The sequence below is a fragment of the Herpetosiphon giganteus genome, assembly GCF_016907925.1.
Taxonomy (GTDB): Bacteria; Chloroflexota; Chloroflexia; order Chloroflexales; family Herpetosiphonaceae; genus Herpetosiphon; species Herpetosiphon giganteus.
Window position 1 is genome coordinate 1 of record NZ_JAFBCZ010000034.1, and the last position, 57671, is coordinate 57671.

Annotated in this window: 42 protein-coding genes, 1 rRNA gene and 1 pseudogene (1 of these 44 running past the window's edge); 26 read left to right on the top strand and 18 right to left on the bottom strand. The window is 52.1% G+C overall.

The features are described from left to right. The 5 genes from JOD20_RS22355 to JOD20_RS22375 form a co-directional block, all read right to left on the bottom strand. A 16S ribosomal RNA gene (locus JOD20_RS22355) occupies positions 1-63 on the bottom strand; the annotation flags it as partial. Positions 64-624: 561 nt separating this feature from the next. Then, complete coding sequence (locus tag JOD20_RS22360) at positions 625-1374, bottom strand: SIR2 family NAD-dependent protein deacylase (protein ID WP_204757404.1); 750 nt, start codon at positions 1372-1374, stop codon at positions 625-627. A gap of 23 nt (positions 1375-1397) precedes the next feature. Continuing rightward, positions 1398-2132 carry a Sir2 family NAD-dependent protein deacetylase gene (locus tag JOD20_RS22365; RefSeq protein ID WP_204757449.1) on the bottom strand — a complete coding sequence of 245 codons (735 nt, stop codon included), beginning with the start codon at positions 2130-2132 and terminating at the stop codon, positions 1398-1400. A 2-nt stretch (positions 2133-2134) separates the two neighbouring features. After that, positions 2135-3919, bottom strand: coding sequence for a serine/threonine-protein kinase (locus tag JOD20_RS22370; protein ID WP_204757405.1), 1785 nt, complete (start codon positions 3917-3919; stop codon positions 2135-2137). A 51-nt stretch (positions 3920-3970) separates the two neighbouring features. Next, entirely contained in the window at positions 3971-4660 is a 690-nt protein-coding gene (locus JOD20_RS22375; RefSeq protein ID WP_204757406.1) for a class I SAM-dependent methyltransferase, read from the bottom strand. A gap of 109 nt (positions 4661-4769) precedes the next feature. Between JOD20_RS22375 and JOD20_RS22380 the strand changes: the two genes are divergently transcribed. Genes JOD20_RS22380 through JOD20_RS22390 form a run of 3 tightly spaced genes read left to right on the top strand, consistent with a single transcriptional unit; the run spans position 4770 to position 8321 of the window. Beyond that, positions 4770-6248 carry an aminotransferase class V-fold PLP-dependent enzyme gene (locus tag JOD20_RS22380; protein WP_204757407.1) on the top strand — a complete coding sequence of 493 codons (1479 nt, stop codon included), beginning with the start codon at positions 4770-4772 and terminating at the stop codon, positions 6246-6248. Beyond that, on the top strand, positions 6224-7294 hold the full coding sequence (locus JOD20_RS22385; protein ID WP_204757408.1) for an alpha/beta fold hydrolase: 1071 nt from the start codon (positions 6224-6226) through the stop codon (positions 7292-7294). Before JOD20_RS22380 ends, JOD20_RS22385 begins: the two co-directional genes overlap by 25 nt. After that, positions 7287-8321 carry a HEAT repeat domain-containing protein gene (locus JOD20_RS22390; RefSeq protein WP_204757409.1) on the top strand — a complete coding sequence of 345 codons (1035 nt, stop codon included), beginning with the start codon at positions 7287-7289 and terminating at the stop codon, positions 8319-8321. Before JOD20_RS22385 ends, JOD20_RS22390 begins: the two co-directional genes overlap by 8 nt. A 45-nt stretch (positions 8322-8366) precedes the next feature. On the opposite strand, the pseudogene JOD20_RS22395 reads toward JOD20_RS22390, so the two are convergent. Continuing rightward, positions 8367-8699 (bottom strand): annotated as a pseudogene (locus tag JOD20_RS22395) (FKBP-type peptidyl-prolyl cis-trans isomerase); the annotation flags it as partial. Between the two features lie 121 nt (positions 8700-8820). Between JOD20_RS22395 and JOD20_RS22400 the strand changes: the two are divergent. Together JOD20_RS22400 and JOD20_RS22405 are read left to right on the top strand one after the other, a co-directional pair. Next, positions 8821-11892: an AAA family ATPase gene (locus tag JOD20_RS22400; protein ID WP_204757410.1), complete on the top strand. Its 3072-nt coding sequence runs from the start codon at positions 8821-8823 to the stop codon at positions 11890-11892. Positions 11893-11975: 83 nt separating this feature from the next. Beyond that, positions 11976-13907: a B12-binding domain-containing radical SAM protein gene (locus JOD20_RS22405; protein WP_204757411.1), complete on the top strand. Its 1932-nt coding sequence runs from the start codon at positions 11976-11978 to the stop codon at positions 13905-13907. A 51-nt stretch (positions 13908-13958) separates the two neighbouring features. Here JOD20_RS22405 and JOD20_RS22410 read toward each other — a convergent pair whose 3' ends face one another. Then, positions 13959-16025 carry a hypothetical protein gene (locus JOD20_RS22410; protein WP_204757412.1) on the bottom strand — a complete coding sequence of 689 codons (2067 nt, stop codon included), beginning with the start codon at positions 16023-16025 and terminating at the stop codon, positions 13959-13961. Between the two features lie 452 nt (positions 16026-16477). Here JOD20_RS22410 and JOD20_RS22415 point away from each other — a divergent pair, with 452 nt between their 5' ends. Further along, a complete protein-coding gene (locus tag JOD20_RS22415) occupies positions 16478-18334 on the top strand; it encodes a MutS-related protein (protein ID WP_204757413.1) in 1857 nt (618 codons plus the stop codon). Positions 18335-18341: 7 nt separating this feature from the next. Beyond that, complete coding sequence (locus JOD20_RS22420) at positions 18342-19112, top strand: ABC transporter substrate-binding protein (RefSeq protein WP_204757414.1); 771 nt, start codon at positions 18342-18344, stop codon at positions 19110-19112. Here JOD20_RS22420 and JOD20_RS22425 read toward each other — a convergent pair. After that, the gene (locus JOD20_RS22425; RefSeq protein ID WP_204757415.1) at positions 19109-19894 is read right to left on the bottom strand and encodes a tetratricopeptide repeat protein; all 786 of its coding nucleotides are present in this window, start codon (positions 19892-19894) and stop codon (positions 19109-19111) included. The genes JOD20_RS22420 and JOD20_RS22425 overlap by 4 nt on opposite strands. A 121-nt stretch (positions 19895-20015) precedes the next feature. On the opposite strand from JOD20_RS22425, the gene JOD20_RS22430 reads away from it, so the two are divergent. Both JOD20_RS22430 and JOD20_RS22435 read left to right on the top strand, forming a co-directional pair. Further along, positions 20016-21497: a phytoene desaturase gene (locus JOD20_RS22430; RefSeq protein ID WP_204757416.1), complete on the top strand. Its 1482-nt coding sequence runs from the start codon at positions 20016-20018 to the stop codon at positions 21495-21497. A 358-nt stretch (positions 21498-21855) separates the two neighbouring features. Next, positions 21856-22908 carry a ParB/RepB/Spo0J family partition protein gene (locus tag JOD20_RS22435; RefSeq protein WP_204757417.1) on the top strand — a complete coding sequence of 351 codons (1053 nt, stop codon included), beginning with the start codon at positions 21856-21858 and terminating at the stop codon, positions 22906-22908. A gap of 499 nt (positions 22909-23407) precedes the next feature. Here JOD20_RS22435 and JOD20_RS22440 read toward each other — a convergent pair whose 3' ends face one another. The 3 genes from JOD20_RS22440 to JOD20_RS22450 all read right to left on the bottom strand — a co-directional run bounded on the left by JOD20_RS22440 (position 23408) and on the right by JOD20_RS22450 (position 27183). After that, positions 23408-25237, bottom strand: coding sequence for a phosphoenolpyruvate carboxykinase (GTP) (locus tag JOD20_RS22440; protein ID WP_204757418.1), 1830 nt, complete (start codon positions 25235-25237; stop codon positions 23408-23410). 431 nt (positions 25238-25668) lie between these two features. Next, the gene (locus JOD20_RS22445) at positions 25669-26439 is read right to left on the bottom strand and encodes a hypothetical protein (RefSeq protein WP_204757419.1); all 771 of its coding nucleotides are present in this window, start codon (positions 26437-26439) and stop codon (positions 25669-25671) included. A 156-nt stretch (positions 26440-26595) separates the two neighbouring features. Continuing rightward, positions 26596-27183, bottom strand: coding sequence for a hypothetical protein (locus JOD20_RS22450; RefSeq protein ID WP_204757420.1), 588 nt, complete (start codon positions 27181-27183; stop codon positions 26596-26598). 527 nt (positions 27184-27710) lie between these two features. On the opposite strand from JOD20_RS22450, the gene JOD20_RS22455 reads away from it, so the two are divergent. The 4 genes from JOD20_RS22455 (at position 27711) to JOD20_RS22470 (ending at position 32915) form a co-directional block, all read left to right on the top strand. Continuing rightward, a complete protein-coding gene (locus tag JOD20_RS22455) occupies positions 27711-28439 on the top strand; it encodes a TrmH family RNA methyltransferase (protein ID WP_204757421.1) in 729 nt (242 codons plus the stop codon). A 146-nt stretch (positions 28440-28585) separates the two neighbouring features. Next, positions 28586-30493, top strand: a complete 1908-nt coding sequence (locus tag JOD20_RS22460; protein ID WP_204757422.1) for a GAF domain-containing protein — start codon at positions 28586-28588, stop codon at positions 30491-30493. 6 nt (positions 30494-30499) lie between these two features. Next, entirely contained in the window at positions 30500-31450 is a 951-nt protein-coding gene (locus JOD20_RS22465) for a glycosyltransferase (RefSeq protein ID WP_204757423.1), read from the top strand. Positions 31451-31703: 253 nt separating this feature from the next. Continuing rightward, the gene (locus JOD20_RS22470; protein WP_204757424.1) at positions 31704-32915 is read left to right on the top strand and encodes a TolB family protein; all 1212 of its coding nucleotides are present in this window, start codon (positions 31704-31706) and stop codon (positions 32913-32915) included. A gap of 270 nt (positions 32916-33185) precedes the next feature. Here the strand turns inward: JOD20_RS22470 and JOD20_RS22475 are convergent, their stop codons facing one another. Continuing rightward, positions 33186-33404 carry a hypothetical protein gene (locus tag JOD20_RS22475; RefSeq protein ID WP_204757425.1) on the bottom strand — a complete coding sequence of 73 codons (219 nt, stop codon included), beginning with the start codon at positions 33402-33404 and terminating at the stop codon, positions 33186-33188. 124 nt (positions 33405-33528) lie between these two features. On the opposite strand from JOD20_RS22475, the gene JOD20_RS22480 reads away from it, so the two are divergent. The 4 genes from JOD20_RS22480 to JOD20_RS22495 all read left to right on the top strand — a co-directional run bounded on the left by JOD20_RS22480 (position 33529) and on the right by JOD20_RS22495 (position 39472). Next, a complete protein-coding gene (locus JOD20_RS22480; protein WP_204757426.1) occupies positions 33529-34347 on the top strand; it encodes a DUF4230 domain-containing protein in 819 nt (272 codons plus the stop codon). 29 nt (positions 34348-34376) lie between these two features. Continuing rightward, complete coding sequence (era, locus tag JOD20_RS22485) at positions 34377-35861, top strand: GTPase Era (protein WP_204757427.1); 1485 nt, start codon at positions 34377-34379, stop codon at positions 35859-35861. Between the two features lie 114 nt (positions 35862-35975). Beyond that, the gene (locus JOD20_RS22490) at positions 35976-38849 is read left to right on the top strand and encodes an SUMF1/EgtB/PvdO family nonheme iron enzyme (protein WP_204757428.1); all 2874 of its coding nucleotides are present in this window, start codon (positions 35976-35978) and stop codon (positions 38847-38849) included. Between the two features lie 8 nt (positions 38850-38857). Next, positions 38858-39472, top strand: a complete 615-nt coding sequence (locus JOD20_RS22495; protein WP_204757429.1) for a hypothetical protein — start codon at positions 38858-38860, stop codon at positions 39470-39472. A gap of 463 nt (positions 39473-39935) precedes the next feature. Here JOD20_RS22495 and JOD20_RS22500 read toward each other — a convergent pair whose 3' ends face one another. From JOD20_RS22500 to JOD20_RS22515, 4 genes are all read right to left on the bottom strand, one after another. Further along, the gene (locus JOD20_RS22500; protein ID WP_204757430.1) at positions 39936-40652 is read right to left on the bottom strand and encodes a Nif3-like dinuclear metal center hexameric protein; all 717 of its coding nucleotides are present in this window, start codon (positions 40650-40652) and stop codon (positions 39936-39938) included. 74 nt (positions 40653-40726) lie between these two features. After that, positions 40727-41086, bottom strand: a complete 360-nt coding sequence (locus JOD20_RS22505; protein WP_204757431.1) for a Trm112 family protein — start codon at positions 41084-41086, stop codon at positions 40727-40729. Further along, positions 41083-41754 (bottom strand): phosphoribosylanthranilate isomerase, encoded by a 672-nt coding sequence (locus JOD20_RS22510; RefSeq protein WP_204757432.1) that lies wholly within the window; start codon positions 41752-41754, stop codon positions 41083-41085. Before JOD20_RS22510 ends, JOD20_RS22505 begins: the two co-directional genes overlap by 4 nt. Beyond that, complete coding sequence (locus JOD20_RS22515) at positions 41751-44066, bottom strand: NYN domain-containing protein (protein WP_204757433.1); 2316 nt, start codon at positions 44064-44066, stop codon at positions 41751-41753. The genes JOD20_RS22510 and JOD20_RS22515 overlap by 4 nt, the downstream gene beginning before the upstream one ends. A gap of 686 nt (positions 44067-44752) precedes the next feature. Here JOD20_RS22515 and JOD20_RS22520 point away from each other — a divergent pair. From JOD20_RS22520 to JOD20_RS22535, 4 genes are all read left to right on the top strand, one after another. Continuing rightward, a complete protein-coding gene (locus JOD20_RS22520; protein ID WP_204757434.1) occupies positions 44753-45685 on the top strand; it encodes a decaprenyl-phosphate phosphoribosyltransferase in 933 nt (310 codons plus the stop codon). 9 nt (positions 45686-45694) lie between these two features. Continuing rightward, on the top strand, positions 45695-46159 hold the full coding sequence (locus JOD20_RS22525; RefSeq protein ID WP_204757435.1) for an ABA4-like family protein: 465 nt from the start codon (positions 45695-45697) through the stop codon (positions 46157-46159). Further along, complete coding sequence (locus tag JOD20_RS22530) at positions 46156-46662, top strand: acyl-CoA thioesterase (protein ID WP_012190778.1); 507 nt, start codon at positions 46156-46158, stop codon at positions 46660-46662. Before JOD20_RS22525 ends, JOD20_RS22530 begins: the two co-directional genes overlap by 4 nt. An 88-nt stretch (positions 46663-46750) precedes the next feature. After that, positions 46751-47731: an NAD(P)H-quinone oxidoreductase gene (locus tag JOD20_RS22535; RefSeq protein WP_204757436.1), complete on the top strand. Its 981-nt coding sequence runs from the start codon at positions 46751-46753 to the stop codon at positions 47729-47731. Between the two features lie 518 nt (positions 47732-48249). Here the strand turns inward: JOD20_RS22535 and JOD20_RS22540 are convergent. Beyond that, a complete protein-coding gene (locus JOD20_RS22540; protein WP_204757437.1) occupies positions 48250-48960 on the bottom strand; it encodes a YqjF family protein in 711 nt (236 codons plus the stop codon). Between the two features lie 508 nt (positions 48961-49468). Between JOD20_RS22540 and JOD20_RS22545 the strand changes: the two genes are divergently transcribed. From JOD20_RS22545 to cphA, 5 genes are all read left to right on the top strand, one after another. Then, entirely contained in the window at positions 49469-50638 is a 1170-nt protein-coding gene (locus tag JOD20_RS22545; protein WP_204757438.1) for a glycosyltransferase family 4 protein, read from the top strand. Positions 50639-50652: 14 nt separating this feature from the next. Next, complete coding sequence (locus JOD20_RS22550) at positions 50653-50991, top strand: VOC family protein (protein ID WP_204757439.1); 339 nt, start codon at positions 50653-50655, stop codon at positions 50989-50991. A 201-nt stretch (positions 50992-51192) separates the two neighbouring features. Further along, positions 51193-51909, top strand: a complete 717-nt coding sequence (locus tag JOD20_RS22555; protein WP_204757440.1) for a carbonic anhydrase — start codon at positions 51193-51195, stop codon at positions 51907-51909. 216 nt (positions 51910-52125) lie between these two features. Then, entirely contained in the window at positions 52126-53010 is an 885-nt protein-coding gene (locus JOD20_RS22560) for a cyanophycinase (RefSeq protein ID WP_204757441.1), read from the top strand. Positions 53011-53135: 125 nt separating this feature from the next. Continuing rightward, on the top strand, positions 53136-55820 hold the full coding sequence (gene cphA, locus JOD20_RS22565; protein ID WP_204757442.1) for a cyanophycin synthetase: 2685 nt from the start codon (positions 53136-53138) through the stop codon (positions 55818-55820). Between the two features lie 189 nt (positions 55821-56009). Here cphA and JOD20_RS22570 read toward each other — a convergent pair whose 3' ends face one another. Further along, on the bottom strand, positions 56010-57671 hold the 3' portion of the coding sequence (locus JOD20_RS22570) for an Rqc2 family fibronectin-binding protein (protein WP_204757443.1). 75 nt of this gene lie beyond the right edge of the window; only the last 1662 of its 1737 coding nucleotides appear in the window; the start codon falls outside the window, past its right edge; the stop codon is at positions 56010-56012.

The window sequence follows — 57671 nt, forward strand, 5'->3', positions numbered from 1 at the left end:
GACTTGCATGCATTAGGCACGCCGCCAGCGTTCGTCCTGAGCCAGGATCAAACTCGCCGACAAGTGACCGCAGTCACTGCGTGTGCTTCTGATTTTGAGAGCGGAAGCACGGTCACTCTGTTTGGTGGTAGATCAACCACCAACGCATTGACGGTGACAAAAAGAAAACTATTGATGCATGGAATGTGCTGCGGACGCAGCACCCATCAGTTGGAAAGGTGCAATTTTGGCGATAAAAAATCCGCTGATGCCAAACGAGCATCGGAGCGGAGCAGTATCATCAAATGTGTGATGTTGAGCAAACATCGTGCTGTCGGTCAACAGCCTGAGGATTCTACCACAGCCATGCGTTCTTGTCAAATCGCGTGTCCGTGGGTGAAGGTCTCAGTTGGTGTGTCGTGACTCGTTTCAAGTCATGCGTTGACAGCCCGAGGATTCTACCGCAGATCGGCAGCCTTGTCAAATGCGACGAAGCACGGAACCGCGAAGCGCGCGAAGGAACACGAAGATGGGGCTATTGTCTATCGGCTGTGGGCTTCAGGTTTCTGCCTTTTGACTTCTGACTTCGGATTCATCCCTCATCCTTCATCCCTCATCCTTCATCCCTCATCCCTCATCCTTACTCTACTCTGGCCATGCTGCTTTGACTAAGGCTGGAAGGATGATGCCGCTCGCACCGCGCAAGCAACATTCAAAGGTATCGGAAAGATAGGTCTGATCGGTGTTGACTTCGATGCCATAGGCTCCATGCTCAATTGCGGTAACTGGCAACGTGGCTGCGGGCGGCACTAAGCCCGATGTGCCAATCGAAAACACAACATCTGCTTGAATACAGGCTGCTTTGGCATGATTAAAGGTTTTGGTCGGCAAAACTTCGCCAAACCAGACAATATCAGGCCGCAATAAGGCACGGCAGCGCGGACAGCGTGGCACACCAATTTCGTCGGCTGGCAACCAAGCCGATTCTTCGATGACCACATGTTCTTTGGAGCATTTGACGCGGCCAATGTTGCCATGAAGTTCCAAAACATTGGTCGAGCCAGCTCGTTGATGCAAACTATCAACATTTTGGGTTATCAAGGTCAACTGTGGCACATGCTCGGCCATTTTTACTAGGGCATAATGACCAGCATTTGGGCTAGCTTGCGCAACCAAGTCCCGCCGATAGCCATACCAATCCCAAACCAGCTTGGGATTACGCTCAAAGGCTTCGGGCGTGGCCAAATCTTCGGGCTTCATGCGCGCCCAAAAGCCAGTTTGGGCATCACGAAAGGTTGGAATTCCGCTCTCTGCCGAGATTCCAGCGCCAGTTAAAATTGCGATTCGTTCTGCTTGACGTAGACGTTGCAAAATTTCTTCGGGAAATTTGGCCATAACCAACTCCTCTCTCAATCTGCTTATTCGAAAACTGCAACCAATTGGGGCAACAGCTCAGAGAGCGTGCCATGCAAGGTGTGATCGGTAAAAAAGCCAAAGGTTGAGGGCTGGCGGTTAATTTCAATCACCGTTGCCCCATTGCGTTTGGCATGCAATGGTAATGATGCAGCTGGCTGCACCACCGACTCAGTGCCAATACACAGAAACACATCGCAAACCGTCGCTTGATCAGCTTCGCGCAAGCGTTCGCGCGGCACACCCTCGCCATACAACACCACATCGGGGCGTAAATAGCCACCAGTCCGTGGGCAGCGCGGCGGAATTTCGTTCTCATCCCACGAATCGACCATACCGCCATCTTCGTAGGAGCGCATGCGCGCCAAATTGCCATGCAATTCGATCAACTCGCGGCTGCCAGCCCGCCAATGCAGGCCATCGGTGGCTTGGGTAATCAGTTTAAATTTGGGCACAAGTTGCTCTAAATCAACCAAGGCATAATGCGCTGCACTTGGTTCCGCAGCTTCGGCCAAGCCCCGACGATAGGCGAACCATTCCCAAACTAAGCGTGGATTGCGCAAGAATGCTTCAACCGTTGCCAATTCCTGCGGCTCATAACCAGCCCAACGTTCTTCACGTTGCTGGGCCTCGCGAAAGCTGGGAATCCCACATTCTTGAGCCAAGCCGCCACCAGTCAGCACGGTAATTGATTGGGCATTGCGTAAGCGTTGCAACAAAACGTCTGGCAAATCGAACACGCTCAAGGGGTTTCCTCCTGCTGCAAAAGATCACGCGAAATCCAACCGGTCATCGCTTGACCATCTTTTTCAAACACAATATTGATCCAGACAATGCCACCTTGGGTCACAATTGCATTTGGATCGGGCGCAACGACACGGGTATTGGCCGGAATTGACATGATGATGTTGCTACCATCATTTTTATATTCGGCGGTCGAACGCACGTTGCTTTCTTGCGAGGTCTTGAAAATCAACTCGCCAGCTGTCGTTGGCAAATCTGACTCGTCTGGCTTCACCGTCGGTTGCGGCTTGCCCATATTCAGGCTATCAATCCAGCCAGTAATCCGACGGCCTTGATAATCGTTAATTTCGATTTTGGCCCAACCATTGCTGGTCATATTCGTTGCAGGATCGCGAATGATCACTTCGGTGTTACGCGGCAAGGTCACTACCAAGGCGCTATTGCGATCTTGGTTGGTATACACTGGCGTATTATCTTGAATGATCACATAGGTTTCGCTTTGGGTGCCAGGCAGCAAGTTACAGGCCCAGCCTGGAATATAGCCACAAGCCCAAGTTTTGGCGGCCCCGCTCAGCAGCCAATTGCGGCCAAAGGTAAAGCCCCAAACACAGCCAACCACTAATAAGGTGATTAATGTGAGGCCAAATGCTCGCCGCCAGATGAAATTCAAGCAGCCACGGCGATAGGTTTCGCGCCGAATTTCGCTGCGCAATTCACTGCGCAATTCTTCGCGGCTAATCCCTTGTTGCACTGGCGGAGCTGGTTGCGGCGCATAATATTGAGCTGGTGGCTGTTGCACCGCTTGTTGCTGGATTGGTGGCGGCGCTTGGCGCGGTGGCATCATTGGCTTAGGAGGCGCAACATTCCAATTGGGCGCAGCACTGGCCGATGGTGCTTGGCGTGGCGGTGGCGTGGGCGTTGGTTGGGTTCGGCGTTGGGTCAAATTTTGGCGCATATCGCGCATGGTGTCGCGCAGCGCAGGCAATGGCCGCACCAATTGCTTGGTCGGTGCATCAGCAGCCGAATCAACCGCCGCTAAATCACGTGCCAAGGCCGCCACAGTCGCCGTGCGTTGATTGGGATCTTTGGCAGTTGCCACATGCAGCGCCGCCACCAATGATGGCACAAAACCATTGACCTGTTGATAGATCGATGGCAAATCTTTATTCGTTTGGTCAGGCGTAATGCCGGTCAGCAGTTCGTAGCCCAGTAAGCCAAGGCTATAGACCACCGAACGCTCATCAGGTGCGCCGCCATTCAAGCGTTCTGGCGCACGATAGGCCTGCATATCAGCCCGTAATTCTTCGTTGCTCAGCCACCAAGGTTCAATTAACACCGCCCGATCGGTGCTGGTCAGCAAAATCGCGCGCGAGCCAATCGGCGGCGTAGGCGTTTGGGTGGTAATCGTAATCGAAACCGCCCCAACCACTTGGCGCAGCACTTCCAGCGCTCGCTCGGCAGATAACGGCAAGCGATCGCGCAATAATTCGCCATCGACATCCTCGGTAATCATGTAGGGCCGATTACCAACCTCGCCATTATCATAGACATCGAGCAAACCAGGATGGGTGCGTTTGGCAAGGCCTTGAGCCTCATCATTAAAGCGCTTGCGTAATTGAGCGTTTTCTAACAAGTCGGGGCGCAGCAGATGGACTAAAACTGAACGACTCAGCCGTTCGTCGGTTGCCCGAAACACCAATGCCAAGCGATTCTCGCCCAAACGGGCTTGAACGCGATAGCGGTTGTGGAGTAATGGTGTTGAAGGAGCAGCAGGTTGCGTCATATATTACATTCACCTTGCAACGCCGAGCAAATCTCGACACTACGCCAAGGGCTACGGTTTGACCGCAATAACTAACTCATAAGCATCAGCTTGCCAAGGCCGAATTTCACAATCGCAGCAGCCAAAATGTTGTAATAATTGCTGCAATTGCTCAGCTGTCCAAGCTTTGCCTGGCAACCAACGGGCATGCCGCGGTGTCCAAGTGCTGATGATTAATGTACCTTCTGGTTGTAAAACCCGCCACATTTCAGCGATTGCCCGCCGTGGACGGGGAAAATATTCCAACGCTTCTAAACATGTTACCACGCCAAAGCTTTGATCAGGCCAGCGTTGTAATTGATCGCCGCTGCCTTCGTGCCATTGGATGCGTTCGGCGAATCCTGCTTGCTGGGCTTTGTGTTTGGCTTGCGCCAACATCGCCGCCGTCAGATCAAGCCCATGAATCGCTCCAGCAAACCAAGTTTCGCGGGCAATCAATAAGGGAACCCGGCCCGTTCCAGTACCAACATCAAGCGTCGCCGCTTGGGGCAAGGCCATCAAAGCGACGCGCAACGGCCCGCCAAGATGCACCTCGTCGTGGATTGTAACATTGCTACGCACCCGATCATAAATCGATGCACCGCGACTGTAAATCCAACGCACGACCCCACGCCCAAAATAGCTGCCTTCGCCAATAATAATTAGCCAATACAGCAACCCGAGCAGAACAACGACACCACTTAGCAGCCAAATCCAAATCATAGGCCCGATTATAGCATAGCCCTCTTGTGGCTAGCAGCATTCGCAGTCTATAATCAGCTATTCGGCAAACAACCATCGCTGGTCGCAACGCCGCGACTAAGGAGCGTGTATGCACGAGCTTGTGAGCCACTTTGCAGCTTTCCGCCGTCAGATTGTTGGGATCGATCAGCATTTTATGACACCTTATGGCTCGCTGCCAATAGTCTACGCCGATTGGACGGCGAGCGGGCGTTTATATGCCCCAATTGAGCAGCAAATGTTGCAGGTTTTTGGGCCATTCGTCGGCAATACCCACTCCGAATCAAATGTCACTGGCACCTCGATGACCGAAGCCTACCATTTTGCCCAACGCTTGATCAAGCAGCATGTCAACGCCGCCAGCGATGATGTGTTGATCTTGGCTGGCTCTGGCATGACCGCTGTCGTCAATAAGTTTCAGCGCATTTTGGGCTTACGCATGCCCGAACAATGGGCCGAGCAGATTAAATTCGCCAAACACGAGCGGCCTGTCGTCTTCATCTCGCATATGGAGCACCATTCCAACCATACCTCGTGGCTCGAAACCATCGCCGAGGTTGTGGTTGTGCCACCCGATGAGCAAGGCCTGATCGATCCGGCGAACTTGGATGCCTTGCTGCCAGCCTACGCCGAACGCAGCGTGAAAATCGGAGCCTTCACCGCATGCTCGAATGTTACTGGCATTCGCACGCCCTACTACGAATTGGCCAAAGTAATGCACGCTCACGGCGGGGTTTGCTTCGTCGATTTTTCTGCTTCTGCACCCTATGTTGCCATTGATATGCACCCAACTGACCCAGCAGCGGCGCTTGATGCGATTTATTTCTCGCCACATAAATGTTTGGGCGGCCCAGCCACACCTGGCGTACTGGTTTTTAGCAGCAAGCTCTACCACAATCGTGTGCCCGACCAACCAGGCGGCGGCACGGTCAATTGGACCAACCCATGGATGGGCCATAGTTTTATCAGCGATATTGAGGCCCGCGAGGATGGCGGAACTCCAGCCTTTTTACAAACCATCAAGGCAGCATTGGCCTTGCAACTCAAGCAAACGATGGGCGTTGAACAGATCGAAGCCCGCGAGGCCCAGCTGACCCAGCGTTTATTCCACGGCTTGCGCTCGATCCAGCGCTTGCACATTCTCGCCGATCATGTGGAACAACGGCAGGGGATCTTTTCGTTCTATATCGAAAACCTGCACTACAACTTGGTGGTGCAACTGCTCAACGATCGTTTTGGGGTCCAAGTGCGCGGCGGATGTTCATGCGCTGGAACCTATGGCCACTATCTGTTGCACGTCGATCCCCAGCGTTCCAAACGGATCACCGATCGAATTGATCAAGGCGATTTATCGGGCAAACCTGGCTGGGTGCGTCTATCGATTCATCCAACGACAACCGATCAGGAAGCAGATTATTTAATTGATGCACTTGATCAGGTGGTGCGCAACAGCGATAATTGGGCTAACGATTATCAGTATTCCAACAAAACCAATGAATGGCGGCATCGCCAGCCAGTTCAACAAGATATAGGAGCGTGGTTTCAGTGTTGCGATTTGGTCGAGCATTAATTAAATTTGGGCGCGGGCTGCTTGGCTGGCTTGGCATCTTCAATCTGCTGAGCGCAATTGCGAATGCGCCCAACCTTGGCTGGCTAGCGCAACGCCGCAATGACGGCGTTCTTGGCGCATTGCTGGCAGTTTGGGGCTGGCGCGGCGGGCGCTGGCGCTGGCTAAGTGTTTGGTTGGCAGTGTCAATCCAATTAGGCTTGGCTTCGCTGCGCAGTTTGTGGCATAACCCGCTGCGCAATTTTGCTGCTGGCTCAAGCAGCTGCGAGCCAATCAAGATTATGCTCGATTCTGGCCAGCATGTGCCTGGTTTGTGGTATGCCAAATCGCACACCAATACCGCAATTCTCTATTTACACGGCGCTGGCAACGATAAAACCCGCTACGCCACTCGCGCCATCGACCAATTGCAACAGGCTGGGTTTAGCGTTTTGGCAATCGATCTTGCTGGCCAAGGTGAAAACCCGCGAACCTTGGATGTACCCGATAGCAACACCGATGTCGCAGCAGGAGTGGCTTGGCTGCGCCAACATGCCCAAAAGGTGGTTGTGGTGGCGGTAAGTTTGGGCGGTTGTATTGGCTCGCGCGCGATTGCCGATGGAGTTGCGGTTGATGGTTTGGTGATTATTGGCTCGCCAGTTGTGCTCGATCTCGAGAGCAATCATTATATTCGCAGCGAAATACGCGCTTTTTTACGCCCAGCATTCTGGCAATACCCCGACCGTATGACGTTGTTTCAGCTGTGGCAGCAATGGCAAGCGCCGCCAATGCGGATCGCAATTGGCTTTAACCAGCTTTTCCCAACCCTGAATCTGAACGATTCGCTCAGTCGGATTCGTGCGCCAATCCTGTTGGTCTATGGCCAGCGCGACCGCATTGCACCCTATCAGGCAGTTTTGAGCAACCTCGCGACCATTCCTGACGTAACATTGCAACTGATGCCTGAACACAGCCATCTGACGTTGCCAATGGAGAGCTTTCCGTTAAGCGCAATTACAACTTGGATTCACGAGAGAATCGAGTCGAGTGAAGGAGCAATCAATGTTTGACCTAGAAATGTGGCGCGCCGATATTTTGCAACGCCTGCGCCGCTTTGTACGCGCCCCGCAAACCGAAATGGGCATCTACGGAACTGAACGCTTAACCTATTATCTGAGCAGTTTGGTGCTTGAGCCGTTTTTTCAGGCTTTCAGCAATCAGCCTTTGCGCGCAGTCGTTACCTTGGCAACAATTACCCAAACCACGGGCACTAACTTTCTGATTCACAACGCCAGCACTCTACGCTATAGCCAGCAACTGCTTTGGAGCGAGTTTGAACATTCGCCCAGTTTGCGCTTGGTGATTGAGCAAATTTTGCTTAAACTCGATGTGATTGAACATCTGCTGCACACGCTCGATGATCCTGAAGCTCAATGGTTGCGCCAAAGTTTAAGCGATGAGATTGAGCCATATCGGCGCAATGGCGAATTAACTGAATTGCGCCACGCGCTGAACGAAGTGCCATGGCAAACCCGCTACAGCACCGTGCGCTCGTTACACACGCGCCGCGGCCATTACACTGGCAGCGATTGGCAATTAATTGAACAAGCCTTGAGCGATCGCGTGGCGATGGTACGCGCTGCGGGAGCACGCCAGCTTGGCCGCTCCCAAAGCCCACTTGCTAGCCATCTGCGCGAACGGCTCTTTCATGTGGCCTTGTATGATCGAGATTTGGGGGCGCGCTACGCTGCGGCACGTTCGATTGGCAGCTTGCGCAATCAATTGATCGATGGCTTGAGCCGCGAAGTGCTCACCACTGCACTGTTTCATGATGATAGTTTTGTGCGCTCGGCGGCATGTTTGGTGCTGGGCCAATTGGGCAGCGCGATGGTCACGCCCAGCATTTTGGATAGCCTGATTACGGTGTTGCAGGATGCTGACCCCTACGCCCGCGAAGCGGCAGCCAATGCCCTCGCTGCCATGGGCCAAACTGCGGCAACCGCTGATGTCTTGGCTGCACTGCGCACCGCCGTTTTAGATAGCGACCAATATGTGCACGAAGCAGCTCTCGGCGCAGTTACCGCACTCAAAGATTAAACAAAAAAGGCCAGCGTTCAAACCCATTGAGCGCTGGCCTGCTGATTAACGAACCCCGATCAACTCCACATCGAAGATCAATTCTGCATTTGGTGGAATAACCCCAGGGTAGCCACGCTCGCCGTAGGCCAAATCGCCTGGAATGTACAATTTGCGCTTGCCACCAACATTCATCGTCGATAAGCCTTCATCCCAGCCTTTGATCACTTGGCCAACGCCCAAAATGAATTCAAATGGCTCACCGCGATCAACCGAGCTATCGAATTTGGTTCCATTGGTGAGCGTCCCTGTATAGTGAACAATCACCGTTTGGCCCGCTTTAGGTTGTGCGCCGGTTCCGACAACCTGTTCTTCGTAGCGTAAGCCCGATGGAGTTGTTTGCATCGAAAGAGCCTCCTCTGAGAATTATTGCGCTTATTATCAAGGAACATAGGAAAATTCGCAATTCAGGCTATAATAGAAACTAGCAAATTTGTACGCTTGGGTAGGAGTGCGCCGGATGTTGCCAGAGAAGCTGCGTGTTCGTAATTTTATGTGTTATCGCGACGATGTTCCAACCCTCGATTTAGAGGGAATTCACGTTGCTTGTTTGTCGGGCGAGAATGGCGCAGGCAAATCGGCCTTGCTCGATGCAATTACCTGGGCCTTGTGGGGCAAAGCCCGCGTCTCATCCGACGACGAGTTGATTGCACTTGGCGCGCAAGAGATGGAAGTTGATTTGCAATTTAGCGTTGCAAATAATCGCTATCGGGTGCTGCGTCGCCGTTCATCAGCCAAACGTGGCCAAACTATCCTCGAAGTGCAAGTCGAAACCAATGGCGGCTGGCGGGCAATTTCCGGCAATAGCATTCGCGAAACCCAAGAGGTGATTCACGATGTGCTGCGCATGGAATATGATACCTTCATCAACAGCGCCTTCTTGGTGCAAGGCAAAGCCGATGAGTTTACCCGCAAAGCGCCTGCTGAACGCAAACGCGTGCTGGCCGAAATTTTAGGCTTAGATGATTATGACAAGCTAGAAGCCCGCGCCAAAGAGCAAGTGCGCTACTTCAGCGATCGTGCCCAAGGCCTCGAAGGCACGATCACTAGCTATCGCGAATGGGTCAACAAGCGTGATTTTTACCTCAGCCAAGAGGCCGAAGCCCAACAGCGGGTGCAACAACTTGGCCAGGAAATCGAGCAAGCTAGCACCATTTTTGAGCAAGCAGACCAGCAACGCCGCGTCTTGGAAACCCGCAAAGCTGAACGCGACCGCGAACTTGGCCGCAGCCGCGACCTCGAACGCCAAATTGCCGAAAGCGATGCAGATTATCGCCAACTTGCCCAAGATATTGGCGTGGCCCAAGCCATCGTTGAGCGCCAAAACGAAATCGAAACCAATTTTCAGGCCTTAAAAACTGCCCGCGAAGATCTTGGCCTGCTCGATCAATTGCGCGAGCAAATCTTGCAACTCAACGATCAACGCAAAGAACAATTGGCCTTGGTTGAGCGCGAAGAAGTGACCTTGCAACATCAATTGCAACAGCACCAGCGCGATCAACAAACCAACGCCGAATTGATCGCTAATAAACCGAGCAAGCAAGCAGATTTAGCAGCACTCGCCGAACAATTGGCCAGCTTTGCCGATGCTCAAGAGCAGTTGCAACAAGCCCGTAGCCAACGCAACGAACTCGAACAACAAAGCACCAATTTAACCCAATTGCACGTTGAAGTTCAACGCTTGCAAGGCCTCATCAATGTGCGCGGCGATTCGCTGATTGCCGCCCGCGAAGAGCAAAATCGGCGCATTATCGAGGCCGACAACTTCTTGGCCAACGAATCGCGCTGGCGCAGCGAATTTGAAACCTCGATTGCCCAACAAAAAGCCCTAATTCGCGATGAGCGCAAACTGCAAGAAATGCGCAGCCGCGACCAACAAGATGCCAAGCAACTTGGCGAACTCTCGGCCCAAGAAAGCAACTTACATCAGCTTGGCAAACAAATTAATGTCAAAATCGATGAGCTTCGTGCAACTCACGATACCCATTGCCCGCTCTGTCGCAGCGATATTGGCCACAATGGCATTCAACAGGTCATTGATCAATACACCATCGAGCGCGATGATATGCGCGATCAATACCGTGAAACAAGCCAAATTCGCAAGCAACTAAGCAACGAATACGAGGCTCGCCAGCGCGAAATTCAAGGCCTCGAGCGCAAAGTTGGCCAACTCAGCACCTTGGCGGCCACGGTTGGTCGTTTGGAAGGTCAACTGAGCGAGGCCCAAGAGCAGCGCAACAAACGCAGCGAAGCCGAAAGCACGCTCCGCGATTTGAACCAACGGCTTGAACATGGCGATTTTGCCCACGAAGAACGCACATCCTTGGCTCAAGCCCAAGCCGAAATCGCCGAATTAGGCATTGATCAAAAAGCACTTGACGCGCAACGCCAAGCCAACAATCAATTAATTGCCCAACTTGAGCAGCGTTTGGCGCAACGTGGCTCAATCGAAGCCAAGGCTGCCGTGCTCCAAGAGCAACTTGAGCGGATTCAGGCCGCCGAAACCCACAATGCCGCCTTGCATGAAACCATTTTGAGCTTGCAAGTGCAGCTTGATAGCCGCCAATTTGCCCAAACCGCCCAACAACAAGCAGATGCAATTTATCAGCAAATGGCCGATTTGGGCTATGCCTCGCAACGCCACCAAGAAGTGCGCGAAGCAGTTGCCAGCCTTGGCCATTGGGAAGGCGAATATCATCAACTGCGTTCGGCCCAAACCAACTTGGCCAATAACCAACGCCAAGCCCAGCGTTTGGCCGAGTTGATCGAGCGCCAACGCCAAGATTTGGCTCAAGTTCAAGTCACCATTCAGCAACTTAACCAAGAGTTGGCCCAATTACCAGCAGCCGTGCAAGCAGCAGAAAACGCCCAGCGTACAATCAACGAGTTTCGGGGCCGTTTGGCGGTTGCCCAAAAAGATTTGGGTGCAGCTCAACAAAATGTTCAGCATGTGGCCCAAGTTGCCGAGCAATTGGCCGACGCTGAAAAAGAATTGCTCACGGTGCAAGAGCAACGCGATATTCATAACGAATTGGTCAAAGCGTTTGGCAAAAAAGGCATTCAAGCAATGCTGATCGAAACGGCGATTCCAGAGCTTGAGCGTGAAGCCAACGAATTGCTCAGCCGCATGACCGACAATCAAATGCACTTGCGCTTTGAAACCCAACGCGAAACCAAAAAAGGCGATACCAGCGAAACCCTCGATATTCAAATTGCCGACGAACAAGGCACACGCCGCTACGATTTGTATAGCGGTGGCGAAGCCTTCCGCATCAATTTTGCCATTCGGATTGCCATGAGCAAAATGTTGGCCCGCCGCGCGGGCGCAAATTTGCAAACCTTGATTATCGACGAAGGTTTTGGCTCGCAAGATGGTCGCGGGCGAGAGCGCTTGGTTGAAGCAATTACCCAAGTTCAAGCAGATTTCAACCGAATTTTGGTCATCACCCACATTCAAGAATTGAAGGATCAATTCCCAGTTCAAATCGAAATCACCAAGTATGATGATGGCTCGCGCTGGGCAGTGAATTAGCAAGAACAAAGAACATAGAGCATAGAACATAGCCAAGCTAATGGCTTCTCTGCGGCTCTGCGTTTAACATAGAAATCAATCGCATGCTAAAAATCGTTCTTCTCCAACTTCCGGTGCCGAGCAATCCGGCGGCCAATGTGCCGCTAGCAGCGGGCTACCTCAAAGCATGGGCCTATCAGCAAGGCTTGCTTGAGCGCATGCAAATTGACATTGTGCCGCGCGATATTGCTGATCGCGGCGGCGATGGCTTAATTTGCGATTGGATCAGCGGCCAAAATCCACATGTGTTGGGCATTTCGCTGTACACTTGGAATAGCGAACGCTCGTTGCAGCTTGCAAGCCTACTCAAACAAGCACTTCCTCAATTGATTGTGGTCGTTGGCGGCCCTGAAGTGCAGCGCAATAATGCTTGGGTTTTGGAGCATCCAGCGGTTGATATTGCGGTTGAGGGCGAGGGCGAGCAAACGTTTAGCGAATTGTTGCTGGCACTCGAACATCAGCAACAGCAAATTAGCTTGCCGATGCATAATCAGGTTGCGTTGCCATATCCTTTGGTTGCTGGCACATTGCAATATCATGCTGGCCAATTGCATGCTGGCTTGCCACGCCCAGCCATGGGCAGCCTTGATCCAATTCCATCGCCCTATTTGCTAGGCTTTTTGGAGCTGCGAGCTGGCGAAATTGCCTTTATCGAATGCTCGCGCTGGTGTCCCTATGGCTGTACATTTTGTTTATATGGGCGCAATTTGGGCACAAAACTTGGCGGGCGGATGTTTGGCAGCGAGCGGGTATTGGCCGAAGTGGCGTGGGCACGACAGCAAGGCGCACGCGCAATTCACTTTGTCGAAGCAAATCTTAATTTATTGCCCAATTTTCGCGAATTGATGCGCGGCCTACACACGATCAATCAGCCTGAGCCAACCCCAATTTATGCTGAATTACGTGGCGAGCACCTTAAGCCAGAAAGTGTTGAGGCCATGGTTCAAGCGGGCCTGACGGTGGCCGAAGTTGGCTTGCAGAGCGCCAATCGCACAGCCTTGCAAGCAGTTGGCCGCCGCACCGACCTAGACAAATGGGCCGAGGGCACACGTCGTTTGTATCACCATGATGTCGCTGTGTTGCTCGATGTGATTTTGGGCTTGCCCGAAGATGATGCCGTCAGCACCCACGCCACGATTGAATGGATTCAGCAACAGCAACTCGGCGATTACGATATTTTCACCTTGCAAGTGCTACCTGGCACTGGCGTGCGCAACGAAGCTGAACGCTTTGGCATGCAATTTCAACTGCGGCCACCCTACTATATTTTGGCCAACAATTGGCTCAACTACCAACAACTCCGTGCTTTGCGCTGGGATTTGCGCGAACAAGCAGGGCTTGATCCATTGGCCATTGAAGGCATGCCCCAACCACCAAGCGACGTTTGGCTACAAACCTGCGAGCAAGCAGTTCAGGTCAGCGATCAACCAATTCGCACGATCGTTTTAGATTGTGGGGCCGAATTAAGCGTGGAACAATGGCAAGCTCAAGGCCAACACTATGCGCAGCAGGTTGCAAGCCATGTTGTGGTTGTGGCCAAACAGAGCGATTTGGCGGTGCTTGAGGCGTTTTGTTGGCCGATTGCCCAAGCCAACCTGAGCATTCACTGGGATATTGTGCTCGATCAGCCGCTTGCGCCCACCGCATTACGTCAACTTCAACAACGCTGGCCACACACAATTGGCTACCTCGACCGGATTGCGGTCTATCGGCGCTGGCAAGCAGAGCCAGATTGGCTCCAAGTTACGCCGCGCTGGTGGATTAACTGCAATTGGCAAGAGCAAATTGATCCTTTGAGCTATGAAGGCATTGCCGAGGTCGTTTGGCGTGTGCCAGCCGATCAGGCAAATACGGCGATTCCAGCGCTGAATCGGCGTGGCGGTACCGGAATTGTGCTTGAGGCTGAGCATTTGGAGCCAGCATGGCAAGCGCTGAGCGAGCATTTGCCAATTTTAGCGCCGCTAGCAGATGGTTAAACCTAAAGCCCCTCGCCCACACAATGCGGACGAGGGGCGCAGCAACAGAATCTAGCGATTTGCTATCGGCACATAAATGTTTTTGATCTCAGAAAAGACGGCCACACCCAACGATGGCGTTGCGCCAACTTTGGTGAAATTGCCGCCAACGTACAAGTAATTGCGATCAACACTGAGCGAGGTTACAATGCCATTGGGCGGGCTGACTAAACCACGGAAATCCGTGCCATCAAAGCGAGCGATTACCCCCGTTGCCACACCGTCAATTGCGCTGAAAGCGCCGCCAAGGTAGAGTGGGCCATTATCAAGACCAGTCATGGCATAAATCCCACCATTGGCAGCGGCGATCTGGTTCATATCGCCAGCGGGACTAATTTCATACAACTTACCATTCGTGCCTGCCATCAACAAGCGCTGATTCCAAAGCAAAAATTGATAGCCAGCCTGTGGTATCGACATAAATTTAATTGATTGCCACGATTGGCCATTCCAGCGCAGAATTTCCAAATAGTCTTCATACAAATCAGGCATTAGTTTGATTGCGTAAAAACTATTATTGAAGAAAACCACTTCGCTAAAGTGATCAAACCGGGTTGGTTGGAGCCGATGCTGCAAGCTTGAGCCATCGAATTCATAAATTCCCGTGATGGGCAACGTGGCTTGTGGCTCGGCGAGATAGGTAAATATCTGTGAGCCTGATGGATACCAACCAGACATACTGGGCAGATCAACCGCAATGGGGGTCAAGGCAGCACCATCAAAGCGCCAAACTTTACTGGCTGGCTGCCCTTGAATAAATGCTTGTGGCTCATAGAAAAAGCTGAATAACTGATTGTTAACCCGATGCATCTTCATCCCACTAAATGTATAGGTGCTGGTCGTTGCAAGGGTTTGCCAACTTGTGCCATTCCAACGCCGAATCGAGGCATCGGGGCCATCTAATTGTTGCTGACTGATAACAATCGGTCGGCCAGCATCACCACTCACCATGCTTTTATCATCAATAACAAACAAGTTTGCTAAACTTTGCGTTTGCGTATCATTCCAAGCAATAATTTGGCTCGGATTGCCATTTAATTGAAATTCACCACCAAGGTAAAGCGTAGAATCATTGGCAGTCAGTGCAGTTAATCGATTAATCGTAAATGGCAAATTTGGTGCTTGCCATTGATTATTTGTCAATTTCAATAATTGACCACGGTTTTGAATATACAAATCAGAGCCGATACTAACCAGATTATCAATCGTCGAATTAAGTTGATTCCCGATCGTAATCGCGGTTGTACCTTCCAAACGATAAAGCTGCGACTGATCTCTACCGTTGTTGGCTGATAAATAAATTATATTTTGAGTGTCAAATACCTTAATGAAGTTATTGCCAAGACCTACATCAAATGGTTCCCATTGATTATTAACCAAGCGCGCTAAATGAGCTGAAACCTTGCCAACTTGACTAAAACCGCCACCAGCAATGAAGTCGGTGCCATTTGAGGCGAAACTATCAACCGCCCACTCAAAACGAACAGGCTGGGCGATGACAGATCCATTCCACTGGCCAATCCCATAGGCAGGCTGAACATCAAGATGGGTAAAATCGCCGCCCACAAACAACGTATCATTAAAGCTCGCTAGCGTCATAGCATAGGTTTCGATTGGATCACGGGTGAGATGACCGCTCAGACCAATGCCAATTGGTTGAAATCTTGTGCCATCCCAGCGAGCAATATTATTGCGGGCATTCTGCAATTCACTAAAGCTGCCAATCGCAAAAAGGCTATCATCAAAACTCAAAACACTGCGAATTTTGCCGCTATCGGTTGGTTCAAGCCCATAACCGTTCCAGTTTGTGCCATCCCAACGCGCCAAGCCATTAACTTCGGTTTGGTTGATATAATTAAAATCGCCAGCAACATACAAATTGTTGTCAGCATCGAGGCTCAACGAGTTGATCGCACCAGCCTTTTGAAAGCTATTGCCCAACGAGCCATCCCACGTGCCATTAATTGGGGCCATGCTCGTAGGTTGCTGAGCCACAGCCGTCAACAAGGTGCTCGCCATTAACCCCATTGTGATCAGGCTTAAGCTAATCAGGGTTCGAAAATGTTTGCTTGCCAACACGAACTTCCTCCTACTACAACGTACCGAGATGCTTTACTATACGCTAGTAAGGGCTTTTTGTGCGCACATTTTGCGATTAACCCAGATAGCTGAGGGATGAAGAACATAGAACACAGAGCATAGAACATAATCCCAACAATCTGTGTCAATCTGTGGCTAAAACAGCCTTCACGATCTTCGCGGTTTCTCCCCTTCGTGCACTTCGTGGATCAAGAGTTTAACGCAGCGGCGCAGAGCCATGAAATTATGAAGGATGAATTATGAAGGATGAAGCGCGATTATTCGGGCAATTCGTGGCTAAAAAACTTAACCTTCGCGTTCTTCGCGTTCTTCGCGGTTTCTCCCCTTCGTGCGCTTCGTGGATCAAAAACCGATCCCCGATCCCCATCAACCGATCCCCAATATGGTATGATGACTGACGTTATCCGCGATTGAATGCCGCAGGAAGATACATGTCAAGCTCAATTCAGGCCACCCCAATCGAACTCTATCGCCAACGCAGCGCTAGCTATCAAGCAGCATTAACCCAACTCCGCCAACGCTCCGATCGCTTTGCCAATCTGCGCTTGCTCCTATTTGGTGCTGCCCTCTTTGCCGTGATTTTTGGCTTTGCCAACGCCCCGTGGTGGTTTGGCGTAGCAGCAGCATTGTTGGTTGGCTTTGTTTGGATTTTGATTCAGCACAATAGCGTTGAAGAACAACGCCAACGCACTGAAGCGTTGTATCAATTAAATCAATTTGGGGTGCTACGCCTAGAGCGCGATTGGGCCAATTTGCCCTTGCGCCTGCCAAGCCTAGAAATTCCCGCCGATTCGTATGCGAACGATTTAGATTTGGTTGGGCGGGCTTCGTTATTGCACTTGCTTGGCCATTTGCCCACCGCCTTGGGCCTCGATACGCTGCTAACTTGGCTTTTGGCTCCTGCGCAACCAAATACGATTAAGGCCCGCCAACAGGCGATTGCTGAGCTAGCCCAAAACGTCCAATTTCGCGAAGAATTACACGTGGCGGCGCATCATGTCAGCGCCGAACGCCAAGATTTTGAGCAATTTTTGCTTTGGACAGAACAGCCACCGCGCGTGCTCAGACGTATGTGGGTGGTTTGGCTCGCGCGTTTGTTGCCAATCGGGCCAATTGCTGGCTTGGTCGCCTATTTGGCGGGCTGGACGAATGTGCCTTATTGGTTGATTTTATTTATTTTCAATATCATTGTGAGCAACGGCTTAGGTTTATGGGCCAATCAGGTGATTATGGCGGTGAGTGCGCGGCGCAAAGGCTTTGCTGGCTTCGGCGCGCTGTTTCGGGCCATCAACGAGCCACAATTTCAAGCAGAATTGTTGGGCCAAGCGCAAAGCCAATTAACCGCCAACGGCGTGCGTGCCGATCAGCAAATGGCCCGTTTAAGTCGCTTGCTGAGCCTCGCCGATCAGCGATTTAGCTATTTTTATATTGTGCTGCAAGGCTTTAGCCTGTGGAATATTCACATTGGCTGGTTGTTGGAGCGCTGGCAACGCGACGTGCGTGGCCAAGCTCGCAACTGGCTCACGACCTTGGGCGAAGTTGAATCCTTGGCGGCACTCGCCACCTTGCAGGCCGACCATCCAAACTGGAGCCAAGCCCAAATCCATGCCAACGATCAGGTTGTCGCAACTGGCATGGCCCATCCCTTGTTGCGCCCAGATAAAGCTGTGGCCAACGATTTGAGCATCGGGCCAGCAGGCACGCTATTTTTGATCACTGGCTCGAATATGGCAGGCAAAAGCACATTGATGCGCGCCATTGGCCTGAATATCGTGCTAGCTCAAACTGGCAGCGTGGTCTGTGCCAGCAATTTGCAACTGCCAGTGTTGCGCTTGGCCACCAGCATGCGCATCAACGACTCGCTTGAGCAAGGCGTTTCATACTATATGGCCGAATTGCTGCGGCTCAAAATGGTCTTGAATGAAGTTGAGCAAGCGCGGGCAGCTGGCCAAAAGGCCTTATTTTTGTTGGATGAAATTTTGCATGGCACCAACACCCGCGAGCGAACCGTTGCTGCGCGCCATATCATTGCCCGCTTGATTGGTTTGGGCGCAATTGGCGCGGTTTCAACCCACGATTTATCGCTGGCAACCGCTCCCGATATTGCTGCCATCAGCCAGCCATGGTATCTCACCGAGCACTTTGAGCGCGGCGAAAACGGCCCAACCATGACCTTCGATTATCAATTGCGGGCTGGCTTAGCGCCAAGCACCAACGCGCTCAAATTAATGGAAATCGTAGGCTTAGTTGATCAAGATGTGCCGTTAAGTGCCGCCACTAGCGAGTAGGTTTCGCATGCGCCGTTTGTTCGATATTCTGGCAATTTGCATTCTATTGGGCTATGCCTGGCTGGCAACCCGCAGCCAAGGCGGCGCTGATGATCCGGTGTGGCAACGTGCCAAGGCCCGTGGCGTTTTGGTCGTTGGCACCGATTTTGGCTTTCTGCCATTTGCCCAATTGGATGGCCAAACGCCAATCGGCTACGATGTCGATCTGGTCGAAGAATTGGCGCGGCGGCTCGATTTAGAGGTTGAATGGCGACAAATTGGCTATGATGGCTTGTTTCCGGCAATCGATCCGGCCAATCCCAATCAAGTTGATCTAATTGCAGCGGGCATTATTCAAAATCCCGCCGAGGCTTGGCGCGCCCGTTATAGCCAAGCCTACCTCGATGGCGGCCAACAATTATTGGTCAGTAATACCAATCCCATCACCCAACAAAGCCAATTAAGCGGCTTGATTGCGGTGCAACTTGGCTCGCCAGGCGAGAGCCTTGCCCGCCAATTGTTCAGCCCCCAACGCATCGTCAACAGCCCCTATACCGAAATTGCCGCCGCCGATCAAGTGGTGCGTGGCTTTGCTGATGGTGCGATTGTCAGCAATTTGACTGCCCTAGAAACCAATAATCGCCAACAAACGCGCACGCTTGCCAGCCTCAGCTACGAGCCATTTGTGCTGGCGATGCCAATCACCGCCTACGAATTGCACAATCAAATTAACCATGAGCTTGGCCAACTCCACGCCGAGGGCTGGATCGCCAAGCTCAATCAAAAATGGTTTCCCTAACGCAACCGCGCCACCAGGGTGCTAACCCCAATCACTAAGAAAATAATTAACCCAATATTGAAACCAACTGCAAAAAAAGCTGCCAGAATCGCCCCTAGTGCAAAGGCCCCAGCCCCAGCAATCTGCATCACTAAGCCCCGTTTCCGCGTGGCCCAATCTATCACCCGCATAATTGTTTCGCCAATCACAGCACCCATAAAAAAGAAGAGAAACAGCGGGAAAAAGCTACAAATATAGGCTCCAATTCCACCAATCACGAGGCTAATCGCCCCAGCCTTCACCGCATCAAGCGGCTCAACTTGGTAAATTGGCGAACGGCGCTCTTTACGACATTCAGGGCAAATAAAGCCAACTGGCGTGCGTTCGCTACATTTCGAGCAAATTGGCCGTGCACATTGAATACAGCGTAAGCCGGTTTCGACCGTCGGGTGGCGATAGCAATACAGCGTCTCGCTGGTGGGAGCCATCAAGGGCGTTGGGTCGATTGGCGGCACATTCACCGCTGGATGCGGATTGGCCGCGCCACTTTTGAGCGCCGCCAAAGCACCTTGGGCCGCAATATTTTCTGGTTCTAGCTTCAGGGCTTGTTCAAGCAATAAACGCCGCTCGTTGAAGGTGCCAACCACCTCGGCCAAGGCAAGCAACACATGAACATCATTTGGTGCAATTCGATTGGCTTTGCGCAACGCATTGCGGGCAGCAGTTTTATCGCCGCGCTGAGCAGCCTCGCGTCCAGCGCTGAGTAACGTTCCTACATCATCAATTTGTTCAAGATCAAGCACAAAAATTCCCCTTTCATGGCCTCCACAACCATCCAGCGCACGAGTATCCGCGTAGCATGGCATAGAATGCGCTTATTAGCGTGCATGATACCGTTTTTTTGGTTGTTTGAGGAATATTTCCATGCGAATTGTTGTGATTGGTAGTGGGTTTGGCGGTTTGGGCGCAGCTATTCGGTTACAGGCCAAAGGCCACGAGGTAACAATTGTTGAAAAACGCGATAAGCCAGGCGGGCGCGCTTATGTCTATGAACAAGATGGCTTTAAATTCGACGGTGGGCCAACCGTCATCACCGCGCCATTTATGATTGACGATTTATTTACTTTGGCTGGCCGCAAAACCGAAGATTATGTCACGATGATGCCAGTCAGCCCGTTTTACCGCATCTTTTTCCACGATCAAAGCCATTTCGATTATTCCGACGATTTGCCAAGCATGGTGCGCCAAATTCGCGAATGGAATCCAGACGATGTTGATGGCTATTTGGAATTTGTGCGCCGCGCTGAGCAAATTTTCAACAAAGGCTTCACCGAATTAGCCGATCAGCCATTTTTGAAATTAACCGATATGCTCAAAATTGTGCCCGATATGGTCAAACTTGAATCGTATCGCACGGTTTATGGCTTCGTTTCTAAATTTGTGCAAGATGAGCGTTTGCGCCAAGTGCTGAGCTTTCACCCGCTGTTGGTCGGCGGCAATCCCTTCCAAACCACCAGCATCTACACCTTGATCAACTTCCTCGAACGCAAATGGGGCGTGTGGTTTGCCAAAGGCGGCACTGGGGCCTTAGTGCAGGCCTTGGTCAAATTATTCGAAGATTTGGGCGGTAAGCTCGAACTTAATCGCGATGTGGCCGAAATTACGACCTACAACGGCAAGGCCACCGGCGTGCGCCTACGCGATGGCAGCGAAATCAAAGCCGATGCGGTGGTCTGCAATAGCGAAGTTGCGTGGGCCTACCAAAACCTCTTGCCGAGCAGCCTGCGCAAAAAATACACCGACCGCAAATTGGCCCGCATGCGCTATTCAATGTCGCTCGTGGTGATTTATTTTGGCACCGATCGTCAATATCGCGGCCAAGATGGGCCGAAACTCGCCCATCACGACATTATTTTGGGGCCACGCTACCAGCCATTGCTTGATGATATTTTCAGCAAAAAACAGCTGGCCGATGATTTCTCGCTGTATTTGCACATGCCAACCTTGACCGATCCATCGTTAGCTCCAGAAGGTTGCGAAGCGTTTTATGTGCTCTCACCAGTGCCACACCTTGGCTCGGGCACCGATTGGCGACAGGCAGCCAAGCCCTATCGCGATCGGATTATGAACTTTTTAGAAGAACGCTATTTGCCCAATTTATCCAAGCACATCGTAAGCGAGCATATGATTACGCCCTTGCATTTTGCCGAAACCCTGAACAGCTATCAAGGCAGTGCCTTCTCAGTCGAGCCAATTTTGACCCAATCGGCATGGTTTCGCCCGCACAATCGCTCGGAAGAAATTCCTAATCTCTATTTTGTCGGTGCTGGCACGCACCCCGGTGCAGGCTTGCCCGGCGTATTATCCAGCGCCAAAATCGTCGAAGATTTGATTGGAGCCTCGTAAGCTACGATTTCTCACCCCAACCCCTCGCCATCAGCGTGGACGAGGGGTTTTTGAGTTTTTTTGAGTAATCATTTTTCGTTGCGAGCCAAACTATGCTAGGTTCATTATTGTATCCCTGCCCACCACTAATTGCCCTTGAGGGGGTGCAGGGGGCTTTAATCCCCCTGCGTTTCCCGCCTTGAGGCGGGACGGAAGGGTGGTGAAAACTCATGAATACCAATTTCCAAGGATGAGGTTAAAGATCAACGACCCAAAGCCATAAGGCTAAGGATTCTCTCAACCAAATTTCAGCAGCGATTAACCAGAATAGGTGTGCTATAATCACGGTGTTTAGCCAAATCAAATGAGGCTCCAACCTATGCAATTACTCTACTTAAACCTAAATCAATTAGAAGCCGATCCAACTGGAATTCGCCAAGATCAGGGCGATATTGCCGCGCTCGCAGCGACAATTAGCGAACAAGGTCTGTTGCAACCCTTGGGCGTAATTGGCATTGGCGGCGATCGCTATCGGGTGGTCTATGGCGGGCGACGCTTGGCGGCAATTACCTCGTTGGGCTACGAACGCGTGCCCTGCATCAAGCTCGATCTGCAAGAATCCGACCGCCTGACCCAGCAATTGGCTGAAAACGTCGCGCGCTTGGATCTGAATGATTTAGAAAAAGCTGTGGCCTTCAAACGCCTACGCGATCAACTGAGCGAAGTTGGCGTAAACGGCGACCTCGATGAAGAAGTTGGCAAGCGGGTTGGCTTGGTTGGCCGCTCAGTGCGCCGCTATTTGAGCCTGCTCGATTTGCCCGAAGAAGTGCAAGCGTTGCTGCGCAATGGCGATTTGAATGTAACCCAAGCCCAGCATATTCGGCGCTTGCCCAACGAACGCCGCCAAGTTGAGCTAGCCCGTTATGCCGCCGATGAAGGCATGTCGGCAGCCCAAATTAGTGGCTTGGCCGCCTATTTGACCGCCAACCCAGAGCTTTCGGTAGAAGCTGCGCTCGATGCCTTGGAAGGCGGTTTGGAGCTACGCACCGAACGGATTGGCGAAGTTGAGCAAAGCGGCGGGCGCTTGAGCCGTGGCTCAACCGAAAGCGTTGGCCTCGACGACAACGATTCAGATATTTGGGATGATGAGGACGATCGCATTCAACAAGAGCATGATCAATTTTTCGCTGTGGTTGAGGAAGCAGAAGCCAAGAAAAATAAATCGCGCGTGTTCCGCATTCGCTCGCTCGACCAGATGGTCGATGAAACCGACCGCATTTCGCGCGCAGTCCACGAGGGCGATTTCAGCAAATGGCTCGAAAGCGATGAAAACGCACCCTTCAAAGTGCGGCTGGTGCTCAAACAAATCGAAACTCTCAGCAAAGCCCTGCGCAACACCCTGCAAAACCAAGGCTGGACAGACGAGGAGTAGACCGAAGGATGAATTATGAGGGATGAAGAGCAAGGATGAATTATGAGGGATGAAGGATGAAGAGCGAGGAGTTAGGGATCAGGATTCAGGGGCCAGGTTTAACGCAGAGGCGCAGAGCGTTGAGAAGGATGAAGGAGGAAGAGCGAGGAGTAGTGGCTAGGTGTAATGATTTATTGCCTTAACAACGGTTTTCCCCCTCACCCCTCACCTGCCTGCAGGTGAGGGGGGAACCACAAGACCATTGCTCCCCTCGCCCGCGTTCAGTGGGAGAGGGGCTGGAGGTGAGGGCATGCCAAATGATCTTCGATAGCCAAAAGCCCATAGCCTATAGCCCCATCTTCGTGCTCTTCGCGCGCTTCGCGGTTCCTATCCTTCGTGTCCTTCTCGGTTGCTGGCCCCTGATCCCTAAAACCTAGCCCCTCAGCAAAAAACAAAGGCGGCTACAAGTTTGCTTGCAACCGCCTTTGACGATTAAGGATTATGGCTGATCAAGCCAACGCTACTCGAACGCTTCCCAGTGTTCTGGCGACCGCCACAAGCTCGAAAGAATCAGCTCGCGAATCGAGAGAAATTCTTTGGGCATGCGGTCGTAAAGTTTGATGAACAATTCTTCGTGCGAAAGAATTTCCTTATTCCAATCATCGCGATCAACCGACATCAGCTCATGGAATTGGTCTTCGCTAAAGTTGAGGCCGCTCCAATCCAAATCTTGGTAGCGTGGCATCCAGCCAATTGGGCTTTCGATGGCCACTGCATGGCCGTGAGCACGCTCGACCACCCACTTGAGCACCCGCATATTTTCGCCAAAGCCTGGCCACAGGAACTTGCCATTTTTATCCTTGCGGAACCAGTTGACACTGAAGATCCGTGGTGGATTGGGAATCGTGCGGCCAAACTGCAACCAGTGGTTGAAGTAATCGGCCATATGGTAGCCCACAAATGGAAGCATTGCCATTGGGTCGCGCCGCACTTCGCCAACTGCCGACATCGCTGCTGCCGTGGTTTCCGAACCCATCGTTGCTGCTTGATACACCCCATACGTCCAGTTGAAGGCTTGGTAAACCAATGGCATCAAGGTGCTACGACGGCCACCAAAGATAAAGGCTTCAATCGGCACACCTTGGGGATCTTCCCAAGCTGGGTCGATACTTGGGCACTGGCTGGCTGGAGCAGTAAAGCGCGCATTGGCGTGAGCTGCTTTGCGGCCACAATCTGGTGTCCATTCTTGGCCCGTCCAGTCGATAGCCTTGGCTGGTGGAGTTTTGGTCATGCCTTCCCACCAAATATCGCCATCAGGCGTGAGCGCTACGTTGGTAAAGATCGTATTTTTGCTCAAGGCCGCCATCGCATTTGGATTCGTTTCCTCGGATGTGCCAGGTGCGACACCAAAATAGCCACTTTCTGGATTGATTGCATACAGTTTGCCATCTTTGCCAGGCTTGATCCAAGCAATGTCATCGCCAACCGTGGTGACTTTCCAGCCATCCATCGCTGTTGGTGGAATCAACATTGCAAAGTTGGTTTTGCCACAAGCGCTTGGGAAGGCAGCAGCCACATAGGTTTTTTCACCAACCGGCGATTCAACCCCAAGTACCAGCATATGTTCGGCCAACCAGCCTTCGTCGCGAGCCATATTCGAGGCAATCCGCAGGGCGAAGCATTTCTTGCCGAGCAAAGCATTGCCACCATAGCCGCTACCATACGACCAAATCGAGCGTTCTTCGGGGAAGTGCACGATATATTTTTCTTTTTCGTTGCACGGCCACGAAACATCAGCTTGGCCTGGTTGCAGTGGCGCACCAACCGAGTGCAAACAAGGAATAAAGTGACCATTATCGCCCAGCACAGCATAGACATCGCTGCTCATGCGGGTCATAATTTTCATATTGACCACAACATAGGGCGAGTCGGTCAATTCGACCCCAATGTGAGCGATTGGCGAGCCAAGTGGCCCCATGCTGAATGGCACAACATACATGGTGCGGCCACGCATTGAGCCATCAAACAAACCGGTCAATTTTTCCTTCATTTCCTTCGGCTGCATCCAGTTATTGGTTGGGCCGGCATCGCCTTTGCTCAAACTACAAATATAGGTGCGATCTTCGACCCGGGCCACGTCGGAAGGATTTGAACGAGCCAAAAAGCTATTGGGGCGTTTTTCGGGATTCAATGGAATAAAAGTTCCAGACTCAACCAAGCGCCCGCACATCAAAGCATATTCTTCGTCAGAACCATCACACCAATACACATCGTCGGGCTTGCACAAGGCAACCATTTCATCGACCCAACGTTTGAGTTCTTGATTGCGTACATAGGCTGGTGCGTTCATAATACTGATTCCTCCAATGCTTCGCGATGTCGGGTTTTCATTGAACCCCCTGCACGCCATCGCGAACCTGTCTATAGAATACCAGCCAGCCCTGAAACTTAAGGAAAAACTTCACAACCTAAGACAGAGGGATGACAACAAACGATAAAATTATGAAGGATGAGGGATGAAGGCTGAAATATCCACGAAGCATGAAAACCGCGAAGAACGCGAAGGTTAATTTTTTTAGTCACAGATTCCCACAGATTTCCCTAATTATGTTTCCCATAGCCTCATCCCTCTGCGCCTCTGCGTTAAAAATCCGATCCACGAAGGACACGAAGGGTTGAAACCGCGAAGGGCGCAAAGATCGCGAAGCGCTGTAAGCTTTGGGATCTAGGCTCTCTGTTCTTTTTGATTTTTGACTTCTGACTTTTGATTTTCATCCCTAATTAGGGCGTTGCGGTTGGAGTAAATGTTGGCGTTAAGCTCAGAAGCACGGTTCCCAGTGGATCAAGCCACTGGCGCGTTTCGAGGTTAAACCGCAGAACTACGCTGCTGGCATCGGTAATGGTTGCAAAATAAATCTGCGCACCATCCGTATGATGAATATATAAGGGTTCTATTGTGCGGGGAGAACTATAGCGTGCCGCAACATCCTGTGTTTGGATCGTCTGCGTTTCCACCAGTATATACGATACGCTAGGGTCAGCATCTTTTGTATAGAGTACCAATTCATATTGGGAGAGCGTATCGACCATGAACCAACAATCATGGACGGTTATCGTTCGATCAGGAATATCAAAACATCCATAATGCCGCCCAATACCTCTTAGCACTGGTGACAAAAATGGGGTGAGACAAGTACCATTGGCTTTTGAGGTAGCAATTGCTGCAAAATCAGGGCTGAGCGTGCGAGTAGGCCCACCCGCCGCGACGGTCGCTTCATAATATTCTGATTCGCGATCACGGTCGGCCCAATAGGTTGCCGCAGCCGCTGGTTCAAGAGTTGGGCTTTGGGCAAAAGCCGTGGCTTGGGCATGCAGGGTTGCATTAATCGCATCCACCGTTTCGGTTGGATGAATCGTGATCGATGGAATTGTTAAGGCTCCTTGGCCACGCTGCGCTGGCGACGCAGCTGGCTGATTAATGGTTTGGCCACAGGCGGCGAGGACGAGCAACAATCCAACACTCAGATTGATCGTTCGCTGAAGGCTACGCATCAAAAGCTCCACACACTGAATTAATCGTGATCCACGAAGCGCAAGAAGAATGGGAACCGCGAAGGGCGCGAAGATCGCGAAGGGCTGTAGGCTTTGAGACCTAGGCTCTCTGTTCTTTTTGATTTTTGCCTTCTGACTTTTGATTTCCATCCTTGGTTAGGGCGTTGCGGTTGGCAGCGGCGTGCCATCTACATCGAGCCATTGACGCGTTTCAAGATTGAATAATAAGTGGGTTGTATTGGTATACAGATCAACGATTGGATAATTAACTGTATGGATTTTGATTGATCCTATGCGTTGCGGTGTATCATATATTGCTCTTCCATCGTTGAAAACAAGAATTCTGCCTTGCTGGGGATAGACGGTTTTTGATCCAGAATGAACACCTAAATTTCTCCGTTCACTCAACCAACAGTTTCTAGGAATGAAACCGCGAAACGGCTCACAGGAATTAGACAGAACATCTGGGTACAAGGTTGGCGATGGCGGAAATGTCAGGATTGGCGGCTGGGATGTTGGTGATAGCGCAAGCTCGGTTGCAATGCTTCTCGCTACTTGAGTATCAAACACAAATTTTTTCGCCAAGGTCGGGCTAGGGACAATGGCGGTAGCCGTATTCACGACCGATCCTTGGCCACTTTGACTTGCTGGTTGCACTGCTGGCTGGGTGTTAGTTCGGCCACAGGCGGCGAGGATGAGCAATAAACCGAGGCTAAAAATGATCGTTCGCTGAAGGCTACGCATCAAAAGCTCCACACTCTCTAAAAAGGCTTTGCTCGCCATCATTGCACAGGCGAGTGAATTGTCTCAATGATAAGCAACTGAAAGTTGTCTGAGGTTATCGATGTTGATCCACGAAGGACACGAAGGACACGAAGGGTTGAAACCGCGAAAATCGCGAAGCACGATTGTTTAGCCACGAATTCCACGAAGCTTTTTAGCCACAGATTCCACAGATTTGTTTGATTCTTGTTCCCTTAGCCACGAGCCAAGAGCCTTCCTCTGCGCCTCTGCGTTAAAAGTGCGCTCTATAAATTAAGTTTTTCGCCACAGATTATTATTCTCATAGCCTATGGTCAATAGCCACATCCCCTCGCACTTTATGCTCTCTGCTCTATGTTCTATGTTCTTCATCCTTCATCCTTCATCCATTCTCTTTTTGACTTTTGATTTTTGCCTTCTGCCTTCTGATTTTCATCCCTCATCCTTCATACTTCATCCTTCTATATCGGTGCTATCATAGCAAGCGGCTTTGTTTCAGAGGATTTGCCGTGAGTTCAACGATTTTTTCCAACGTGATAACGGTTTTGCACGAGCCTCAGCGCGAGGTCAATATTGGCTCGACAGTGCGGGCCTTGCTCAACACTGGGTTTCAACGCTTGCGCTTGGTTCAGCCAGTCGCCTACTCGGTCGAACGGCTTGATGACATGGCGCATCGCAGTAGCCCATTGGTTGAGCAGATTGAAATCTATACCAGCCTTGGCGAGGCCTTAGCCAATATTCCCTATGTGGTGGGGTTTAGTGGTCGCGCTCGTGGCGAACGGCGGGCCGTCAGTTTGCCCGAATTCGCCCCAACTTTAGCCGCATTGGCGGCGAACGCACCGCTGGCATTGGTGTTTGGCCGTGAAGATCGCGGGCTGGATAACGCAGCGCTTGAGCAATGCAGCCAATTAATCAGCATTCCGGTCGATCCTAGCTATCCATCGTTGAACTTGGCCGATGCCGTGCTGGTGGCGTTGTACACGCTGCGCGGCTTGGCAACTTCAGCCGAAGCCTTGCCCAAGGTTGAATTAGCCGACCAAGCAGCCCACGATCGCTTGCTCAATTTGCTTGATCAATTGTTGAGCCAGCTAAAATTCTCGCGAACTGCTGGTCAACAAGCGAGTTCCGTGCGCACAGTGCGCGATTTGCTAGCTCGCGCAACCCCAAACCCCAGCGAAATTGCCCTCGTTACCGCGATGTGCCGCAAAATGCTGGCAGCCTTGCAAAATAATGAATGATTGCTAGGTTCCCTCACCCCAACCCCTCTCCCACTGAACGCGGGCGAGGGGCTTTTGATTCTGTTGTAATCCGGTGTTTTCTTGCAAAAAGCCGACAATTGCTCTACACTCATTCGGCACGACGACTGCAATGAGGCACGCTGGTTATGATCGATACAGACGCTCCAAACGCGGCAATTCTCGCGATTTTGCAAAATGATAATGCTGTGGCTCAAGCCCAGGAGCTGCGAGCGTTTGGCGCAACGTGGCAAAGCCAAAACGCTGATCCTCAAATGTTGACCAAACTTGGCATCGATGCCGCTACCCAAGCTCGGCTTGATCCCAGTGCCGTGGTAACTGATTTGCTGCTTGGCTATGCCGCTGCCCGCGAGGAACAGCGCACCCGCCATTGGCAAAACCACTTGATGCGCCGCGTGCAACAGCTCGATGGCTTGCATCGCATTATTAGCGCCGCCAACTCAACCCTCGATATTGATGCCTCGCTACAAACGGTGGTCGATACGGTTAGCGATGTGATGCGGGTCGATGTTTGTTCGATTTATCTTTTCGATCAGCATCGGCGCATGCTGCGTTTGGTCGCGACCCGTGGGCTGAATCCCAAGGCAATTGGCACGGTTGAGGTTGAAATTGGGGTTGGCGTAACTGGTTGGGCTGGCGAATTGGGCAAGCCGGTGGCGATTTTCGATGTGCGCAACGAGCCACGCTACCAGCTTGAGCCGCTGCTCGAAGAATGGCATTTCCGCTCGCTGCTAGCCGTTCCAGTGATTTTATTTGCCAGCGAGCGCCACCATATCGAAACCCTGCAAGGCGTGATTACGGTGCAGAATCGCGATCCGCATGAGTTTTCGCAAGAGCAAACCTCGTATCTCGAAGTGGTGGCGGGCGAAATTGCACTCTCAATTGCCAATGCGCAAATGTATCAACAAACCGATGCCCGTTTGCACCAAAAAATTCGTGAATTAACCACCTTGCAGCGCGTAACGGCGGCCTTGGCTTCAACCTTAGATGTTGATAATTTGCTGCATTTGATTGTTGAGCAAGCTGTCAAAATTGCCGATGTTGATCGCACCGATATTTTCCAAGTGCGACCAAATAACAAAGTTAAGATGTTGGCTTCGTATGGCCCAGGCCGCACTTCCGGCGTAGAAGATATGATTGTGCAGGTGATTCGTGAGCATCGGGCGATTGCTGTACCCAATGCCTACACCGACGAGCGTTGGTCAGGCGTGCAGGCAATTGCCTATCGCGAGGGCTTTCACTCGTTGTTTGCGCTGCCGATGCGCACTGGCAATCGAATTATCGGGGCCTTGTGTTTTTATAGTTATGCGCCGCGCCACATCGAATACGAACAAGTGCAGTTGCTCACCACGTTTGCCGATGAAGGTGCAATTGCAATCGAAAATGCCCGTTTGTATGAAGAAACTCAGCGCAATCTGACGATCAAATCGACCTTGCTGCAAGAGATTCATCATCGCGTGCGCAACAATTTGCAAACGATCTCGGCCTTGCTGCGAATGCAGGCCCGCCGTTTGAACACCGAAACCGAGGGTCGGCAGGCACTTGATGATAGTGTGCGCCGCATCCATGCGATTGCTGCTGTGCACAATTTGCTCAGCCACGACGGCGAAGGCCAAACCACCGTTCAAGATATTGCCAAGCAAATTGCCGAAAATATTCAGATGAGCTTGCCAACCGAAACCCCAGTCGAATTTTTGATCACTGGCGATTCGGTGTTGGTCAATGCGCGGGCGGCAACGGTGCTTGCCATCGTAATCAATGAATTAGTGCATAATGCGCTTGATCATGGCCTGAGCGCCGAAGGCGGCATTATTGGCATCGATGGCTGGCTGGAAGCAGAACACGCTTGGGTGCAAGTGCGTGACGATGGCCCAACCAGGCCAGAGCCGGTTAAACGCCGCGTCAGCACTGGGCTGGGGCTTGGCATTATCGAAACCTTGGTCAACACCGACCTTGGTGGCAGCTTTGAGTTCAAACGCGAAACCGAATGGACTCGCGCACTGATTAAATTTAGCCCTGATGAATTAGATGATTGAGCCAGCATGACCCAACTATCGCTCATTTGCACCGTCAAAAACGAAGCCGATACCATTGCCGATTTGCTCGATTCGATGTTGGCCCAAAGCCGCCAGCCCGATGAGATTGTTGTCAACGATTGTGGCTCGACCGATGCTACTGCGGCAATTGTGCAAAGCTATATCGATCGCGGCGCAGCAATTCGATTGGTTCAAGGTGGTTTTAATATCTCTTCTGGCCGCAATAATGCGATTATGCATGCCCAAGGCCGCTTGATTGCCTCCACCGATGCGGGGTTAGCGCTCGATCGCGAATGGCTTGAACGGATTGTCGCGCCACTAGAAGCAGATCAAGCAGATTTAGTGGCGGGCTTTTATCAAGCAGCGCCGCGCAGCGACCTCGAAACCGCAATTGGCGCAACCAACTATCCACTAGCCGCAGAAGTTGATCCCAGTCGTTTTTTGGCGGCTGGCCAATCGGTGGCGTTTCGCAAAGTTGTGTGGGAAACCGTCGGCGGCTATCCCGAATGGCTCGACCACTGCGAAGATTTAGTGTTTGATCAAGCGGCAACTGCGGCGGGTTTCCGCAGCACAGCGGTGCTTGATGCAGTTGTACATTTCCAGCCGCGCTCAAGTTTTCGCGCCCTCTTTCGCCAATATTTCTTTTATGCCCGCGGCGATGGCGTTGCCAACCTCTGGCCATTGCGCCATGCGATTCGTTATGCAACCTATTTTGGTTTGTTAGTTTTGCTGCGCAACCTGCCCCAACGCCCATGGCTTGGCGCTTTATTGGGCCTCGGCCTTGCTGGCTACACCCGCAAACCCTATCGCCGCTTGTGGCGGGCAACCAAAGGCTGGCCATTCGCTCGTCGGCTCAAAACCCTCAGTTTACCGCCAGTTATTCGCGTGGTTGGCGATGTCGCCAAAATGGTTGGCTATCCGGTTGGTTGGCTGGTGCGGCTGCGTAAATTCAAATAATCGGGGTTGTAAGCTTCCCTCACCCCAACCCCGCTCCCGTGACGCGGGCGAGGGGCTTTAATCTGGTGGTTCGCTCCCAATTCCTTGGTAAAAACGGGTACTCCCCCTCGCCCGCGTTTTCGTGGGCAAGGGGGCTGGGGGTGAAGGAATACTCTCCTACACACTAAAACCCACCAAATGGCTGATTGACAAGCCTTAAGCACCTTTGATAGCATCGGATTCTCTGGATTCTAGAAGATATAGGAGTGATGTGATGCGTTATCGTCGAGGGTTAGCTTGGTTATTGTTGGGTTTGGTTGGCTGTAGTAGCGCCAGCAACCAACCACAGCCAAGCGCCAATGTGATTGCCGCCGAGCCAAGCGCAATTCCTGCCGCAACCAGTGTTCCAACTGTTGCTGCCACCCTGCAACCAAGCCCAACCGTGAGCAGCCAATTATTGCCTCAGCCGTTGTATGCGCTTTCATCGCAACCAAATGGCGTGCAGATTGTGCGCCTCGAAACTGATGGCAAAACCCTTACGCCAATTACCAGCGAGCAAAATGGGGTCTTCGATTATCAGATCAGCAACCTCGGCCAAATTGCCTACATCGCCAACAACGATTTAATTTTGGTTGATGCGCTGGGCCAAAATCGCGAGATCTTGGTCGATGGGCCAACCATCGATCCCCAAGCAGATACCAATGTCTTTCATCGTGATCAGCTCAATACGCCGCGCTGGTCGCCCGATGGCAGTTCGATTGCCTTTAGTTGGGGCGGTTTGCAAGTGCTCAGCCTGATTGATCGTAAGCAAACGATGCTTCAACCGCACACCAGCAACACAGATGCAGCCCTCGCCGATATTTACGATTATTCGGTGTTATATGGGCCAAATAGTTGGTCGCCCGATGGCAGCAAAATTTTGGCTGCGGCAGGATTTGTGCCCGAGGGTGGCAATTTAGTCTTGTTTGATTTGGCTACATCTGCGCCCTTAACGATTACGATCAATGGCAATTATCCATGTTGTCATGTAAGCTGGGAGCCAGATGGCAGTGCAATTAACGTCACGAACGAGGTTTTTGGCATGTTTCCAACTGGTTGGTGGCATATCAACCCCAGCACAGGCGAATCGAAGGCGTTGATCGATGGCGATAATGTTGCGCCATTCCAGCCAGTTTCAAGTGTTTTCATGCAGCCCGATGGCAGCCATTTGGCCTTTGTTGGCACGGCCAGCGGCAACGATCCGATGGAAGTGGCGGTTCCCTTGACCCTCAGCCAAATTGGCTTGGATGGCAGCATCACGCCATTGCGCCAAGATAGCCAGACCATTGGCAGCGTCTTGTGGTCGCCTGATGGCAGCGGCGCAGTCATCGTCCCATCAATTATGGCCGAAACGCAATTGCAATGGATTCCCAGCAATGGCAGCGCGATCGCCGATTTGGCATTAAGCGGGGCCAATATGCAATGGGCCATCGCACTCGATCAATAGTTATATTCCCTCACCCCCAACCCCTCTCCCGTCCAACGGGCGAGGGGCTTTAACGCCGTGGTTCGTGCAAAAATCCTTGCAAAAACGGGTGCTCCTCCTCGCGCGCGTTCAGTGGGAGAGGGGGTTGGGGGGTGAGGGAACGCTCCACCGCCGACCAATCGCTCAAAACCGACCCTTGAAAGGAGGGGGCTGGGGGGTGAGGGACGCTACAAACCACCAATTCTTTAAAATCTACCCTTGCCTTGAAAGGCTGGGGGTGAAGGAACAATCCTAGTCATCCTCACGCCGCTCATTTGGATTTGGCTCATCGAGAGGAAGCGGCGCAACCTGCAAGCCATCGCGATCGACATACAGCGGCGGCGTTGGCATCACCCCATTTTCAAAGGCTGGGTTTGGTGCAACCGGCGGCACAACCGTAGCGTCGGATGCTTGATCGCCAACATAGGTACGCTCAAATTCATCAGCATCTTTAAATAATTGGTCACTCATACAAACTCCTAACACAAATATCATCGCCCTACGCCCTAGGCTATAGCAGAAAATGCACCACGCCAGCATTTTTCGGCTATACTACCAAGTACCTATGATTGAGCTTCGCCAAAGGAGGCTCCAAATGTACCGTCAACGGAATTCTGGCTGTATAAGTAGTTTGTTTTTTCTGCTCATCGGAGCACTTGGAATTATGGTTGTGCTTTCGATAACTGGCCTTTTTGACCCAATTGGCATGTGGTTCAGCAAGCCACAAACCGTCAACAATGCCCAAGGCCCAGCAATTGTGCAACAATTACGTGCTCGTAACGAGTGGATCACCTTTTCATATCAGGCCGATCAAGTGATTGAGGCCCGCAACGAAGGCAACTTCTTCCAAGAGTTGCTGTATGGCGATCGGATTTTGCTGCAAGCCCGCGGCGAGGTCGGGCTTGGCATCGATATGAGCGAATTGCGCGATGATCAAATTGTGATCGACGGCAAATCGATTAACATTACCTTGCCACCAACCCGCATCATCTACTCGCGCTTGGATAACCAAGCCACACGGGTCTATGATCGTGAGCAGGGTTGGCTGAGTCGAGGCGATGTTAATTTAGAAAGTAATGCCCGTAGTTTCGCTGAACAATCAATTATTCAGAGTGCTTGCGAAAATGGCGTGCTTGATCGCGCTGCAATCGAAGCGCAAAAAAATGTCAGTGATTTATTGTATTCACTCGACTATACCAATGTGACAGTGAATGTGAGCAAAGTTGGCGATTGTGCTGGCAGCGCCAATCAAACGGCTCCCCAACAGCCAAATGTGATGGAGCCAACCGCGCCAGCCAGTGTCCCGACCAATAGCACCGCCCAACCAAGCGTTGCGCCCCAACCAAACCTTGCGCCAACGCCAACCAGCAGCGGCGGTAGTCTTTCCGGAACTGCGGTTCCAATTAACCCTTAAAGTGATTAACACTAGAATTTGATGGAGCTATGTTAGAACTTACTTTTGATGCTGATGCACGGGCTTTATATGCCTACTTTACCGATATTAACGAAGGCGATGACGCGAGCCAGCTGGAAATTCCAGGGGTCTTTTTATTAGATGCCGCTGGGCAGATCGTTGGCGTGCAGTTGCAATTGGCTTCAGCACCGAAAAAAAGCTTTTTGCAATATGCCCAAGGCTTCGAAGAGCTGCACTACGACGAAGAAAATCGCCAATTAACCCTGAGTTTCGGCCAGCACGAAGTCGCCACCAGCGAAGAACTGCCCTACGAGGCGATTGTTGATCTCGACCGCAAAGGCCGCGCCTTGGGCATCGAAATCCAAGCTATGATCGAGTTTGGTATCAACGATCGGCTTGAAGCGCTCAACCCTTGGTTGGTTGCTTTCGATGAAGATGGCGACGCTGAGTTCGACGACGACGATGAAGCTGACGACGAGCAACCAGAAGTCAAGCTCGCGCCAAAGGCCAAAGTTGAGGCCGATGCCGAGGTTGAGGACGAGGACGAAGACGGGCCAGTCGTGCATCAACTGCCAGTCAAACTCAACCCAAATTTACCCAAGCCCTTGCTGCCAACCGATCAGGAAGTTCATAGTGGTTTCGTGGCCTTGGTCGGCAAGCCGAACGTCGGCAAATCGACCTTGTTGAATGCCTATCTTGGCCAAAAAGTCTCGATTGTTTCGCCGAAACCGCAAACCACCCGTGTACCAGTGCGTGGCATTCTCAACGGCCCCGATGCCCAGATTATTTTCGTCGATACGCCAGGGATTCACAAACCACGGCATAAACTTGGCAATTTTATGGTCGATGTGGCCAAAAAGGCCGTGCCAAACGCCGATGTGATCTGCTTTATGGTCGATATTACGGTGCCACCCAACCGCATGGATCGCGAAATTGCCCAAATGGTTTTGCTCTCGCGCAAGCCGCATATTTTGGTGCTCAACAAAGTCGATGCCACCGACGAGGCCGATAAGCATTTGCAAGAATATCGCGACCTCGCGCCATGGGAAATGGAAGTTGCCGTTTCAGCTCGCGATAAGCTTGGCATGGAAACCTTGCTCGAAGAAATCGTCAAGCGTTTGCCAGTCGGCCATCGCCTGTACCCAGAAGATCAACTTTCCGATGTTTCCGAGCGCACCTTGGTCGCCGAGATGATTCGCGAAAAGGTTATGCTCAACACCGAGGAAGAAATTCCGCACTCGGTCGCGGTCGAAGTTGAAGAATGGGAAGATCGCGGCAAGGTGATTTACATTCGAGCCAATATCTCGGTCGAAAAAGACTCGCAAAAAGGCATCATCATTGGGGCCGGTGGCTCGATGCTGCGCAAAATCGGCGCAACTTCACGCTTTGAAATCGAGCGCTCAATTGGCCGCCAAATCTATCTCGACCTGTGGATCAAGGTGCGTGAAAATTGGCGACAAAAGCCCAATGAGCTGCGCTGGCTCGGCTATGACGTAAAGTACTATAGGGATTAACCCCAATAGGCTAACCCTTTATGGACAAATGGCAGGGGATACGCATCCCCTGCCTTAGTGATTTTATGCCATACTACAGTGTGTGGTATTTTTTTGTAATCCATGAGGCGGCCTATGCACGATGTTGAGCGAATCCGTCAGAAAATTATCAACCTCCAAGCCCGCCGCGCCCAAGAGAACGACCAAGATCTGATCGAAGCCCTCGATCAAATGATTGGCCAACATCAACAGCAACTGAGCCAAATCGCCCAACAAGCTGCCATCGTTGCCGAACCGCCAGCCCCTGCTGCTAGCCAAGGCCAAGTGTATGGTTCCAGCGTTATGACCAACCTTGGGCATGTTTGGATCAATCAGGTATTTAATGCGCCACTAAGCACTGGCGAACGCACCGATCAATTAATTCTGCACTATCTGGCCCATATTCAGGGCAACGCCGATCGCTTGGTGCTTGGCACCGATGTGCAGGATAGCGATCAAGAGCGTATGTCGTTGCAGCGAGTTTTTACCATGCTGCAAGCTGATTTTTATGGGCCAATTGCTGGCGATGCCTTGTTGCAATCGTTGCTCTTGGGCAGCCCACAGCCGCGTCCGCAACTACAAGATTCAATTCTCAAGGCGCTGAACCAAATTCAACACCAAAAAGCTGTGATTTTGGGCGTGCCAGGCGGCGGCAAAACTACCGTGGTTTCGTATTTGGCCTCTGCCCAAGCGGCGGCCCTGCTCGACCCTGGCAAAGCTGAGTTTTTGCATAGCCAAGGTTGGATGCATACCAAACTTGTGCCAGTGCGCGTGCGACTCAAACATGTGCAACCGCCAGCCAACCCAGAGCAACAAACTGCCGACGCATTTTGGGAAGTTGTGACCGAGCTGCAATTGGCTGGACGCTTCGGCCAGCGTTCGATCAACAGCGATGTTGGCTTTCAGCGCGTCGAGATCGAGCGCCAACAACGCCTGCAAGATGCGATTGAGGAATTGTTGATCAACGGCAATGGCTTGCTGCTGCTCGATGGCCTCGATGAAGTGCAGCCCGAACATCTGGCCGCAGTCAAGCGCTGCATCGAACATGCTCAGCGTATGTTTCACAAAAGTCGGATTATCGTTACCTGTCGGGTTTTTGATTATGAGCATCCGCTGCCGCCGCCGTTTCCCTCGCGCCAGCTCTACGATTGGCCAACAATTCAATTGATGCCGTTTGATCTGACGGCGCAGCACGTCTATATCACCAATTACTATAGCGAATTGGGCCGCTTGCATGCCTCGCATGCCGATATTGTGAGCATTCGCAAAAAACACGCCAAACTGCACGCCGAGCTGATGAAATCGGGAATGTTGCATGAACTAACGCGCACACCGCTGCTGCTGGCGCTGACCGTGCATGTCAATATGGTGCATACCGATTTGCCTGAGAGCGAAGGCAAATTATTGCACATTTGTATCGACGAATTGCTCAAACGCCGCGCGCCCGAAGCAATCGCAGTTTCGCTCGAAGATCTGTACGATTTGGTGGCCTTGTTGGGCTATTATGCCCACAGCCAAGAGGAAATTCAGGGCAAAGCGTTGCTCAGTTTGCAGCAAATTAACACCGTCGTGCAGCGCTATTACAGCGATCGCTACCCGCATCCTAATCAAATTCATATGCTCTCGCAGGCAGTAGGCAATGCAACCTTGCGGCTGATCAATAGCAATGGCTTGTTGCAAGAAGCCAGCAACAATCAACAAGATAATCCGCATTATGATTTTGCTCATCGCTTGTTTCAGCAATTTTTGGCTGGGATGTATTTACTCAATCAAGAGCGCCACGATGAATGTATTGAACGCTCTGGCAGCGAGCATTGGCGGGTTTGCTTGCATTACATGGCCAATTTTGCGCCCTACATTCAAAAGCAAAGCTTCATTTTTGGGGTCATTCAAGATTTGCTTGGTGGCATGCCCGATGAACAGGTGCAAGGCTCGCATTTGCTCTTGGCGATTGGCAAGGCCAAAGTCGCAAGCGCAGGGCGGCGCAATCTCTGGCAACAAGCGATTAATCATCTCAAAAATATCGGCGGCCTAAGCGGCAGCAGTCGTGGTGTGCGGCGTTGGGCACCACCACGCATTGCCTTTCCAACTCGTATGCGCGCGGCCATGGTGTTGGGCGCAATTGGCGACACGCGCTTTATCGGCGAAGATGGAGCCTTGATTGCGCTCACAGAGCGGGTTGTCTGCATTAATCCTGGCAGCGTTGAGATTGAAGATCCCCATGCACGGCCCCAAACCTATAGCGTTGAGCGCTTTTGGATGAGCCGCTATTTGCTGACCAACCTTGAATATAGCCAATTTATCGCGGCCCGTGGCTACTTGGATGATCAATGGTGGCAACACGATGATGCCCGTCACTGGCGACGCGGCGACCCTTCGTGGTTGCATGGGTTGCCGCCATGGGCCGCGCCACGACGCTTGCCCGATTTATGGCATAACGAACGTTTTAATCACCCAAACCAGCCAATCGTCGGCATCAATTGGTATGAAGCCAATGCCTTTTGTGCTTGGCTAACCCAACAACTGCGGCCCCAACTCGATGCGCTTGGCCACAACTTGGTGGTGCGCTTGCCAAGCGAGGCTGAATGGCAACTAGCAGCCAGCCAACAGAGCAACCGCGAATATCCATGGGGCGATGAATGGCGCAATGATCATGCCAACACCAGCGAAAGCGATCTTGAGCAACCAACGCCGGTTGGCATGTTTCCCTATGGCACGTGGAGCGATGGCCCGATGGATTTGGCGGGCAACGTTTGCGAATGGACAAATAGCGTTAATCGCGACCCTGAGCTTGATCCGCAAATAACCCGCAATCGTCGTTTACAACATCGTGATTTGGTGGTGGCAGTGCGTGGTGGCTCGTGGTTTCATAATCGCTATTTTGCCCGTTGCCGGTCGCGGCTGCATCACCGCCCATTTAGCCATGGCCCCAACATTGGCGTGCGCTTAATTATTGGCCACGCAGAATAAGGAGCTTTATGATGCAACTTTCGATGTTAGAGCAAATGAGCACCCAAAGCTTATACGATTTACGCGAACAGCACCGCAAAAATTTGAATATTTTAGCGCAGCAGGCTGGCCAATGGGGCGCTGGCAGTGTTCCGCCCGAAACTCAAGCCCAAATTAGCCAAACCCAAGCCATGCTCGAACAAATTAATCTAGTGCTAGGCCAACGAGGGCATAGCAACCAAAGCGATCCAGCTCGCGGAGCCTCGTTACAAACTGTGCTTGAGCATTATCGCCAGCAAGCGCCTGTGCAAAATACAGGCACGGTCAATCTCAATAACAGTTCGGTTTACGGCGTGGTAACCGGAGTTAATACAGGCACGATTACGGTCAATCAGCACACAGGCCAAACATCTTCAAGCCTGCAACAAGCAGCTCAGATGATCCAACATTTGTTGCCCATGGCCCGTAGCCAACGCAGCCCGTTTCGCCATGCCCTGAGCGATGCAGAATTAACAATCGCTGATGCGCTGAGTGCGCAACGCAATGGCAACGATCCCCAGCCATTAATTCAACAGGCTCGCGCTGATTTACAAGCGTTTGGCGAATATCCAGAGATTCAGCAAGTATTGGGGTTGTTGCGGTAGGAGTTGAAGGTCGAGATTCAGGGGCTAGGGGTCAGGAGCTTAACGCAGCGGCGCAGAGCTACGAAAGGATGAAGGATGAGGGATGAAGGATGAAATCAAAAGGCAGAAGGCAAAAGCTGTTTTAACCACGAAGAGCACGAAGAAATAGGATTATGGGCTGTTGGCTTTTGGCTAGCGGAACATGATTCGGGCAATTCGTGGCATTCGTGGCGAAGAATGTTCATGACTTTTGGCTAGCGGAACAAATAATCACAACAATCTGTGCCAATCTGTGGCGAAAAATCGCTATCCGTGGAATTCGTGGAGTAATTTAACGCAGAGGCGCAGATTACAGAGGGCTAGGGGCCAAGGATCAGATACATAACTGATGCCCACCCCCTAGCCAAAAACCTTACTATCTCAGCATCTCTGCGTTAAACTGTACCTTGGCAGTTCCCGATCCCCAACAACCGATCCCCAATTACTACTGACCCCGATCTTCGAAGATGGCGGTGCGCACACCAGCCCAGCGTTCGCGGATCATGCCTGCGAGGGTGCGCAAACCCCAGTGTTCAGCGCGTTTAATGCCTGTACTAAATGCGGCGATGTTATTAGCGCGGCAGCTCGCTTGGGACGATTCGCGCAAAATTGGCGTGAGAAAGGCTTGAGCACCGCGATTGGCGGCCTCTTGCACGAGCGTTGGGGTAATTTGATTAACAATCGCTACCTTACGGATCGACTGCACGTTATTTTCCCAGACCTCATCAACCCCGCCATACATATCCATCACCAAGCGTCGCCATTCGGCAGGCGTTACTGGCTTGGGCAAATCGCCGACCATGCCTAAGGGACGGCCACTTTTATCGGCCATGGGCGAGCGCCCGCGCAAACCCAAGACCTCGGCCAAACGTGGCACAAAGCCAATCGTCAAGCGTTCGTCAAAGGGTGCGCCTGCATATAACACCCCACGAGTTGGTGGCACCGTATCACGATCGAGGTGTTGCGGGCGATGCAAAAAGATCGCATCAAGATCCTCATGTTCGAGCCACGATGGCAAGGTTGGCCATGGATCGAGCGCAAAGCCCATGCGGCGAATTGGCCGCACCGACGATATATAGATCGTACCCCGTTCTTCACTTGGAAAGTACTCGGTCTCTAGAATGGTTTGCAAGAAGGTAGAAAGTTCAGCGAGGTTTGGCATGATGCAGACTCCAAGTAACAACAAAAGGAAGCCCGGAGGGCTTCCCTTCCGTAATAGGGTTCCACGCTGGAAAATTAGGCCCGAATCAGGCTGGTATCTTTGTGCTTTTCGCCTTCATCGATCAACATAATTGGAATCCCATCTTCAATTGGGTAGCGGTAGCCATTCCGTGGATTGAGCAACCATTCTTTGCCATTGGCATCGCTGTACAATTCAACTGGCTTTTTATCGACAGGGCAAGCCAAAATTTCCAGCAACTCTGGGCTAATTGAACGTTTGGTGTTGCCTGCGCTGACGGCAGTGGTGTTTGAAGCCAAATTGCTGACCGGAGCCAACTCAAATGCTTGATCAGCCTTATATTGTTTATAAACCCGATAAACCAAGGCCCCTGCACCAGCGATGATACCGAAGCGCAACAATTTACCAAATTTCATGCATTCCTCCTAGCAACACGCAGCGCATTCAAGGCTTGCTGCGCGGTTTTCACAAATTGAATTATTTTGTTGAGATCTTTGTTTCCAGCGGTTTCGATGCCGCTGCTTACATCAACGCCCCATGGTTCAACTGCTTGAATTGCTTGGGCGACGTTGGTTGGTTCAAGCCCACCAGCGAGCAATAATGGCGTTGTTTGCGCTAATCGCCGCGCTGCTTCCCAATCGGCTAATACACCAGCCCCACCGTATGAGCCTGGCACATGGGCATCGACCACCAAGCGAATTCGCTGCTGGTCTTGGGCTATATCATACCATGCTTGCTCGCTGTTTTGATTGCTTAAACGCACAGCTTTCAGCAATGGCAGCTCAATGTGCTCGCTGATGGCAATTGGTTCATCGCCGCTCAGCTGCACCACATCGAGGCCAACTGCTTGAGCAATTGCTTGAATCTCACTTGCAGACGCATTAGCAAATACGCCGACCAACCGACAATCAGTTTCGGTCGCGCGCACTGCTTGGGCAATTTCCTGCGCTAAACTCACCTCAATCTGGCGTTTGCTGGGCGCGAAGATCATGCCAATCAGGTCTGCGCCTGCCGAAGCCGCTGTAACAGCGGCCTCGACACTACGCACACCACAGATTTTAATCGCCTGCTGCGGCCAACTCACGCTTGTTCTCCGCTTTCGCTGGGCGTGACTTTTTTGCGGCGGCGCGGCTTGGCTGGCTCAGCAGGAGCTGGTGCTTCGGCGACTGGCTCAGCTTTTTTGCGGCGGGTGGTTTTCTTGGGTTTTTCTTCGACAACTTCTGCTGGCTCAGCAGCTTTGCGCTTGCCACCACGCTTCTTGGGCTTTTCAGCCACTGGTTCGGCCACAGCTTCAACTACTGGCTCAGCCACAATTTCGGCCACAGGCTCGCTGATGACTTCGCCAACCGGCTCGGTTACAGCTTCAACCACTGGCTCGGCAACTGGCTCAGCCTGATTATTGGCAGCAATCGCTTCGGCCACACTCAGTGGCACAATCGATTTGCGGCGGCGGCTTGGCTTGCGTGGCTTGATTGCTGGATTGGTTGCAGCGCCCACCGGAGCTTCATAATCGATTGGCTCAGCAAACGAATAATCTGCATCGTTATCAGGCAATGGCTGCTCTTCAAAGCTTTCGGGCAAGGCCACTTCATCGATTGGCGCAGTGTAATCGTCGTCAATCGCAATCGCCTGACCACCAATCATCGCAGGTAACAAGCGTGGCTCTTCGTCAACCAAATCGGGCAAGTTTGGGCCATCATCGAAGGCAGTATGTTCGCTTGGCTCAAAGTTCGAGCCAGCAGCATCATGCTGTTCTGGATTGAGCACAAGCCGATAGTGGGCTTTGGCACCGCGGTTTGAGCGTTGCACTTTGCCTTCATTAATCGCCTGCTTGATCAATTCCTTCAAGGCATTATTGGTCAATTCAAGTTCTGCGGTATTGCGCATTTCGCGCAAATCGTTAAAGATGTCGGCAAACGGCACAGGCTCGCTGTAAACACCCATCACTTGGTAGAACAATTGCCATTCGCGCTCGCCAAAGCTAAAGCCTTCGGGTAACGCGGGAACCAAGACCGTTTCGCTCAATTCATCAGGCACAATATCGGCGGTTGGTTGCTCGCTGCGGCTGCTGCCACGGCGGCGACGGCGGCGGCCATTACGATCGCCACGATCGCTGCTTGCAGCTGCATCTTCGCCTTCGCTCAATTCCATTGGCTCGTCGGCAATGCCAATCGTTTCGATTGTAATTGGCGCAATTGCTTCTGCTTGCAATTCAAGCTCTTGTTCAAGCTCGCGTTCTGCTTCAACCGACGGCAGATCTTCGGCAAATTGTGAAAGCTTGTAGGGATCTTCATCGGGCAAGAACACTTCGTTGACCGTGCCACTGGTGAAGATTTGAATCTTGCCGAGGCGTTCAGCTTCGCGCACAAAATCGGTAAACTTGGTAAATGGTTTGCCCTGAACGTCGCGATAGCGGCTTTCCTTGAAGTTGGGCATCAACTCTTTCATCAAGACTTTGAGCGAGCCAAACGAGGTGACATAGCCGCGTTTGCGGGCTAAGTGCAAGGCCTCGACCAACTTATCGTAGATCGCTGCATCGGGGTTGCTTGGGGTAGTGGCCACGACTGGCGTAATGCTTGGCGCTGGCCGCACAACAATTTCGGCTGGCTTTTCAACTGGCTTTTCAGTGCGTGGCTCTGATTTTTCAGCCCGCGAATCAAGCCGCTCGAAATGTGGCTCGGCATGCTTTTCTGGGCGTTCGCTGCGATCGCGGCGGCGTTCATCGCGGCCATTGCGTTCGCCACGTTCGCTGCTGCGGTCGTTGCGCTCATTGCGTTCGCTGCTGCGTTCTGGGCGTTCTGCTCGGTCGTTGCGCTCAACCCGTTCTGGGCGCTCAACGCGCTCGAAGGTTTTTTCGCTGCGATCATGGCGTTCGTTGCGGCGGCCACCCATTGGGCGAATATCGACAATTTGTTCGTAGAACAAAAATTCATCGGCGCTTTGGGCAAGGTGGCTCGAAGCAGCGCCGCCAATGCCAACGATAATCACATCTTTGCCTTCTTGGCGCACACAGTTGACCAAAGCGATAAAATCGCGGTCGCCGGTGATAAAGATATAGGCTCCGATGTTGGTGCGAGTGTAGAGCGTGCGCATGGCATCGATACACATGTGCATATCAACACTATTTTTGATTGGACGGCCCATACGGCCTTCGTCCTTATCGTAATAGTAGGTTGGCACATACATCGGCTCAATATTATTGGCAAATAAGGCGCTAGTAATGCGTGGGTAACGATACCAATCGGCGTAAGCGCGGGCTACAACAACACGGCCATAGTCTTCGCAGCGTTCCATCAAGGCTTCGAAATTGGGGGTAGCGTCGAACTTCTCTCGAACTGAAACATAAATGTTCTCGAAGTCGATAAAAACCGCAACATCCTGCTTGGGTTTGTTCATAGGGATTCCAATGTGCTCCTGGGTAGTTCTTTGTTTCTTGGCATGCCATTAAATTTCTGGCGAGTGATCGAGTACGGTCACCCATTACCGCTTAAAACTACCAACAATTAGACAAATACAATTTGATATGTGACGACATCAAACCAGTTGGAATGATGTATTGCGTGGGCGGCATCGCCTCTCATGGGATACTCAACGCGGCTAGTATACCATATCATCGCTGTCTGTATAGCCCTGAATTTGTGCACAAGGGTTCAGGGGCTAGGAGTCAGGGTTCAGGGACTAGGCTATTGGCTATAGGATGACAAATCATGATCATAGCAACATATCCGCCGCTAGTTCATAGCTGTACTGGTACATTGCGTTAACCACCATCTGATTCCCTCACCCCCTAGCCCCCTCTCCCGTCGAACGGGCGAGGGGGAACCACGGAGTCGGACTCCCCTCGCCCGCGTTCAGTGGGAGCGGGGCTGGGGGTGAGGGCATGTCCTTGGTTGCCAATCGAATGAACCAATACACATAGCCTAAAGCATTTAGTTTTCATACGACTATTTGGTTAAATCCTAGCTCCTGATAACTGACCTCTGATCCCCCATAGTAACGTTTGACGCACATGCAATGGGTAGGTAGAATGATCACTGCTAGGCGAAAGCGATTCGTCAGGCTCAAGGAGTAGAGTAATTTGTATGCAACAGCCCTATAAAATAGCCCAACCGCAACTCTCAAAAATGCCCAAATATCTGTTTTTGACGATGCGGCCCAAACAGTGGGTCAAGAATATTTTTGTCTTTGCAGGCTTAATTTTTGCCAACGATATGCTCTTGACCAATCCCCAGAGCTTATTACGGGTGCTCGCAACCTTTGGCCTGTGGTGTTTAATCGCTAGCTCAATTTATCTCATCAACGATTTGGTCGATATTGAAAAAGATCGCGATCATCCCAAAAAGCGCTATCGCCCGCTGGCGAGTGGCCATCTTGCCCCAAGCAGCGCAATTATTGCGACGCTGATCTTTTTGGGCATTGGCTTGCCTTTGGCTTGGATGCTGAGCCGTGGCGTAGCAATTATTCTGGCCGTCTATGTCGTGATGCAATTAGCCTATTCGTTTCGGCTCAAGCATGTCGTGATTCTCGATGTGTTTATCATTGCCGCAGGCTTTGTCTTTCGCACAGTTTCGGGCGCGGTGGTATTGCGCATTGATATTTCGCCCTGGTTGTTGATTTGTACTGGGCTGTTGTCGTTGTTTCTGGCGCTGGCCAAACGTCGCCACGAGTTGGTTTTGCTTGAAAGTGGCGCTGGCAGCCATCGCCGTGTGCTCGAAGAATATTCAACCGAGCTGCTGCAAGAAATGATTTCGCTGATTACCGCCAGCACCTTGATTGCCTATATTTTGTATACACTTAACCCAACCAATCCTCATGTGCCAACTAGTCCTTTTCCTTTGATGTTGATCACCGTGCCATTTGTGATTTATGGTATTTTCCGCTACCTCTATTTGGTCTATAAAAAAGATGAAGGCGGTAGCCCAGAAGAATTGTTGCTTAAAGATTTGCCAATGTTAGCCGATATTGTGCTTTGGGGCATAACGGTTGTGGCAATTATGTATATCTTTCGCCAATAGGAGTTGGTTATGCAAACACCTCGTTCACCGTGGTTGGATCGCCTGTTTAGCCTCGCAAACCTCGCGGTTATCCCAGGTTGGCTGTTGATGATCGGCGCACCACGTTCACGCTGGACACAACGGGTGATCAACGATGATCGCTTTTTTATTGGGATGGGCGGTCTCTATGCAGCCATGTTGGGTGGCGCACTGGCTGAAAACGATGGCAAAGGCTTCAATTTCAGCGCAATGCTCAATCCAACCCTCGATTCGATTGGCAAATTGTTTCAAGAAGGCGGCCCCAAGGGCACGTTTGCTGGCTGGACACATTATTTAATCTTTGATTTCTTCGTTGGGCGGGCAATTTTGCGCGATGCTCAAGAGAAAAATATTCCACACTGGTTGATTGTGCCAGCCTTGATTTGCACCCTAATGAGCGGGCCATTGGGTTTGGCCTATTATCAAGTGCTGTTACGCGTGCGGGGTGCAGCGTGAACGAACGCCCAATTCGGCGCACGCCGCTGATTCGTATGTCGGATATTGTGCTGCCTGGCCAGACCAATAACCATGGCACGATGTTTGGTGGTGAAGTGTTGGCGATGATGGACCGCGCGGCGGCGATTGCCGCGATTCGCTTTTGCCGCCAACAAGTCGTCACTGCTTCGACCGAACGAATCGATTTTCGCACGCCGATTCATCATGGCGATTTGGTTGATATGCTGGCCAAAGTAATTTACACCGGTACGACTTCGCTAATTGTACGGATCGATGCCTGGGCCGAAGACCCCATTTCTGGCGAACGGCGCTGGTGTACGACCGGCTTCTATTCGATGGTTTCGGTGGGCATTGATGGCCGTCCAACTGCGATTCCGCGTTTGTTGGTCGAAACCCCAACCGAACAAGCCGATTGGGAGCATGGTGCGAAGATCAAGGCCTTGATTAGCGAACGGCTCAAAGCCAACGATGCGCCGATTCCTGCTGATCCGCTGACGTTCTAAAATTTCATGCCCTCACCCAAGCCCCTCTCCCACTCAACGCGGGCGAGGGGAATTTTTTTGAAGCGTTTTTATATCGATGAGGTGAATTATGCAAGCGATTGTGTTTGATCAAGCTGGCGATGCTGAGGTCTTACGCTTGGCCGAAGTTGCCGATTTGCAGCCGCAAGCTGGCGAATTGTTGATTCGGGTGCATGCGACCGCCGTCAACCGTGCCGATATTTTGCAGCGCCGTGGGATGTATCCAGCGCCAGCGGGAGCCTCGGAGATTTTGGGGTTGGAAATTGCTGGCGAAGTGATTGGCCATAGCGCAGGAGTTAGCGCGCCAGCACTTGGCACGCGAATTTGTGCATTATTGCCAGGCGGCGGCTATGCCCAACAAGTCGTGATTCCGGCAGAGTTGGCAATGCAAATTCCCGATAGCTTGAGCTACGAACAAGCAGCTGCTATTCCCGAAGTCTGGATGACTGCTTATGACAACTTGTTTAACTGGGGTCGTTTGAGCGCTGGCGAACGCTTGTTGGTGCATGGCGGCAGCTCAGGCATTGGCACGGCGGCGATTCAACTGGCAGGTTGGCGCGGCGCTGAAGTGATCATCACTGCTGGCTCGGCAGCAAAAATTGAGCGTTGCCGCGAGTTGGGTGCGCTTGCTGGCATCAATTATCGGACTGAAAATTGGCCTGAACGCCTGCAAGAATTGACTGATCACCAAGGCGTTGACGTGGTGTTGGATATGCTCGGAGCCAGCTATTTCAACGCTAACTTGGCCAGCTTGCGGGTTGGCGGGCGTTTGGTGATTATTGCAACTATGGGCGGGGCGCAAACCGAGCTTGATCTGCGCACGCTGATGCTCAAACGCTTGACGGTGTGTGGCACGACCTTGCGCGCGCGTCCGATTGCCGCCAAAGCTGCGCTGACTCAGCAAGTGCTTCAAGATGTATTGCCACGCTTTGCAGATGGCACATTTAAGCCAGTGATTGAAGCGGTGTTTGATTTGGCCGAAGCCAGCGCCGCCCATCGTTTGCTAGAATCGAGCCAGCACGTAGGCAAAATTGTGTTGCGAGTTAAGTAGAAGAGCATAGAGCAAAGAACATAGAACATAGTTTGATCCACAAAGCGCACGAAGAACGGAAACCGCGAAGAGCGCGAAGAGCACGAAGAACGGAAACCGCGAAGAGCGCGAAGGCTGATGTGGCTATGGGCTATGTGTACTGGTACATTGCGTTAACGACGGTTTTCTCCCTCACCCCCTAGCCCCCTCTCCCGTCGAACGGGCGAGGGGAACCGCTGGATCAGGGTTCCCCTCGCCCGCGTTCAGTGGGAGCGGGGCTGGGGATGAGGGCATGCACATGGTTGCCAACCAATGAGCCAATACAGCTATGGGCTATGGAGATTCTTGAGTTACTACCCATGTTCCGATAGCCTATAGCCATCAGCCAAAAGCCATCGTTCCTCTGCGCCTCTGCGTTAAATGCTGATCCACGAAGGGCACGAAGGCTGTTTTCGCCACAGATTGGCACAGATTCGGAGAATGAGGCTTTTAACTTCATCCCTCATCCTTCATAATTCATAATTTCGTGGCTCTATGTTCTATGCATTGGGCAACTTTTGATGTGGAAATACCTTAACCACCGAGCCTTTGGCCAAAACGACTGAATAGGGCCTTTCATTGGCGAGCCATGCCCACTGCGGGCCATAGATCGCGCCCCAATCGAAGTGCAATTGGTAACGCTCCACGGGATACACATCCCACTCAGGGTGCTCAACCCGATAGACAATTGGCTTACCATTGCGCCTGCGCCCAAAGCCCCATTCGTGCTCTTTGAAAAAATGTTCAGTTCTTGCAGCATCAGGGTGATAGAGCTGATTGCTGGCGGTCAGCTTGACCAAATTGGTTTGGCCTTGCCAGTATAACGTGTGCTCAACCGTGATTTGGCCTGCGCTGTGTTGGGTTTGGCTCTGCAAAGGCGCGGCCACATATGGCTCGTTGTAGAGCACATTGGCTAAACTTGCAACCAGCCATTGAGGCACGATTTCGCGTATAAACACTACGCCACGTTGCTGGCCACGGCGCACATAAAAGCGCAAATTCATTTCGGCAAAATTGCGAAAGCCGGGCCAAGCCACGCCTAAAACCTTGGTTTGCAGAAAATCAAATACTACCAAACTCACAAACGCCGAGCCATCACGCCGATCAAGCTCTAAGCCATGTGGCAAATAGGGCAGCAAAAGTTGATCTGGCACGGCATACGAGATCAAGCCAAGATTGGCCCATTGGGCCGCTAAAAACGCGAAGCTCATGCTTGCTCCTTGGTGGATTAGGGATCGGGGTTCAGGGGCTGGGGATTGGTAGCTTGTGCTGGCTAATAGCTCGTCGGCAATCATCCAAACCCTAATCCCTATTTTGCCACAGATGTTGAGAATTAGGCCATGGGCTATTGGCTATTGGCTTTTGGATTGAATTTAGGATAAGGAAATCATTCCGTTAGCTTATAGCTGTAATAGTTCATTGCGTTAACCATGGCCTGATCCCCTCACCCCCTAGCCCCCTCTCCCGCCCGCGAGGCGAGGGGGAACCGTGCAGTCAGTGCTCCCATCGCCCGCGTTCTGTGGGAGCGGGGCTGGGGGTGAGGGAACACGGTTTCCAATCCAATGAACCAGTACACATAGCCTAGAGCCAAATCTTTGTGTGCTAAACCCTGACCCCTAGCCCTTTCATCCTTCATCCCTCATCCTTCGTCCTTCACTCTGTTCTCTGTTCGTCTGCTATACTGAGGCCAATGGTTCTTTAGCTTCGGTAGGCCGATTGATGCAACCTGCAAGCCTCAGTATTTTGACCCCAACCCCGCTGTATCCAGCCCATGCTGGCGCGAAAACCCATAGTCTCAATGCTTTACGTCAACTAAGTCAATATTATACCGTCGATAGTTATTGTTTAACCAAGCAACCTGAAAGCGTCGATTGGGGGCCATTGCCGCAATGGTGCCGCGATCTGCGGGCATTCGCGCCAACTAAGCCAACGCGACGCAACCTCGACCCGCCAGCGGTTGATTTGGAGTTTTCGCAGCCGATGTTGAATTATATGCAGCAACGCTGGCTACAAGCGGCCCCAAATTTGCTCCAACTTGAGGGCACAACGATGGCCCAATATGCGCCGTTTGCACGACGTTTGGGTGTGCAGGCAACTATTTGTACCGTGCACCAAGTTGGGTTTGTGGCCCAATGGCGACGTTTGCAACGCGAAAAAAGTTGGCCATTGCGTGCTCGCCGCTTAGCAGGTTTGCTCAGTTTGTGGCTGTATGAGCAGCGAGCGTTGCGCCATTGCGATTTGCTCGTAACCTTGAGCGAAACCGATCAACAGACCTTGGAGCGTTGGCAGCCCAAATTAAACATCGTAACCGTGCCTTCGGGCGTTGATTTAACTGAATGGCCATTATGTCGGCAGCCTCAAGCACCACAGCAAGTGCTCTTTGTGGGCAACTATTTTCACCCGCCAAATGTCGAAGGTGCTTTGTGGTTGGCGCGTGAGGTTTGGCCATTGGTTCAAGCCCAAATCCCTGAGGCGCGTTTGATGCTGGCAGGCCGTAGCCCTACGCCTGAAATTCAACAACTGGCGAGTGCTACAATTGAAGTGCCAGGCACAGTCGATGATTTGCGTGCAGTCTATCGCCAAAGTCGGGTGGTGGCAGCGCCAATTTTCTGGGGCAGTGGCGTGCGGATTAAAATTCTCGAAGGCTTGGCGGCGGGCTTGCCGTTGGTAACCACCGCGCTTGCTGCGGAAGGCTTACCACTTAAACCCGAAGAACATGCCCTGTTTGCCGAACGCCCAGCAGATTTTGCCGCAGCGCTTGTCCGCATCTTGCAAGCGCCAGCCTTGGGCGCACAACTTGGCGATGCAGGCCGCCAGTTAATTGCCGAGCGCTACGATTGGCGCGCTATTGGCCTGCAACTACAGCAACACTATCAGGCCTTACTTTAGCCAGGAGCTTGAGCATGGAAATGGATCATGTCGCGGTTGTTGTCAACAATATCGCTGAATCCACCGCGTGGTATGTTGAGCAATGTGGAGCACAGGTCTTGTATGCTGACGATACATGGGCTTTTTTGCGGATTGGCCAAGGCAAGTTGGCCTTAGTCATGGCCTATCAACACCCGCCGCATGTGGCGGTGCGCGTTGATGAAACCCAGTTGAATGCCCTTGCAGCGCAGCACAATCAGCCGATTGATCGCCATCGCGATGGAACCAAAGGCTTTTATCTGCGCGATCCAAACGCGAATGTGATCGAAGTTATTTGCTATCCACCAGCAGAAACGGTTTACACTGGGGGCTAGAGTTCAGGGTTCAGGGTTCAGGGTTTAGGCTATGGGCAATGGGGAACACAATCAACATAATCGGTGCAATCTGTGGCTAAAAATAATCATTCGGGCAATCTATGGCTAAAAACTGAACCTTCGCGCTCTTCGCGATCTTCGCGGTTTCAAGCCTTCGTGGTGCTTAGTAGTACTTCATGAATCAACTTTACGAGGAGCATGATGACTGATTTTGCTGATGAAAACAAGGATCGCCAACTGCTTGATGCCATTCGTGGCCGAGCCTCAATGGAAGATATTGCCAACCTGCGCAGCCCTGAAGTCAGTACGCCTGCGGCAGCAATTGAGGCGCTGAAACTGGGCAACGAACGCTTTTTTAGTGGCGAAACCCAGCGCACAGTGGTTAGCGTCAATCAACGCCGCTCACAAATTATTAGCCAAACTCCATTTTCGGTAATTCTTGGCTGCTCGGATAGCCGCGTACCACCGCAGATGATTTTCGACTGTAATTTAGGCGATTTGTTTGTGGTGCGGGTAGCTGGCCAAATTGTCGATCAAGCAACCCAAGGCAGCATTGAATATGCGATCTCGCATCTTAAGTGCAAGTTGATTGTGGTAATGGGCCATGAAGGCTGTGGCGCAGTGAAAGCAGCGCTTGCCAGCGACGAGCAAATTGCCAAAGAATCAGCCAATATTCGCTACCTGATCGACCAAATTCGGCCTGTGTGTCAGCGTTTACCAGCAATTCGCGACGAAAAAGCCCGCATGCGCGAAGCCGTAACCCAGCATGTGCGCGCCCAAGTAGCGCTTTTACGCCAAAATCCGGTTGTGGCGGCCTACGAAGCGGCTGGCACCATTGCCGTGATTGGAGCCTACTATGAGATTGGCAGCGGTGCTGTTGATTTCTTCGTCACCCCCGATGAACTAGCGTTTGATTAGCAACGAGCGTTCAGGGGTTAGGGGTCAGGGGCCAGGAATAGCGAAAAGGGATTGATGAAGAATCGCAACGTGGTGTATAGGTTTATGTTCTATGTTCTATGCTCTTCTGACCCCTGACCCCTGACCCCTTGTCCCTATTCTTCATTTGCACAATGGAGTGCTATCCGTAATAATGCAGCGTTAAAGCTACTCCAGTCATGGAAGGACACCTCGGATATGCCTTCGCCAGTGCCAGATGGACACGTTCGCGGCGCGTTGCTGCCAATTGGCGGTGCAATGGATTTGCAGCGCAGACGGTTAATTTTATTCCGCTTCTTCGACCTCGCAGGCGGCACCAATGCCCGCATCGTGGTCATTCCCACTGCCTCGGAACTGCCTGATGGTGGCCGCGAATACCTTGAGGTTTTTGGCAACTTAGGCGTTGCCAGCGTCGATCTGCTGCCAGTGCGCGAACGGATCAACGCCAATGATCCCAAGGCGCTGGAAATTATTTCCCACGCAACCGGCATTTTCATGACCGGCGGCAATCAATTGAAGCTCACAGCGGTGCTTGGTGGCACACCAGTTGCCACTGCTATTCGGCGAGCTAACGCGCGGGGGGTTCCGGTGGCGGGCACCAGTGCAGGTGCGTCGGCGATGAGCGCCCATATGATTGCCTATGGAGCGAAGGGGCTTGTGCCACGGTATGGCATGGTCCAGTTTGGCCCAGGCCTTGGGCTAACTAATCGCGTCGTGCTTGACCAACACTTTGGCGCACGCCATCGGCTTGGGCGCTTGATCGCGGCAGTCAGCTTTAATCCATTTCTGATTGGGCTGGGCCTCGATGAGAACACCGCCGCCGAGATCGATGATGATCATCTGATGCAGGTGATTGGCGAAGGCTCAGTGACGGTGGTCGATGGCTCTGGAATTACCTATAGCAACATTCACCAGCTGAAAGTTGGCCAAAAAGAGGCCATCGTTGGCGTGAAATTGCATGTGCTGACCAGAGGTTGGTCGTATGATCTGATCAAACGTGAGGTCATTCCGCCAGTGGTGATGCCGCCCTTGCCTGTGGCTCCACGGCTTGAACAACCAGATGCTGATAGCGATAGTGCCTAAACCTTAGTACGTTAGCCGCTCGTGGTACAATATGGCGCAACGTGGTTCAACGCTGCGCCACCCACTTTCCCTATTTCCCCAAAATTCTCGCCTACCCATTGCCACTATTCTGTGGAGGTTTCCCGATGAAAATTCTCGACACGCGCGTCTATCGTGGGCCGAATTATTGGTTGTATAAGCCAGCCATCAACATGACGGTTGATCTGGAGGAACTTGAGGCTTATCCAACCGATGTATTGGGTGATTTTGTTGATCGGTTGTTGGCGCTCGTGCCAAGTCTCGATGATCATCATTGTTCGTTGGGACGACCAGGTGGCTTTGTGGAACGGCTGCGCAATGGCACATGGCTTGGTCATGTGATGGAGCATTTGGCGCTCGAATTGCAGTGTTTGGCTGGAACATACGTCACCCAAGGCAAAACCCGTGGTACAGGCCAAGAGGGGCAGTATTTTGTTATTTTTCAATATGGCCAAGAGGATGTTGGCATCGAGGCCGCCAATTTGGCGCTGCGCTTAATTCAATTTTTGCTGCCAGCAGAATTGCCCTCAGCCATGCCCGCTGCCGAACGCGTGACCTTCGATCTGGTGCGTGAAAAGGAAGATCTGGCTCGCATGGCGGTACGCTTGGCCTTTGGCCCTTCAACGGCCTCATTGGTCAAGGCCGCAGAGGAGCGCGGGATTCCATGGTTGCGCCTGAACCAACATTCATTGGTGCAATTTGGCCATGGCAAATATCAAAAACGCATTCAAGCAACCATCACCTCGCAAACCAGTCATATTGGGGTCGAAGTTGCCCAAGATAAGCAATTGACCAACAAATTGCTTGAGGATGCTGGCCTGCCTGTGCCCCGCCAACGCGTGGTACGTTCAGCCGAGGGTGCGGTTGAAGCAGCGCGACGCTTACGCTATCCCTTGGTGGTCAAGCCCTTGGATGCCTCGCATGGACGCGGGATTTCGATTGGCCTGACCACCGAGGCCGAAGTTGAAGTTGCTTTTGCCCAAGCCCAAGAGCATCGCTCGTATGTGATTGTTGAAGAATTAGTGCCCGGCAGCGATCATCGGGTGTTGGTGATTAATGGCGAGGTCGTCGCGGTTTCAGAGCGTGTGCCGGGCCATGTGGTTGGCGATGGTCAACACACGGTTGCCGAATTAGTCGAGATCGTCAATAGCGATCCACGGCGCGGCGTTGGCCACGAAAACGTGTTGACGCGGCTTGAAATTGATCATCAAGCTGAACGCTGCATGGAAAAAGCTGGCGTGAGCTTGGAAACGGTGCTTGAGGCAGGCCAATTGCTCTATTTGCGCTCAACTGGCAATCTTTCAACTGGCGGCACGGCGATCGATCGCACCGATATGATTCATTATGAAAATGCCCAAATTGCGATTCGCGCCGCTAAAATCGTGGGCTTAGATGTGGCTGGGATCGATTTTATCATTCCCGACATTAGCCGTCCGGTCAGCGAAGTTGGTGGCGGAATTGTTGAAGTGAATGCAGCGCCGGGCTTTCGCATGCACGTTGCCCCATCAGAAGGCACACCACGCGATGCTGCTGGGCCAGTTATCGATATGCTGTTTCCAGCAGGCACGCCCAGCCGCATACCCTTGGCTGCATTAACTGGCACCAACGGCAAAACCACGACCGCGCGTATGACCGCCCACATTCTCAAAATGGCGGGCTACCACGTTGGCATGACCAGCACCGACGGGATTTATATCGACGGCGAGCGCGTGTTGCGCGGCGATATGACTGGGCCAAAATCGGCGCGCATGGTGCTGCGCGACCCAACCGTTGATGCAGCAGTGCTCGAAACAGCGCGTGGCGGCATTTTGCGCGAAGGCTTGGGCTACGACGAGGTGGATGTTGGCGCAATCCTCAATATCAGCGCCGATCATCTTGGCTTACGGGGGATTGATACGCTTGAAGAGATGGCCAAAGTTAAATCGCTGATCATCGAAGTGATTAAGCGTGATGGCTGGGCCGTTTTGAATGCAGATGATCCGCTGGTGGTCAAAATGATCAAACGCACCCGCGCCAAGCCCTTCTACTTCAGCTTTGACCCTGCCAATCCCTTGGTGCGCGAACAAGTGCAAAATGGCGGACGGGCAATTGTGGTCGAAAAAGGGGTCAACGGCGATATGGTGACGCTCTACGACAAGGGTCGGCATATTCCGCTCTTGTGGACGCACCTCATTCCTGCAACCTTGGAAGGCCGCGCTAAATTTAATGTTGCGAATGCCATGGCAGCGGCGGCAATGGCTTATAGCTTAGGCATTAGCATCGAAAATATTCGCCAAGGCCTGCGCACCTTCACAACGTCGTTCTACCAAACCCCAGGCCGCTTGAACGTTTTTGATGAGCATCCATTCCGCGTGATTTTGGATTATGGGCATAATCCGGCGGCGGTCGGTAATCTGGTTGATGTTGTGCGCCAATTGCCCCGCGAAGGCAAAGCAATTTGTGTTATTTCGGTGCCTGGTGATCGGCGCGAAGTTGATGCGCGTGAGATTGGGCGCTTGCTCGGCTCAGGGGTGTTCGATCAGATCATTATCAAAGAAGATACCAGCTTGCGCGGACGCAAAGAGGGCGAAATGCCTGGCTACATTCGCGAGGGCTTGCTTGAGGCTGGCTTTGCTGAGAGCAACATTCAATATCACCGCCAAGAGCGCGAGGCTATTGCCTTGGCCTTAGATTCGGCGCAGCGTGGCGATTTGCTGATGATTTTTGCCGACGAGCCAACCGATGCTTGGAAGCAAATTATCTATTGGGGCAAGCCCCGCGATGCTCAAAGCAAAGTCGGGCGTGTGATTTAATCGAGGGGTCAGTAGCAAGGTTCCCTCACCCCAACCCCCTCTCCCACTGGACGCGGGCGAGGGGGAGTCAACGATGGTTTCCCAACGATCTGGGTGAAAAAGCCCCTCGCCCGCGCCACGGGAGAGGGGTTGGGGTGAGGGGATCTTAACAACCGATCCTCAAATGTTCTATGTTCTATGTTCTATGCTCTATGTTCTTTTCTGCTCTTTCTTAGGCTCAACCCGCAAGGTACGTTCGGCGGTGTAGCGCACCAAGCCTGGCGGGCCGCCTTTGATTTTGCGCACATGTTTGCGCAGCGAAATATCAACTTCAACTGCGCCATCGTTGCGGGCCGATGAATAGTAGGCTGCCAGTTGGGCCGCCTGTTCGAGGGTACGCGGTGGTACATTCGCCGCTTGCATACGGATAATCACATGACCGCCGGTGCGTTCGCGGGCGTGCAGCCAATAATCTTCTGGCTGGCCAAGTTTGAAGGTCACTTCATCGTTTTGGTCGGCGCTACGGCCCACGAAAATCGTCCAGCCATCGGGCGAAATGACCCGCAACGGGCCTCGGCCAACGCTCGAATTGGGCTTGCTCTTGGCTTTGCCAATGGTTTGGCGCAACCAACCGCCAGCAATCAACTCGCGCTCAAATTGCTCGATTTCCGCAAAACTCTCGGCCAAACTTAGCAAATCGTTGGTTTGTTGCAGATATTCTGCTTGGGCCTCGGTTTGCTCCAACAGCTGTGGCACGTCTTCCAACGCGCCTTTGGCTTTGTCGTACTCGCGAAAACGCGCTTGAGCGTTCTCCACCGCAGACAATTTTGGGTCAAGCGTGATTACGCCTTGGTCAAGCAATAATTCGCTTTGGCCTGGCTTAATCGCGTAAATATAGCCAAAAATCATCTCGCCTTCCCAGCGCAATTGTTCAAGTTGTTCGACGCGCGCCAGTTGGGTGCGCAATTGATCGGCCTTAGTTTTGGTGCGGCGCTGCGCTTCGGCCACCCGTTCGAGCAAGGCATCGCGACGTTGCGCATGAGCTGTCACTTGATCAAGCTCGGCAAAGGCGGTTGCCAACGCCTCATTCATGCTTGGGTAAGCTTCGGTGTTTGCTTGGTGCTGCAACGCAAAGGCAGCGATGCCAATTGGCGTGCCTTCGGCATTGCGGGCCAAGGTTGGCTCAATTGTCGCGAGGCTGGTCAATTCGCGCAGCTGTTTAGCGATCTGCTCAAAATCAAGCTCGGGCGTAATTTCGACGCTGGTTGCACCAGCCGCTCGCCAAGCAATTTCGCGCCCGGTTTGTGGCGAAACCCCACTATATTCAGTTACCAAGGCTTTGGCCAAATCGCCACCCAAAGCCGCAATCGCGGCGGAGGTTGCCGTGCGCGGGTCGCTTTTGCCTTGGCTCGGTGGCCCTTCATAGATGCTGCGTGGCATAATTGGGCGCTGCGAACGCTGCGGGTTATAGTGGCGAATGCTTTCCAAAACCAAGCCATTATCATCAACCAAAATAATATTTGATGAATGGCCGATAATTTCTAGGACCAATTCACTATAACGTGGCGTAAGCATCACCTCATCGTCGTCGTCCTCATCAGGCTCTAGTTCCTTGCGAGGAATTGGCATCTTGGCTATACTGAGCGAAATAACCCGTTCCAATGGCGCAGATTCGATCTTTGTGATTCGTCCGCCGCGAACATATTTGCGTAACAACAATAACAAAGGCGAATCGGCATTGGGGTCACGGGTTAGTTTGGTTGGCATGGTATGCAGGCGGGCAAATTTGGGATTGGCCGAAAGCAACAGCTGATGCCGCACGCCATCGGCATAGACTTCAAAGCCCACGCTATCGGGATTTGGCAAAACCAC

Coding starts and splice junctions, on each gene's coding strand:
- JOD20_RS22360 (WP_204757404.1), bottom strand. CDS start 1,374: ATGGCCAAATTTCCCGAAGAAATTTTGCAACGTCTACGTCAAGCAGAA.
- JOD20_RS22370 (WP_204757405.1), bottom strand. CDS start 3,919: ATGACGCAACCTGCTGCTCCTTCAACACCATTACTCCACAACCGCTAT.
- JOD20_RS22375 (WP_204757406.1), bottom strand. CDS start 4,660: ATGATTTGGATTTGGCTGCTAAGTGGTGTCGTTGTTCTGCTCGGGTTG.
- JOD20_RS22380 (WP_204757407.1), top strand. CDS start 4,770: ATGCACGAGCTTGTGAGCCACTTTGCAGCTTTCCGCCGTCAGATTGTT.
- JOD20_RS22390 (WP_204757409.1), top strand. CDS start 7,287: ATGTTTGACCTAGAAATGTGGCGCGCCGATATTTTGCAACGCCTGCGC.
- JOD20_RS22400 (WP_204757410.1), top strand. CDS start 8,821: ATGTTGCCAGAGAAGCTGCGTGTTCGTAATTTTATGTGTTATCGCGAC.
- JOD20_RS22405 (WP_204757411.1), top strand. CDS start 11,976: ATGCTAAAAATCGTTCTTCTCCAACTTCCGGTGCCGAGCAATCCGGCG.
- JOD20_RS22415 (WP_204757413.1), top strand. CDS start 16,478: ATGTCAAGCTCAATTCAGGCCACCCCAATCGAACTCTATCGCCAACGC.
- JOD20_RS22420 (WP_204757414.1), top strand. CDS start 18,342: ATGCGCCGTTTGTTCGATATTCTGGCAATTTGCATTCTATTGGGCTAT.
- JOD20_RS22430 (WP_204757416.1), top strand. CDS start 20,016: ATGCGAATTGTTGTGATTGGTAGTGGGTTTGGCGGTTTGGGCGCAGCT.
- JOD20_RS22435 (WP_204757417.1), top strand. CDS start 21,856: ATGCAATTACTCTACTTAAACCTAAATCAATTAGAAGCCGATCCAACT.
- JOD20_RS22440 (WP_204757418.1), bottom strand. CDS start 25,237: ATGAACGCACCAGCCTATGTACGCAATCAAGAACTCAAACGTTGGGTC.
- JOD20_RS22445 (WP_204757419.1), bottom strand. CDS start 26,439: ATGCGTAGCCTTCAGCGAACGATCAATCTGAGTGTTGGATTGTTGCTC.
- JOD20_RS22450 (WP_204757420.1), bottom strand. CDS start 27,183: ATGCGTAGCCTTCAGCGAACGATCATTTTTAGCCTCGGTTTATTGCTC.
- JOD20_RS22460 (WP_204757422.1), top strand. CDS start 28,586: ATGATCGATACAGACGCTCCAAACGCGGCAATTCTCGCGATTTTGCAA.
- JOD20_RS22465 (WP_204757423.1), top strand. CDS start 30,500: ATGACCCAACTATCGCTCATTTGCACCGTCAAAAACGAAGCCGATACC.
- JOD20_RS22470 (WP_204757424.1), top strand. CDS start 31,704: ATGCGTTATCGTCGAGGGTTAGCTTGGTTATTGTTGGGTTTGGTTGGC.
- JOD20_RS22475 (WP_204757425.1), bottom strand. CDS start 33,404: ATGAGTGACCAATTATTTAAAGATGCTGATGAATTTGAGCGTACCTAT.
- JOD20_RS22480 (WP_204757426.1), top strand. CDS start 33,529: ATGTACCGTCAACGGAATTCTGGCTGTATAAGTAGTTTGTTTTTTCTG.
- era (WP_204757427.1), top strand. CDS start 34,377: ATGTTAGAACTTACTTTTGATGCTGATGCACGGGCTTTATATGCCTAC.
- JOD20_RS22490 (WP_204757428.1), top strand. CDS start 35,976: ATGCACGATGTTGAGCGAATCCGTCAGAAAATTATCAACCTCCAAGCC.
- JOD20_RS22495 (WP_204757429.1), top strand. CDS start 38,858: ATGATGCAACTTTCGATGTTAGAGCAAATGAGCACCCAAAGCTTATAC.
- JOD20_RS22500 (WP_204757430.1), bottom strand. CDS start 40,652: ATGCCAAACCTCGCTGAACTTTCTACCTTCTTGCAAACCATTCTAGAG.
- JOD20_RS22505 (WP_204757431.1), bottom strand. CDS start 41,086: ATGAAATTTGGTAAATTGTTGCGCTTCGGTATCATCGCTGGTGCAGGG.
- JOD20_RS22515 (WP_204757433.1), bottom strand. CDS start 44,066: ATGAACAAACCCAAGCAGGATGTTGCGGTTTTTATCGACTTCGAGAAC.
- JOD20_RS22520 (WP_204757434.1), top strand. CDS start 44,753: ATGCAACAGCCCTATAAAATAGCCCAACCGCAACTCTCAAAAATGCCC.
- JOD20_RS22525 (WP_204757435.1), top strand. CDS start 45,695: ATGCAAACACCTCGTTCACCGTGGTTGGATCGCCTGTTTAGCCTCGCA.
- JOD20_RS22535 (WP_204757436.1), top strand. CDS start 46,751: ATGCAAGCGATTGTGTTTGATCAAGCTGGCGATGCTGAGGTCTTACGC.
- JOD20_RS22540 (WP_204757437.1), bottom strand. CDS start 48,960: ATGAGCTTCGCGTTTTTAGCGGCCCAATGGGCCAATCTTGGCTTGATC.
- JOD20_RS22545 (WP_204757438.1), top strand. CDS start 49,469: ATGCAACCTGCAAGCCTCAGTATTTTGACCCCAACCCCGCTGTATCCA.
- JOD20_RS22550 (WP_204757439.1), top strand. CDS start 50,653: ATGGAAATGGATCATGTCGCGGTTGTTGTCAACAATATCGCTGAATCC.
- JOD20_RS22555 (WP_204757440.1), top strand. CDS start 51,193: ATGACTGATTTTGCTGATGAAAACAAGGATCGCCAACTGCTTGATGCC.
- JOD20_RS22560 (WP_204757441.1), top strand. CDS start 52,126: ATGCCTTCGCCAGTGCCAGATGGACACGTTCGCGGCGCGTTGCTGCCA.
- cphA (WP_204757442.1), top strand. CDS start 53,136: ATGAAAATTCTCGACACGCGCGTCTATCGTGGGCCGAATTATTGGTTG.